At 72.7% G+C, this 56,574-nt stretch carries 51 protein-coding genes and 2 pseudogenes (2 of these 53 only partly in view); 36 read left to right on the top strand and 17 right to left on the bottom strand.

Translation table 11 applies throughout. The features are described 5' to 3' along the window. The 3 genes from P3T27_RS04835 to thiE form a co-directional block, all read left to right on the top strand. Positions 1-33, top strand: the end of a protein-coding gene (locus tag P3T27_RS04835) for an FAD-dependent oxidoreductase (RefSeq protein WP_280674509.1). Its footprint begins 1,173 nt before the window's first position; only the last 33 of its 1,206 coding nucleotides appear in the window; its start codon lies off the left edge, out of view; its stop codon occupies positions 31-33. An 80-nt stretch (positions 34-113) separates the two neighbouring features. After that, positions 114-479, top strand: coding sequence for an Rv2175c family DNA-binding protein (locus P3T27_RS04830; RefSeq protein ID WP_280674507.1), 366 nt, complete (start codon positions 114-116; stop codon positions 477-479). Beyond that, positions 479-1,129 (top strand): thiamine phosphate synthase, encoded by a 651-nt coding sequence (gene thiE / locus P3T27_RS04825; protein ID WP_280674500.1) that lies wholly within the window; start codon positions 479-481, stop codon positions 1,127-1,129. The genes P3T27_RS04830 and thiE overlap by 1 nt, the downstream gene beginning before the upstream one ends. A gap of 45 nt (positions 1,130-1,174) precedes the next feature. Here thiE and P3T27_RS04820 read toward each other — a convergent pair whose 3' ends face one another. Then, a complete protein-coding gene (locus tag P3T27_RS04820) occupies positions 1,175-2,281 on the bottom strand; it encodes a polyprenyl synthetase family protein (protein ID WP_280674498.1) in 1,107 nt (368 codons plus the stop codon). A gap of 240 nt (positions 2,282-2,521) precedes the next feature. Between P3T27_RS04820 and metF the strand changes: the two genes are divergently transcribed. Both metF and P3T27_RS04810 read left to right on the top strand, forming a co-directional pair. Further along, entirely contained in the window at positions 2,522-3,442 is a 921-nt protein-coding gene (gene metF, locus P3T27_RS04815) for a methylenetetrahydrofolate reductase [NAD(P)H] (RefSeq protein ID WP_280674496.1), read from the top strand. A 178-nt stretch (positions 3,443-3,620) separates the two neighbouring features. Then, the gene (locus tag P3T27_RS04810; RefSeq protein ID WP_280674494.1) at positions 3,621-4,478 is read left to right on the top strand and encodes a hypothetical protein; all 858 of its coding nucleotides are present in this window, start codon (positions 3,621-3,623) and stop codon (positions 4,476-4,478) included. Between the two features lie 25 nt (positions 4,479-4,503). Here the strand turns inward: P3T27_RS04810 and P3T27_RS04805 are convergent, their stop codons facing one another. Both P3T27_RS04805 and P3T27_RS04800 read right to left on the bottom strand, forming a co-directional pair. Then, positions 4,504-6,000, bottom strand: coding sequence for an NAD(P)/FAD-dependent oxidoreductase (locus tag P3T27_RS04805; RefSeq protein ID WP_280674488.1), 1,497 nt, complete (start codon positions 5,998-6,000; stop codon positions 4,504-4,506). Between the two features lie 11 nt (positions 6,001-6,011). After that, on the bottom strand, positions 6,012-6,641 hold the full coding sequence (locus tag P3T27_RS04800; protein WP_280674486.1) for a DUF4126 domain-containing protein: 630 nt from the start codon (positions 6,639-6,641) through the stop codon (positions 6,012-6,014). A 572-nt stretch (positions 6,642-7,213) separates the two neighbouring features. On the opposite strand from P3T27_RS04800, the gene P3T27_RS04795 reads away from it, so the two are divergent. From P3T27_RS04795 to P3T27_RS04785, 3 genes are all read left to right on the top strand, one after another. Further along, positions 7,214-7,786 (top strand): SAV_6107 family HEPN domain-containing protein, encoded by a 573-nt coding sequence (locus P3T27_RS04795; protein WP_280674484.1) that lies wholly within the window; start codon positions 7,214-7,216, stop codon positions 7,784-7,786. A 45-nt stretch (positions 7,787-7,831) separates the two neighbouring features. Continuing rightward, the gene (locus P3T27_RS04790) at positions 7,832-8,584 is read left to right on the top strand and encodes a methyltransferase domain-containing protein (RefSeq protein ID WP_280674482.1); all 753 of its coding nucleotides are present in this window, start codon (positions 7,832-7,834) and stop codon (positions 8,582-8,584) included. A gap of 411 nt (positions 8,585-8,995) precedes the next feature. Beyond that, positions 8,996-9,385, top strand: a complete 390-nt coding sequence (locus tag P3T27_RS04785; RefSeq protein WP_280674480.1) for a DUF3040 domain-containing protein — start codon at positions 8,996-8,998, stop codon at positions 9,383-9,385. Between the two features lie 139 nt (positions 9,386-9,524). Here P3T27_RS04785 and P3T27_RS04780 read toward each other — a convergent pair whose 3' ends face one another. The 4 genes from P3T27_RS04780 to P3T27_RS04765 form a co-directional block, all read right to left on the bottom strand. Then, on the bottom strand, positions 9,525-11,963 hold the full coding sequence (locus P3T27_RS04780; RefSeq protein ID WP_280674478.1) for a DUF3488 and transglutaminase-like domain-containing protein: 2,439 nt from the start codon (positions 11,961-11,963) through the stop codon (positions 9,525-9,527). Then, positions 11,960-13,279, bottom strand: a complete 1,320-nt coding sequence (locus tag P3T27_RS04775) for a DUF58 domain-containing protein (RefSeq protein ID WP_280674476.1) — start codon at positions 13,277-13,279, stop codon at positions 11,960-11,962. Before P3T27_RS04775 ends, P3T27_RS04780 begins: the two co-directional genes overlap by 4 nt. A gap of 1 nt (position 13,280) precedes the next feature. Then, positions 13,281-14,225, bottom strand: coding sequence for a MoxR family ATPase (locus P3T27_RS04770; protein ID WP_280674820.1), 945 nt, complete (start codon positions 14,223-14,225; stop codon positions 13,281-13,283). A 346-nt stretch (positions 14,226-14,571) separates the two neighbouring features. Beyond that, complete coding sequence (locus P3T27_RS04765; RefSeq protein WP_280674474.1) at positions 14,572-15,114, bottom strand: carbonic anhydrase; 543 nt, start codon at positions 15,112-15,114, stop codon at positions 14,572-14,574. Positions 15,115-15,675: 561 nt separating this feature from the next. On the opposite strand from P3T27_RS04765, the gene rsmH reads away from it, so the two are divergent. The 16 genes from rsmH (at position 15,676) to P3T27_RS04685 (ending at position 34,154) form a co-directional block, all read left to right on the top strand. Next, positions 15,676-16,650 (top strand): 16S rRNA (cytosine(1402)-N(4))-methyltransferase RsmH, encoded by a 975-nt coding sequence (rsmH, locus tag P3T27_RS04760; protein ID WP_280674472.1) that lies wholly within the window; start codon positions 15,676-15,678, stop codon positions 16,648-16,650. A 133-nt stretch (positions 16,651-16,783) separates the two neighbouring features. Continuing rightward, the gene (locus tag P3T27_RS04755) at positions 16,784-17,281 is read left to right on the top strand and encodes a cell division protein FtsL (protein WP_280674470.1); all 498 of its coding nucleotides are present in this window, start codon (positions 16,784-16,786) and stop codon (positions 17,279-17,281) included. Next, entirely contained in the window at positions 17,278-19,464 is a 2,187-nt protein-coding gene (locus tag P3T27_RS04750; protein ID WP_280674468.1) for a penicillin-binding protein 2, read from the top strand. Before P3T27_RS04755 ends, P3T27_RS04750 begins: the two co-directional genes overlap by 4 nt. A gap of 93 nt (positions 19,465-19,557) precedes the next feature. Next, complete coding sequence (locus P3T27_RS04745; RefSeq protein WP_348534056.1) at positions 19,558-21,123, top strand: UDP-N-acetylmuramoyl-L-alanyl-D-glutamate--2,6-diaminopimelate ligase; 1,566 nt, start codon at positions 19,558-19,560, stop codon at positions 21,121-21,123. After that, positions 21,120-22,523: a UDP-N-acetylmuramoyl-tripeptide--D-alanyl-D-alanine ligase gene (murF, locus tag P3T27_RS04740; RefSeq protein ID WP_280674464.1), complete on the top strand. Its 1,404-nt coding sequence runs from the start codon at positions 21,120-21,122 to the stop codon at positions 22,521-22,523. The genes P3T27_RS04745 and murF overlap by 4 nt, the downstream gene beginning before the upstream one ends. Next, positions 22,523-23,584 carry a phospho-N-acetylmuramoyl-pentapeptide-transferase gene (gene mraY / locus P3T27_RS04735; RefSeq protein WP_280674462.1) on the top strand — a complete coding sequence of 354 codons (1,062 nt, stop codon included), beginning with the start codon at positions 22,523-22,525 and terminating at the stop codon, positions 23,582-23,584. Before murF ends, mraY begins: the two co-directional genes overlap by 1 nt. Next, entirely contained in the window at positions 23,581-25,053 is a 1,473-nt protein-coding gene (gene murD / locus P3T27_RS04730) for a UDP-N-acetylmuramoyl-L-alanine--D-glutamate ligase (RefSeq protein ID WP_280674460.1), read from the top strand. Before mraY ends, murD begins: the two co-directional genes overlap by 4 nt. Before the next feature lie 157 nt (positions 25,054-25,210). Next, entirely contained in the window at positions 25,211-26,467 is a 1,257-nt protein-coding gene (gene ftsW, locus P3T27_RS04725) for a putative lipid II flippase FtsW (protein ID WP_280674818.1), read from the top strand. Positions 26,468-26,473: 6 nt separating this feature from the next. Beyond that, positions 26,474-27,580 (top strand): undecaprenyldiphospho-muramoylpentapeptide beta-N-acetylglucosaminyltransferase, encoded by a 1,107-nt coding sequence (murG, locus tag P3T27_RS04720; RefSeq protein ID WP_280674458.1) that lies wholly within the window; start codon positions 26,474-26,476, stop codon positions 27,578-27,580. Further along, positions 27,573-28,349 (top strand): FtsQ-type POTRA domain-containing protein, encoded by a 777-nt coding sequence (locus tag P3T27_RS04715; protein WP_280674456.1) that lies wholly within the window; start codon positions 27,573-27,575, stop codon positions 28,347-28,349. The genes murG and P3T27_RS04715 overlap by 8 nt, the downstream gene beginning before the upstream one ends. Positions 28,350-28,712: 363 nt before the next feature. Next, positions 28,713-29,939 (top strand): cell division protein FtsZ, encoded by a 1,227-nt coding sequence (gene ftsZ / locus P3T27_RS04710; protein WP_280674454.1) that lies wholly within the window; start codon positions 28,713-28,715, stop codon positions 29,937-29,939. Next, entirely contained in the window at positions 29,936-30,667 is a 732-nt protein-coding gene (gene pgeF, locus P3T27_RS04705) for a peptidoglycan editing factor PgeF (RefSeq protein ID WP_280674452.1), read from the top strand. Before ftsZ ends, pgeF begins: the two co-directional genes overlap by 4 nt. Next, on the top strand, positions 30,667-31,470 hold the full coding sequence (locus P3T27_RS04700) for a YggS family pyridoxal phosphate-dependent enzyme (protein WP_280674450.1): 804 nt from the start codon (positions 30,667-30,669) through the stop codon (positions 31,468-31,470). Before pgeF ends, P3T27_RS04700 begins: the two co-directional genes overlap by 1 nt. Positions 31,471-31,773: 303 nt before the next feature. Continuing rightward, a complete protein-coding gene (gene sepF, locus P3T27_RS04695) occupies positions 31,774-32,376 on the top strand; it encodes a cell division protein SepF (protein WP_280674448.1) in 603 nt (200 codons plus the stop codon). Positions 32,377-32,475: 99 nt separating this feature from the next. Beyond that, positions 32,476-32,757, top strand: a complete 282-nt coding sequence (locus tag P3T27_RS04690) for a YggT family protein (protein ID WP_063347232.1) — start codon at positions 32,476-32,478, stop codon at positions 32,755-32,757. 59 nt (positions 32,758-32,816) lie between these two features. Next, the gene (locus P3T27_RS04685; RefSeq protein WP_280674444.1) at positions 32,817-34,154 is read left to right on the top strand and encodes a DivIVA domain-containing protein; all 1,338 of its coding nucleotides are present in this window, start codon (positions 32,817-32,819) and stop codon (positions 34,152-34,154) included. Positions 34,155-34,301: 147 nt separating this feature from the next. Here P3T27_RS04685 and ileS read toward each other — a convergent pair whose 3' ends face one another. After that, positions 34,302-37,430: an isoleucine--tRNA ligase gene (gene ileS / locus P3T27_RS04680; protein ID WP_280674438.1), complete on the bottom strand. Its 3,129-nt coding sequence runs from the start codon at positions 37,428-37,430 to the stop codon at positions 34,302-34,304. A 641-nt stretch (positions 37,431-38,071) separates the two neighbouring features. Here ileS and P3T27_RS04675 point away from each other — a divergent pair. The 4 genes from P3T27_RS04675 to P3T27_RS04660 all read left to right on the top strand — a co-directional run bounded on the left by P3T27_RS04675 (position 38,072) and on the right by P3T27_RS04660 (position 40,807). Further along, on the top strand, positions 38,072-38,539 hold the full coding sequence (locus P3T27_RS04675; RefSeq protein WP_280674435.1) for a TraR/DksA family transcriptional regulator: 468 nt from the start codon (positions 38,072-38,074) through the stop codon (positions 38,537-38,539). Between the two features lie 238 nt (positions 38,540-38,777). Continuing rightward, positions 38,778-39,347, top strand: coding sequence for a signal peptidase II (gene lspA, locus P3T27_RS04670; RefSeq protein ID WP_280674433.1), 570 nt, complete (start codon positions 38,778-38,780; stop codon positions 39,345-39,347). Between the two features lie 58 nt (positions 39,348-39,405). Continuing rightward, on the top strand, positions 39,406-40,344 hold the full coding sequence (locus P3T27_RS04665) for an RluA family pseudouridine synthase (RefSeq protein ID WP_280674431.1): 939 nt from the start codon (positions 39,406-39,408) through the stop codon (positions 40,342-40,344). Between the two features lies 1 nt (position 40,345). After that, on the top strand, positions 40,346-40,807 hold the full coding sequence (locus tag P3T27_RS04660) for a GNAT family N-acetyltransferase (RefSeq protein WP_280674429.1): 462 nt from the start codon (positions 40,346-40,348) through the stop codon (positions 40,805-40,807). Positions 40,808-40,894: 87 nt separating this feature from the next. Here P3T27_RS04660 and P3T27_RS04655 read toward each other — a convergent pair whose 3' ends face one another. Continuing rightward, positions 40,895-41,911 carry a mechanosensitive ion channel domain-containing protein gene (locus P3T27_RS04655; RefSeq protein WP_280674427.1) on the bottom strand — a complete coding sequence of 339 codons (1,017 nt, stop codon included), beginning with the start codon at positions 41,909-41,911 and terminating at the stop codon, positions 40,895-40,897. 127 nt (positions 41,912-42,038) lie between these two features. Between P3T27_RS04655 and P3T27_RS04650 the strand changes: the two genes are divergently transcribed. Both P3T27_RS04650 and P3T27_RS04645 read left to right on the top strand, forming a co-directional pair. Further along, entirely contained in the window at positions 42,039-44,831 is a 2,793-nt protein-coding gene (locus tag P3T27_RS04650) for an alpha/beta fold hydrolase (protein ID WP_280674425.1), read from the top strand. Beyond that, on the top strand, positions 44,828-45,694 hold the full coding sequence (locus P3T27_RS04645; protein WP_280674423.1) for an ABC transporter permease: 867 nt from the start codon (positions 44,828-44,830) through the stop codon (positions 45,692-45,694). The genes P3T27_RS04650 and P3T27_RS04645 overlap by 4 nt, the downstream gene beginning before the upstream one ends. Positions 45,695-45,708: 14 nt before the next feature. Here the strand turns inward: P3T27_RS04645 and P3T27_RS04640 are convergent, their stop codons facing one another. Further along, positions 45,709-47,376, bottom strand: a complete 1,668-nt coding sequence (locus P3T27_RS04640) for an alkaline phosphatase D family protein (RefSeq protein ID WP_280674816.1) — start codon at positions 47,374-47,376, stop codon at positions 45,709-45,711. A 139-nt stretch (positions 47,377-47,515) separates the two neighbouring features. Between P3T27_RS04640 and P3T27_RS04635 the strand changes: the two genes are divergently transcribed. Both P3T27_RS04635 and P3T27_RS04630 read left to right on the top strand, forming a co-directional pair. After that, a complete protein-coding gene (locus tag P3T27_RS04635) occupies positions 47,516-48,145 on the top strand; it encodes a dienelactone hydrolase family protein (protein ID WP_280674421.1) in 630 nt (209 codons plus the stop codon). Positions 48,146-48,279: 134 nt separating this feature from the next. Continuing rightward, positions 48,280-49,050 (top strand): HAD family hydrolase, encoded by a 771-nt coding sequence (locus P3T27_RS04630; protein ID WP_280674419.1) that lies wholly within the window; start codon positions 48,280-48,282, stop codon positions 49,048-49,050. On the opposite strand, the gene P3T27_RS04625 is transcribed toward P3T27_RS04630, so the two are convergent. Next, a complete protein-coding gene (locus P3T27_RS04625; protein ID WP_280674417.1) occupies positions 48,977-49,576 on the bottom strand; it encodes a hypothetical protein in 600 nt (199 codons plus the stop codon). The genes P3T27_RS04630 and P3T27_RS04625 overlap by 74 nt on opposite strands. A gap of 194 nt (positions 49,577-49,770) precedes the next feature. Here P3T27_RS04625 and P3T27_RS04620 point away from each other — a divergent pair, with 194 nt between their 5' ends. Next, positions 49,771-49,902 (top strand): hypothetical protein, encoded by a 132-nt coding sequence (locus P3T27_RS04620; protein WP_280674836.1) that lies wholly within the window; start codon positions 49,771-49,773, stop codon positions 49,900-49,902. A gap of 69 nt (positions 49,903-49,971) precedes the next feature. Here P3T27_RS04620 and P3T27_RS04615 read toward each other — a convergent pair whose 3' ends face one another. Then, the gene (locus tag P3T27_RS04615; protein ID WP_280674415.1) at positions 49,972-50,928 is read right to left on the bottom strand and encodes an SDR family NAD(P)-dependent oxidoreductase; all 957 of its coding nucleotides are present in this window, start codon (positions 50,926-50,928) and stop codon (positions 49,972-49,974) included. Between the two features lie 138 nt (positions 50,929-51,066). Between P3T27_RS04615 and P3T27_RS04610 the strand changes: the two genes are divergently transcribed. After that, positions 51,067-51,660, top strand: coding sequence for a TetR/AcrR family transcriptional regulator (locus P3T27_RS04610; protein ID WP_280674413.1), 594 nt, complete (start codon positions 51,067-51,069; stop codon positions 51,658-51,660). Between the two features lie 177 nt (positions 51,661-51,837). Here P3T27_RS04610 and P3T27_RS04605 read toward each other — a convergent pair whose 3' ends face one another. After that, the gene (locus tag P3T27_RS04605; protein ID WP_280674411.1) at positions 51,838-52,365 is read right to left on the bottom strand and encodes a GNAT family N-acetyltransferase; all 528 of its coding nucleotides are present in this window, start codon (positions 52,363-52,365) and stop codon (positions 51,838-51,840) included. A 223-nt stretch (positions 52,366-52,588) separates the two neighbouring features. Between P3T27_RS04605 and P3T27_RS04600 the strand changes: the two genes are divergently transcribed. Continuing rightward, positions 52,589-52,981 carry a hypothetical protein gene (locus P3T27_RS04600; RefSeq protein ID WP_280674410.1) on the top strand — a complete coding sequence of 131 codons (393 nt, stop codon included), beginning with the start codon at positions 52,589-52,591 and terminating at the stop codon, positions 52,979-52,981. Here the strand turns inward: P3T27_RS04600 and P3T27_RS04595 are convergent. The 3 genes and pseudogenes from P3T27_RS04595 to P3T27_RS04585 all read right to left on the bottom strand — a co-directional run. After that, positions 52,947-53,135, bottom strand: a pseudogene (locus P3T27_RS04595) (transposase); the annotation flags it as partial. The gene P3T27_RS04600 and the pseudogene P3T27_RS04595 overlap by 35 nt on opposite strands. Positions 53,136-53,351: 216 nt before the next feature. Further along, positions 53,352-54,539 carry an alpha/beta hydrolase gene (locus P3T27_RS04590; protein ID WP_280674814.1) on the bottom strand — a complete coding sequence of 396 codons (1,188 nt, stop codon included), beginning with the start codon at positions 54,537-54,539 and terminating at the stop codon, positions 53,352-53,354. 511 nt (positions 54,540-55,050) lie between these two features. Continuing rightward, positions 55,051-55,386 (bottom strand): annotated as a pseudogene (locus tag P3T27_RS04585) (IS630 family transposase); the annotation flags it as partial. 146 nt (positions 55,387-55,532) lie between these two features. Here P3T27_RS04585 and P3T27_RS04580 point away from each other — a divergent pair. Then, entirely contained in the window at positions 55,533-56,405 is an 873-nt protein-coding gene (locus tag P3T27_RS04580) for a HEAT repeat domain-containing protein (RefSeq protein ID WP_280674409.1), read from the top strand. Between the two features lie 106 nt (positions 56,406-56,511). On the opposite strand, the gene P3T27_RS04575 is transcribed toward P3T27_RS04580, so the two are convergent. Next, positions 56,512-56,574, bottom strand: the 3' portion of a protein-coding gene (locus P3T27_RS04575) for a hypothetical protein (RefSeq protein ID WP_280674408.1). 78 nt of this gene lie beyond the right edge of the window; only the last 63 of its 141 coding nucleotides appear in the window; the start codon falls outside the window, past its right edge — the gene reads right to left on this strand; the stop codon is at positions 56,512-56,514.

Here is a 56,574-nt window from a genome sequence, read left to right as displayed (position 1 = left end):
CCGGCGGTGCCGCTGAAGTCGGCCACTGCTTGACGGGGCCCTGACGGGGCCCTAGCGGCGCCCTGGCGGGGCCTCTGGTGCGCGGCGGGCCCCCGAGGTGGCAGTCTGGTGGCGTGAGTGAGATCGAAAGCAAGATTGAAGCCCTGGTCCCCGAGTGGATGTACCTGCCCGACATCTCGGAGCAGTGGGGCGTCCGCGTCACCGAGGTCCGCGACCTGGTGCGCAGCGGCGGCCTGATCGCTGTCCGGCGGGGCCCGAACAAGTCGCTGCAGGTGCCCGCGGCGTTCATCGACGGTCCCGGGCTGGTCAAGCACCTGTCCGGCACCCTGACCGTCCTGCGTGACTGCGGGTACAGCGACGTCGAGATCCTGGAGTGGCTGTTCACCGAGGACCCGTCGCTGCCCGGCAGCCCGATCCAGGCGCTGCGCGAGAACCGCGGCACCGAGGTCAAGCGCCGCGCCCAGGCGATGCTGATCTGATGGCGGCGGACTCTCCGCGCGCCCGGCTGGCCGACGCCCGGCTGTACCTGTGCACCGACGCCCGCCGCGAGCAGGGCGACCTCGCCGAGTTCCTGGACGCGGCGCTGGCCGGCGGGGTGGACATCGTCCAGCTCCGCGACAAGGGTCTGGAGGCCAAGCAGGAGCTGGCGGCCCTGGAGGTCTTCGCAGACGCCTGCCGCCGCCACGGCAGGCTGCTGGCCGTCAACGACCGCGCCGACGTCGCGCACGCGGCCCGGCCGGACGTGCTGCACCTCGGGCAGGACGACCTGCCGGTGCCGGCCGCCCGGGCGATCCTGGGCGACGAGGTGCTGATCGGGCGGTCCTGCCACGCCGAGTCCGAGGTGGACGCGGCGGTCGCCGAGCCCGGCGTGGACTACTTCTGCACCGGCCCGGTCTGGCCGACCCCGACCAAGCCGGGCCGCCCGGCGCCGGGCCTCGGCCTGGTCTCGTACGCGGCGAAGCAGAGCACCGACCGGCCGTGGTTCGCCATCGGCGGCATCGACCTCGGCAACCTCGACGAGGTGCTGGCCGCAGGAGCCCGCCGGATCGTCGTGGTCCGCGCCATCACCGCCGCCGACGACCCGCGGGCCGCCGCCGCCGAACTGTCCCGGCGGGTGCGTTCGGCCTGACCCCCGGCGCGCGGGCCGCCGCCGTCCCCGGTACTGGCGGACTTCTCAGTACTTGCGGACGGTGGCGGCCTCGGCCAGCGCCAGCAGCACCGCGCGGGCGCGCCCGTCGACGAGCGGCGCCGCCTCCAGTGCGGCCAGCGACTGCCGCAGCAGCTCGTCGATCCGGCGCTCCACCCGCTCGGGCGCCCCGCTGCGGGCCACCAGGGCGCGCAGCCCGGCGACCTCCTCGGACGCCAGGTCCGGGGCGCCGAGCCGCTCGTCCAGGTACCGGGCGTCGGCGGCCGACAGACCCCGCATCGCGTGCGCCACCAGCAGGGTGCGCTTGCCCTCGCGCAGGTCGTCCCCGGCCGGCTTGCCGGTGACCGCCGGATCCCCGAAGACGCCGAGCAGGTCGTCCCGCAGCTGGAAGGCCTCGCCCAGCGGCAGCCCGAACGCCCCGAACGCCGCCACCAGCTCCGGGCCGGCCCCGGCCAGCAGCGCGCCGACCTGCAGTGGGCGCTCGATCGTGTACTTCGCCGACTTGTAGTGCAGCACCGTCTGCGCCCGCTCCAGCGCGCCCTCGTCCGCCGAGTCGCCGGCCACCGGCTCCAGCACGTCCAGGTACTGGCCGACCATGACCTCGGTGCGCATCAGGTCGAACACCGGCTTGGCGGCCAGCACCGCGGCCGGCTCCAGGCCCGAGCGCAGGAACAGCTCGTCGCACCAGATCAGCAGCAGGTCGCCGAGCAGCACCGCCGCCGAGGCGCCGTACTGCTCGCGGTCGCCGCGCCAGCCGCTGTCCCGGTGCAGCGCCTCGAAGCGGCGGTGGATCGAGGGCAGGCCGCGGCGGGTGTCGCTGCGGTCCATCAGGTCGTCGTGCACCAGGGCGCTCGCCTGGAGCAGCTCCAGCGCGGCCGCCGCGTTCGCGATCCCCTCGCCGTCGGCCGGGCCGCCGGCGCCGCGCCAGCCCCAGTAGCAGAAGGCCGGGCGCAGCCGCTTGCCGCCGTCCAGCAGGAAGTCGCGCAGGGCGTCGGCGGCGGGGGCGAGCTGCGGGGAGATCGTGCCCAGCAGGGCGGACTGGTCGTCCATGAACGCGGCGAGGGCGGCGTTGACGCGTGCGCGGACGTCCTCCACGTCAATGGGGTTGGCCGGCCGGTTGCTGGACGAGGTCACGATGAGGCTCCGCTGGTTCGCTGGGGTGCAGCAAGCGTAGCGGGGCAGCCGGGAACGGATGTGCGAGTTGGAGTGCGGGCCAGGGCGGGCGCCGGCCCTCGTCGGCCCGGGCGCCGGTCGGAAGCGGCCCCGGGTGGTCGAAACCTCGGGTGGAATGTCGAGTGGAATGGCGTCCGCCACTTGTCTCAATCCGTGGTACCGAGTTGTCCGGCTCCTTCGAACGCCCGATAACCTGCCAGCATGGCACTCGGCATCGCTTCCACCAGACCGGATCGCGCACTGACGGTCCGCGAGCTCCTGGCGGCCGGAAAGCGGTCCTTCTCCTTCGAGTTCATGCCCCCGCGCACCGAGGTCGGCGAGCAGAAGCTCTGGGACGCCATCCGCCGGCTCGAACCGCTCGACCCCAACTTCGTCTGCATGACGTACGGCGCCGGCGGCTCCTCGCGCGAGCGCACCGTCAACATGGTCGGCCGGATCGCCACCGAGACCACGCTGACCCCGGTCGCCCACCTGACCGCCGTCGATCACTCGGTCGCCGAGCTGCGCAACATCATCGGCCAGTACGCCGACCAGGGCGTCCGCAACGTCCTCGCGGTCCGGGGCGACCCGCCCGGCGACCCCCTGGGCGAGTGGGTCCGGCACCCGGACGGCGTCACCTACGCGTACGAGCTGGTGGAGCTGATCAAGGGCATCGGTGACTTCTGCGTCGGCGTCGCCGCCTCGCCGAACATGCACCCGCGCTCGACCGACTGGGACGACGACATCCGGCACTTCGTCGGGAAGATCCGGGCGGGCGCCGACTACGCGATCACCCAGATGTTCTTCGAGGTCGACGACTACCTGCGGCTGCGCGACCGGGTCACCGCCGCCGGCTGTGAGACGCCGATCATCCCGGAGATCATGCCGGTCACCAACGCCAAGCAGCTGGAGCGCTTCCCCCAGCTGAGCGGCTCCGCCTTCCCCGCCGACCTAGAGGCCCGCCTGCGGGCCGCCATCGACGACCCGGCGGCGCTGCGCGCCATCGGCATGGAGCACGCCACCGCGATGGCCGAACGCCTGCTCGCCGAAGGCGCGCCGGGCCTGCACTTCATCACGCTCAACCACTCCACGGCGACGCTGGAGATCTACCAGAACCTCGGCCTGCACCAGCGCCACGCCTGACCGGACCCCGCGAGACCGGACGTTCACCGGCCCGTCACCGCCCCGACGGTGACGGGCTCGGTCGTGTGCGCCGGGTCCGCGACCGGCGGGAACGCGATGCGGTACCCCGGCCGTTGAACCGGTACAGTCGCCGCACACGCGCGGCGAGCGCGGGCACGCGACTGGAGGTAGCGGGCGGATGGGCATCGGGTACCTGCTGCTGTACGTCGCGTTGGCGGTGGTGGCGCTCTGGCTGGTCGCCGAGGTCCTGCTGCAGAACCGGGCCCCGCTGCACTGGCGGGCCCTCGCCCTGGTCGGCTTCCTCGCAGTGGCCGCCGGCATGACCCTCGGCTCGGTCCCGGTGATCGGCGCCGGCGCCGTGCTGTTCGCGCTCGGCCAGACCTTCGTCACCCTCTCCGTGAAGCGCGGGTACCGGGCCGGCTGGTCGCTGCGCAAGGCCGACGGCGCCCTGCCCGGCCCGCTCGCCAAGGTGCCGCTGCTCGGGGCCCTCACCGGCGGCGCGGTCGCCGTGGCCGCCGTCGAGGCCGGCGAGGAGCGGGTCGGCGAGGTCAGCGCCGTCGAGGAGACCCGGATCACCGCCCCGGCCGCCGAGGACGTCCCCGAGGTCGAGCAGACCGCCGCCTTCGAGATGCAGGAACTCGCCCAGGACGGCGTCTACGCGCCCGCCTACTACGAGCAGCAGCCGCACGACCCGTACGCCGAGGCCTACCAGGCCGGCTACGACACCGCCCAGCCGCAGCCGACCTACGAGCAGCAGCAGTGGCAGGGCCAGCAGCAGCCCGCCTTCGCCTACGACCAGGGCTACGGCGGCTACCCGCAGCAGCCGGACCCGTACGGCGGCTACCCCCAGCAGGACCAGTACCAGGCCTACCCCCAGCAGCAGCCCGGCTGGGAACAGCACCCGCAGCAGCAGTGGCAGACGCCCCAGCAGCACCCGGGCCAGCACCCCGAGCAGCACCCGCCGGGCATCCCGCAGCAGCAGTCGTACGACCACACCTACGGCTACCAGCAGCAGAACACCTGGCCGCAGGGCTGAGCCCCCGGTCTGGGCCCGGCGGTCGCTAGGCCGGGCCGATGAGGTCGGCGGCGATGCAGGCGGACATGCCGGACCGGGCCAGTCCGCCGCCCGGGTGGGCCGCTCCGCCGATCAGGTAGAGGCCGGGGACGGGCGACTCGTTGGCGGGCTGGAGCCACCACCCGTCCGAGCCGGCGAACGCGGGCCGGGGCACCGAGCCGCCGAGCGCACCGGTCTCCCGGCGGGTGTCGTCCGGGGTGCGGACGACCCGCCACAGCACCCGCTCGCGCAGGCCCAGCCCGGCGGCGTCGGCGTGGGCCAGCAGCTGGTCCGCGTAGTGCTCGGCGAGACCGGGGGCCGTCCAGTCGACGTCGCCCTGGGCCGGGACGGTCGCGGTCAGCACCACGCTCTCGTGCGCGTCGTCGGGGCGCAGGGAGGGATCGTCCGGGCGCAGCACCTGGAGGGTGGGGCGTCCGCACGGCGGGGCCGAGAGCGTCAGGGCGTTCTGCTCGGCGGCCGGGTCGGCGGCGTGCACCACCGTCCGGTGCGCGGTGCCGTCCGGCCGGGGGCCGCGCAGGGCGAGCAGCACGCTGAACCGGCCGGGCACCTCGGACGGCTCCCACTCCTCGGCGTCGAGCCCGGGCCACCGGGCGACACCGTGGCCGAACAGGGCCCTGGTGTCCATCGAGGAGACCACCAGGTCCGCGTCGATCCGGCCGTCCGGGGTGTCGACGCCGCAGGCCCGGCCGTCCTTGAGGACCACCTCGGTGACCGGGGTGCCGAAGCGGAACTCCACCCGGCGCAGCTCGCAGCGCCGGTGGACCGCGTCCGCCAGGGCCCGCAGGCCGCCGCGGACGTACCAGACGCCGAAGGACTGCTCCATGTACGGCAGCACGGTGGCCCCGGCGGGGGCGGTCCCCGGGGGCAGGCCGAAGCGCAGGGCGTGCTCGGACAGCAGGGCGGTGAGGCCGGGGTGGCCGCCGAGTTCGCGGGCGGCGACGTCGGCGAGGGTCCACGGGCGGGGCCGGCCGAGCCGGGCGAGCAGGCCGCGCCGGGGCGGGACGGGGTAGGGGTCGGTGTGCAGCGGCGTCCGGTCGGCCGGGAGCGGCTCCTCCAGGAGCGGGCGGCGAGTGGCCTCCCAGACCGTCCGGCCGTGGTTCATGACCTCGCTCCAGCGGGCGCCGGAGCCGGCGCCGAAGGCGGCGTCCAGAGCCTGGCTGACGCCGCCGCGGGAGGCGTTGGGCAGGGTGACGGCGGTGCCGTCCGGGAACAGGTGCCGGCTCTCCGGGTCCACCGGGGCGAGGTCGACGAGCTGCTCCAGCGGCTCCTTGCCGGTCTTCAGCGCGAGGTCGCGGTAGACGGCCGGGAGGGTCAGCAGGCCGGGGCCGGTGTCGAAGGCGAAGCCGTCGCGCTCGTACCGGCCGACCATGCCCCCGTACGCGCCGCCGGCCTCGCAGACCGTCACCCGGTGTCCGAGGGTCGCCAGCCGGGAGGCCGCCGCGAGCCCGCTCATTCCTGCGCCGATGATGACGATCCGTGCCATGGCATCTGATCCTAGGGCCGTCGGACGTACGTCCGGTCCGCCCCCTCCTCGCGGGCGGCGCGGGCCGCGCGGCGTTCACGGCGGCGGGCCCGGAAGGCGCGGATCCGGCTGATCGCGAACCAGACCAGCAGCAGGCCGACGGCGAGCAGGACGGCGGCGATCGAGGCGGCCAGCCAGGGGTGGAAGATCGCCAGGGAGACCAGGCCGGCCACCGAGACGTCCTCCGCCAGGCTGACCGCGATGTTGCTGGCCGGCTCCGGCGAGGTGTTGACCGCCATCCGCAGCGAGGCCTTGACCAGGTGGCTGACCAGCGCCGTCGTGCCGCCCATCGCGCCCGCCGCGACCTCGCCGAGTGAGCCCGGGTCGGCGCTGGCGATCAGCGCTCCGACGGTGGCGCCCGCGATCGGCCGGATCACGGTGTGCACGGAGTCCCAGAGGCTGTCGACGAACGGGATCTTGTCGGCCACCGCCTCCAGCAGGAACAGCACGGCGGCCGCGATCAGCACGTCGGTGCGCTCCAGCGCGGGCGGCACCGAGTCCGCGCCGGCGAACCGGCCCATCAGCCCGAGCAGCAGCACCACCGCGTAGGCGTTGATGCCGCTGGCGAGTCCGCTGGTGAAGATCAGCGGCACGATCGTCATGGCTTCCCCCTCCTCATCGCTTCCCCCTCCTTGTGGCAACCGTGGCCGGGCCGCCCCGGCCACGCCGTACCGTACCTGGACGTACCGGGTCGGCCCGCCGGTTCCGGCCACGGCCGGGCCCGGGCGCCGGCGGATCTGAGTACGCGTACTCAGATCCCGGGTTGAGTACGTCAACGGATGGCCCGCTGTGGGCCCGGGACGGGAGAGTGGTGCCACTCGGGACGGCGGCGCGTCGGGCGTCACGCCCCGGGAGGCGGATCCGTCCGTCCACCGGTTCCTGAGGGGCCGGGGGACGGCGGCGGAGGTCCGCCACGGGAGCCGGTCACGGGCCCTGCACCGCCGACACGGGGCGGCGGAGCGGGCCGGGGGGAGATCGGCCACCGGAACGGGGAGCTCGCCACCGCCGTCCGTGGGGGAACGACGGCGCGGCGGCGTACGGCGGCGGTGCGGGGCCGGGGGGAGGCCCGCGCCCGCCGCCGGTCACCCGGTCGGGTCCCGTTGTCAGTGGTCCCGTTCACGATGGAGGGGCACGGACCATCCGGTCCGCGCGCTGCCTCGGAACGGGGGAGACCATGACCATCAGCCATCCTGAGCCCGTCACCGCCCGCCTCCACTCCGCCGCCCTGCCGTTCTCCCCGGGCGGGCGCCCGGGTGGCGGGGACGTCCATCCCGTACTGCGCCGGATCGCCGCGCCGCCGGCCGCCCTCGACCTGCTCGCCGACGCCCACCGCACGCTCGCCCGGGCCCGTGTCCTGGAGGACCCGCTGGAGCGGTACGCCACCGCCCATCTGGCCGCGCTGCGCACGGTGGCGGCCGTGCTCGCGGTGCGCGGCCGGCCGGAGAAGAGCCCGCGTCGGCGCAAGGCCATCCGCAGTGCCTGGGAGGTGCTGCCCGAGGTGGCCCCCGAGCTGGCCGAGTGGGCGCTCTACTACGGCGCCGGCGCCCGCCGCCGGGCCGCCGCCGAGGCCGGGATCAGGGGCGCCGCCTCGGCCCGCGACGCCGACGATCTGGTCCGCAACTCCGCCCTGTTCCTGCGCCTGGTCGAGCGCCTGCTCGGCTTGCGTCCGGCCCCGCCGGCGCCACGGCTGCCGCTGGACGGCGACGAGCCGCCGGGGGTGACGGGCCCCGCCACCCGCCCGGTCTAAGGTGGAGGCATCCTGATCGATCTGCACGTGCCAAGGAGCCCCACCTTGTACCCGACGCGTCCCCGCAGTGCCCTGCGTACCGCCGTGGTGTGGGAGGTGGTGCGGGCAGCCCTGGAGAAGCGGGTGGCCGAGCTGGACCAGCCGGTGCTCGACGTGGTCGACACCGGCGGCGGCACCGGCAACTTCGCCGTGCCGGTGGCCAAGCTCGGCCACCGGGTCACCGTGGTCGACCCGAGCCCGGACGCGCTGTTCGCGCTGGAGCGCCGGGCCGCCGAGGCCGGGGTGACGGACCTGGTCCGGGCCGTCCAGGGCGACACCCAGACGCTGCCCGAGCTGATCGCCCCCGGCACCGTGGACGCGGTGTTCTGCCACGGCGTGCTGGAGGTCGTGGACGACCCGGCGGAGGCGCTCGGCAGCCTGGCCGGCACCCTGCGCCCGGGCGGCCTGGTGAGCCTGCTGGCCGCCAACCGCAACGGCGCCGTGCTGGCCCGCGCGCTGGCCGGGCACTTCACCGAGGCCCGGACGGTGCTGTCCGGGACCGACGGCCGCTGGGGCGAGCAGGACCCGATGCCGCGCCGCTTCACCGGCGAGGAGCTGGGCCGCCTGGCCGAGGGCGCGGGCCTGCGGGTGGAGTCGGTGCACGGCGTCCGGGTCTTCGCCGACCTGGTCCCCGGTGTGCTGGTGGACGCCGAGCCGGGCGCGCTGGAGGCGCTGCTGAAGCTGGAGGAGGCCGCCGCCGCGCAGCCCGCCTTCCACGCCGTGGCGACCCAGCTGCACCTGCTGGCCACCCTGGCCTGAGCCGTCGCGAGACCTCCCCGCCGCCGTACGGTTCGCACACCGTCCGGCGGCGGTTCGCTTCCCGGATGCCTGCAGGCCTCGTCCGTGTGGTCCGGAACCTGCCCAGGTCCGAACCGATTCCACCCGTTCGGGCACTTGTCCGGACCTTGTCGCGTTGGGACGGGTGCGGCCGTGCCCGGTCGAAGTGGCCCGTCCCACGCGGCGCAGACCACCCCGTAACGGGCCCACGGACCGTATGATCTGGGTAAAGCCGGAAAGCATGACAGCCGGATACGTGGGGCATATGGACGACACGGGCCGGGTCCCCCCGCACAGGCGTCCGACCGTGTGCCCCGATGGCTGATTGGACTTTGCCTCCCCGACCGGGGTGGCGGACCGGTCGCACCCGCGACCGACGAGTAGGAGGACTCCGTGCCGCTCTCGGAGCACGAGCAGCGACTGCTCGACCAGATGGAGCGAGCGCTGTATGCCGAAGATCCCAAATTCGCGACGGCGCTTGAGGGAACCGGGCTGCGCACCTACACCCGCCGGCGGGTGTACCTGGCCATCGCCGGCTTCGTGGTGGGCATCGGCCTGCTGATGGGCGGGATGGTCGTCCCCGATCAGATCTGGGTCAGCGTCGTGGGTTTCCTGGTGATGCTCGGGTGCGCGGTGTTCGCCGTGACCGGCTGGCGCCGCGGGCCCGCCGGCCAGGGCTCCGGCCCCCGGCCGGCCGCCGCACCGCGCCGCAAGGCCGGGATGATGGACCGGGTGGAACAGCGCTGGCAGCGCCGTCGGGACGAGCAGACCGGCGGCTTCTGAGCCGCACACGGCACGCCCGCCGGGGCGCGCACACGCTGGACGAACGCCGGGGGCGGGCAGTCGGATCGACTGCCCGCCCCCGGCGTTCGCGTTGCTCCGGAACGGCTCGGGACCCCCTCGGGGATCCCCCGGAGCCCGCTCAGGACTCCGGGCCGCGGCTCCGCCGGGAGAGCACCCGCCGCACCGGGCCGGAGACCGCCGCGGACACCCGGCCGACCCGGGTGCCGATCGCCGTCCGGGCCGTCCGCAGGGCGTCGGAGATCCGCCACCACAGCTGGGCCGAGGACGGCGGCAGCAGCACCGCCCTGGCCCGCTCGACCCGGCCGGCGGTGGCCCGCAGGCCCTGCCGGGCGGTGCGGACGTCGGCCGCCAGCGGGGCGGTGGTGACCTGGCCGGACGGGGCGTAGAGCACCCGTTCGGTGGCTAGTGCCAGCCGCCCGGTAGCCGCCGCCGAGTCCGCGTCCAGCTCCGCCTTCTCGGTGATCCGCCGGGCGGTCGAACGCGGGGTGCGTGACTCGTCCGGGGGAATTCCGAGGTCCCAGGCGGAGTCGATCAGCTCGTCCCAGGCGGCCAGCACCTGGGCGTCGGTCAGCTCGGCCGGGCCGCCGCCGGGCCCGCGCCGCCCGCCGCCGCCGAGTCGGCGCCGGCGCAGCGCCGCCCGCCAGAGCATCGGGACCAGCAGCAGCGCGATCACCAGCGCCACCGTGGCGGCGGTGCCCAGCACCTGCCCGGACAGCAGCCAGGAGTCGTCGGAGGCGGTGCTGACGGCCTTGCTGCTGCCACCGCACTCGCCCAGCTGGCGCTGCTTCGCGTCGCAGTCCTTGCTGGTGGTCGGGGCCGGGACCGGCGCCGAGCTCTGCGCGCCGGCGGTCGGGCGCTGGGTCGGCACGGTGGTCGGGGTGGTGGACTGCTCGGAGTAGCGGGGCTGGACGCCGCGGCTCGGGGTGGGCTCGAAGCGCAGCCAGCCGTAGCCCGCGAAGTACAGCTCGGGCCAGGCGTGGTACATCCGGCCGGTCACCGAGTAGACGTTGCCGCCCTTGGCGTCGCCGGGGGTGAAGCCGACGGCCACCCGGGACGGGATCTTCAGGGTGCGGGCCATCGCCGCCATGGTGGAGGCGAAGTGCACGCAGAAGCCCTTGCGGTCGCGCAGGAAGACCGCGATCGCGTTGCTGCCGGTGCCGCCGGTGACCGCGGTGTCGTACTGGAACTGCGGGCCGGTGAACCAGTTCACCAGCGCCATCGCCCGGTCGTAGTCGTTCTGCGCCTTGGCGGTGACCTCCCGGGCCTGCTGCGCGACGACCGGGGGGAGGTCCGAGGGGAGGCCGGTGTAGTGGTCCCGGATGTCCTGCGGCGCGGCCGCCGCGGTGCGCAGGTCATTGGCGGTGGGCCGCACGTCCAGCGAGCTGACGTGGTAGCGCAGGCCGCGGATCGCCCGGTCGTTGGTCGGGACGACGGTGCGGGTGAGCGGGTCGAGCTTCCAGTCGGCCCGGTTGGGGAGCTGGACGGACGCGGCCGGGTAGGGCATCGGCAGCCAGCTCTTCTCCAGCCGGTCGCTGATCTGGAAGTCGCCCTCGATCCGGGGGATGTTGACGTCCCGCAGGCCCTCGGGGGTGGGCAGGGTGGTCTGGAGGTCGTTGACCGTGGTGCTGCCGAGCTTCCAGTTGGTCCCGTCGAACTGGTCCAGCGCCCCGGTGCGCAGGTAGATCTGGTCGGCCAGCTCGCTGTCGAGTGTGTAGGTGAGCAACTCGTTGTCGGTCGGCTTGGTGACCTCGGACTCCAGGCTGACCAGCGGGTCGAGGCTGGTCGCCGCCCCGATGGCGTTCTTGCCCACGGCCGCGGAGCCGGGGTGCAGCAGACCGGAGTCCCAGTGCGGCAGGAGGACCGGCAGCAGCAGGGCCACGACCAGCGCGAGGATGCCGACCTGCTGGCCGCCCAGGCCGACCGCGCGGGTGCTGTCGGTGCCGCGCGAGGAGTTCGAGTTGCCGCGGAAGACCCGGCCCCAGCGGGAGACCCGGTCCTGCCCCTCGGCGAACAGCAGCACCAGGTAACCGGCCGACGCCAGGCCGAACCAGATCCAGCTGCCGCGGTCCCCGGCCAGGCCGTTGCCGACCGAGTACAGCGCCAGCAGCGGCAGCCCGGCCAGCGCCGAACGCCGGTACGTCACCGCGACGGTGTCCACCACGACGGCGACCAGGCCGACCGAGGTGACCAGGATCAGCCGCAGGCCGGCGTTGGGCGGCGCCGGGATGGCGTACTGCTGGATGTCGTCCAGACCGGAGCCGAAGACCCGGTCGAGGACGCGCAGCGAGGACGGCCCGGGCACCAGGCCGCCCAGCAGCGACCCGGAGCCGGCGAAGCCGATCAGGATCAGCAGGAACAGCACCAGCAGCTGGCCGACCGGCACCGCCCAGCGGTACAGCGGGGACCGGCGCAGGCCCGCGCCGACCGCCGCGATCACCGCGATCACCAGGAAGGCGTGGGTGATCCAGCTCCTGGTGGTGAGCAGCGGGGTCAGGCAGAGCGACGCCAGGGCGGTGGCCAGCGCCGAGTACACGGTCAGTTTGGCCCGGGTCGTCACGCGCCGGCCTCTTCTCGGTAGGGGGAGGTCGTCTTGGCGCCGTCGGCGGCCCGCCAGAGGTCCGGGACGGAGTCCCCGGAGCCGACCGGCAGGACCGTCCAGCCGGCCGCGCGCAGCTGCCGGACCCGGGCGCGGAACTCGTCGCCGCCGGTGTCGGGGGCGAGCATCCGCAGGCCCGCCCAGGTGCCGGTGTCGATCAGGAAGGCGATGGCCCCGCCGGTACGGCTGCGCAGCCGGGCGAGCCGGGCGGTCTGCGCCTCGTCGAGCTCGCCGAGGACGGCGACCAGCAACCCCTCGCCGCCGGCGCGCAGCGGCTCCTCGGCGCGGGAGAGCCCGCCGCCGTCGGACAGGTCGGCCACCGCGAGCGCGTCCAGGATCAGGCCGGAGGCGTCGGCCCCGGAGTTGCCGCCGGTGCCGGGCCCGGGCACCCACTGGCCGGTGTCGGTGAGCAGCTGGGTCTGGTAGCCGCGCTCCAGCAGGTGCACGGCGACGGAGGCGGCGCAGCTCACCGCCCACTCGAAGGAGGAGGCGGGGCCGGTGCCCCGGTGGCCGATCTCCCGGGTGTCCAGCAGGACGGTCGCCCGGGCCCGCTGCGGCTGCTCCTCGCGGCGCACCATCAGCTCGCCGTACCGGGCGGTGGACTTCCAGTGCACCCGGCGCAGGTCGTCGCCGGGCCGGTACTCGCGCAGGATCACGTCGTCGTCGCCGGCCAGCGCCAGGGTGCGGGAACGGCTCTCGCCCTGGCCGACCCACTCGCCGCTCAGTCGCACGTACGGCAGGGCCTGGACCTGGGGGACGACGGTGAGGACGTCGGAGGCGGAGAAGGAGCGGTTCACCTCGCACATCCCGAACGGGTCGGACAGCCGCAGCTGGAGCGGTCCGAGCGGGTAGCGGCCGCGCAGGTCGGAGCGGACCCGGTAGGAGACCTCGCGGTGGCCGCGCGGCTCGACCCGGTCCAGCACGAAGCGCGGGCGCGGCCCGAGCACGTAGGGGACCTTGTCCTCCAGGAGCAGCAGTCCGGTGGGCACCCGGGAGACGTTGTCGACCCGCAGGTGGACCCGGGCCTCCTGGCCGGCCACCGCCCGACGCGGGCTCAGCCGGCGGCCGCTGGCCACCCGGTAGCGGGTGTTGGCGACCACCATCGCGGCGACCAGCGGCAGCGCGGCGAGCAGCACGCCGACGCGCAGCAGCGCGTCCTGGCCGAGCACGTAGGCGCAGATCACCGCGGTGACGCCGGCGGCGAGGAAGGAGCGCCCCCGCGTGGTGAGGCCGCGCAGCCCGGCCCGCAGTCCTGACGTCGGGTCGGACGAAGCCACCTCAGCCCCTCCGGACGGCCGGGCCACCCTGCGGGCGCGGCAGCGGCAGGCGGGCGACCAGGTCGGCCACGATCTGCTCGGAGGTGCGGCGGCTGAGCTGGGTCTCGGCGGTCGGCATCAGGCGGTGCGCGAGCACGGGTACGGCCAGGCGCTGGATGTCGTCCGGGGTGACGTAGTCGCGCCCGTCGAGCGCGGCGGCGGCGCGAGCGGCCCGGACCAGGTGCAGGGTGGCGCGCGGCGAGGCGCCCAGGCGCAGCTCGTGGCTGGTGCGGGTGGCGCCGACCAGGTCGACGGCGTAGCGGCGGACCGGGTCGGCGACGTGCACGGTGCGCACCAGGTCGATCAGCTTGAGGATGTCGGCGGCGTGCGCGACCGGCTGGAGGTCCTCCAGCGGGCTGGCGCCGGAGTGCACGTCGAGCATCGCGAACTCGGCCTCGGGGCTGGGGTAGCCGATCGAGATCCGGGCCATGAAGCGGTCGCGCTGGGCCTCCGGCAGGGGGTAGGTGCCCTCCATCTCGACCGGGTTCTGGGTGGCCACGACCATGAACGGCGAGGGCAGCTCGTAGCTGGTGCCGTCGATGGTGACCTGGCGCTCCTCCATCGACTCCAGCAGCGCGGACTGGGTCTTGGGCGAGGCGCGGTTGATCTCGTCGCCGACCACGATCTGCGCGAAGATCGCGCCCGGGCGGAACTCGAAGTCGCGCTGGTGCTGGTCGTAGATGTTGGTGCCGGTGACGTCCGAGGGCAGCAGGTCGGGCGTGAACTGGATGCGGCGGACGGTGCAGTCGACCGAGCGGGCGAGTGCCTTGGCCAGCATGGTCTTGCCGACGCCGGGCACGTCCTCCAGCAGCAGGTGGCCCTCGGCGAGCAGGACGGTCAGCGCGATCCGGACGGCCTCCGGCTTGCCCTCGATCACGCTCTCGACGTTGGCGCGGATCCGGTCCACGACCGCGGCGAGCTCGGGAAGTCCGACCCGGTGGTGCCCGTCGGCTCCCTGTTCTCCCCCCGCGGGACCGCCGAGACCGGCCTGATCGCTGTAGCTCGTCACCCGTATACGCTCCCTGGCACCCTGTGCCCGCCTCACCCCGAGGCCGGACCCCACCCCATGCTGGACGCGGCCGCTCCTGGGGCGGTTCCGTCGCGGATCCGGCGCCGGGGTAGCGGCCTGCGGCCTGGCCGCCCCAGGTGGTTCGGGGTCAGACCGGCAGGCGCATTCTCCCCTGTCAGGTGGCCAGAAGTCACCCTCGGGAGAGCCCCGGATGCCCGGACGCCGTCGGCCGGGTGGTGCCGGGTCAGTGGATCTCGCGGAGCAGTCCGGTGTGGACGTCGAAGACGAAGCCGCGGACGTCGTCGGTGTGCAGCAGGAACGGCGAGGTGCGGACCCGCTGCATGGACTGGCGGACGTCGCCGTCGAGGTCGACGAAGGCCTCCACCGCCCACTGCGGGCGCTGGCCGACCTCCAGTTCCAGCTCGCGGCGGAAGTCCTCGGTCAGCCCGAGCAGGCCGCAGCCGGTGTGGTGGATCAGCGCGATCGAGCGGGTGCCGAGGGCACGCTGGCTGATGGTCAGGGAGCGGATGGTGTCGTCGGTGACGACGCCGCCCGCGTTGCGGATGACGTGTGCGTCGCCCAGTTCGAGGCCGAGCGCCGCGAACAGGTCGAGGCGGGCGTCCATGCAGGCCACCACGGCGATCTGCTGCACCGGGCGGGCGTCCATGCCGCCGTCCCGGAAGGTCACGGCGTACTCGCGGTTGGCCGTGACGAAGCGGTCGATGATGGCGGGGCTCGGGGAGTCGGCAGCGGCGTTCGGCGTGGGCCGGTCGGGGGTCACTGTCATGGTGGCGACGTTAGTGCGATTCGGGCGGCCGCGGTGGGGCGGAGAGCTACAGATCGGGCCGCTGTGATCGAGCGCATAGCCACAACGGACCGGCCGCTGCGTGCGTTCGGACGGGTTTGTCCGACCTGGTCCCGAGGTGGCCGAGGAGGGGGTGCGCGGACGGGGCGCGCGGCCGCTCCCGCAGGCCCCCGGTCGAGGCCTCCGCGGAGCCACTCCCATGGCCGCGACCTGCGGTGATCCGTACGGCCGCCCGGGTGGTGCGCCGGAGCGGACCATTGACTGGCGGGGTCCGCGCGATAGAGTTGCGGCGCAGTGGAGCACACCCGCCGGAGCCCGTCAACCGGGCCTCTCCGGACTGGGTGGCCCGTTCGATGCGGCCCGTGGCCTCCACCCGCTCCGTGCTCACCTGGCGCACCTTCCCCGGCGCCGGGCGGTCACGATCTTCCCCCTGAGCGGGCGGGGACCACGGGCCGCGTCGTCGTGCCGTGGAGCGGTGGGCGAGAATGGTCGGAGCTCCCGGACGTCGGGCTGCTCCGCACCTGAGGAAGGGCGCCCCCGCGCATGACCACCAACGATCCGGGCCCCAAGCACGTTCCGGTGATGCTGCAGCGGTGCATGGACGCGCTGGCTCCGGCCATCTCTAGCCCCGGGGCCGTGGTGGTGGACGCCACCCTCGGCCTCGGCGGGCACAGCGAGGCGCTGCTCACCCAGTTCCCGCAGGTGCGGCTGGTCGCGGTGGACCGCGACCCGCAGGCGCTGAAGCTGTCCGGCGAGCGGCTGGCGCCCTTCGGCGAGCGGGCCACCCTGGTGCACGCCGTCTACGACGAGATCCCCGAGGTGCTGGAGCGCCTGGACATCGACCGGGTGGACGGCATCCTGTTCGACCTCGGCGTCTCCTCGATGCAGCTGGACGAGGCGGACCGCGGTTTCGCGTACGCCCAGGACGCGCCGCTGGACATGCGGATGGACCAGACCCGGGGGATCAGCGCGGCGGAGGTGCTGAACACGTACAGCCACGGTGACCTGGCCCGGATCCTCAAGGTCTACGGCGAGGAGCGGTTCGCCGGGAAGATCGCCTCGGTGATCCTGCGGGAGCGGGAGAAGGAACCGTTCACCAACAGCGCGCGTCTGGTCGAGTTGGTGCGCAACGCCATTCCGGCGGCGACCCGCCGGACCGGCGGGAACCCCGCCAAGCGGACGTTCCAGGCGCTGCGGATCGAGGTCAACGGCGAGCTGGAGGTGCTGGACCGGGCGATCCCGGGTGCCCTGGAGACCCTGGCGATCGGCGGTCGGATGGTCGTGATGTCCTACCAGTCACTGGAGGACCGGCTGGTGAAGCAGTACTTCGCCGCCGGGGCGACCAACACCGCGCCGCCGGGGCTGCCGTTCATCCCGGAGGAGCACCAGCCCTGGCTCAAGCTGATCACCCGTGGTGCCGAGTTGGCCACGGAGGCGGAGATCGAGGAGAACCGGCGCGCCGCGCCCGTACGGCTGCGGGTGGCGGAGAGGATCAGGGACCGAAGCAAGCGGGGCTGAAACGTCGGCCCCGGCGGGGTCCGAAGGGCGGAGGAGAGCGGTGGGGCCGGTGGCCGGTGAGGTCCGGGCGGGGCGGGGAGCAGTCCCCGGACAGGGCAGGGCGCGGATCACGGTCCGGCCGGGGCGGCGTTCGGTGCGGGGGCGTACGCCGTTCGCGGTGCTCGTGGTGGTGCTGCTGGCGGCGGGGTTGCTCGGGCTGCTGGCGCTGAACACGGCGCTCAACGAGGGCTCGTTCGAACTGTCCCGGCTCCAGAAGCAGACCACCGTGGCGACCGACGAACAGCAGGGCCTCCAGCACCAGATCGACCAGAGTTCGGCGCCGGACGCGCTGGCCCGGAGGGCCGCCGAGATGGGCATGGTCCCGGCCGGCGGGATGGCCTTCCTCGACGTCCCGAACGGCGGCAAGGTGATCGGCACTCCCGGACCGGCGCAGGACAGCCCGCCGGTCAAGCGTTCGACGGTGGAGCCGTGGCCGACGAAGTCGTCGCCGGGCGCCCAGCCGGGTGCCGCGCCGGCTCCCCAGCCGAGCGCGCCGAGCCCGGCGGCGACGGCCGGTGACTCCGTGGTCCAGATCAACCCCGCCTCCCCGGCCGCGCCCGCGCCGCAGCCGAGCGGGGGTGCGGGCCGATGACCACGCCACGCCAGCCGTCCGGCGGATCCGGCAACGGCCGCCGCCAGCCGCCCAGGGGCGCCGCGCCGCGCCCGGCCGCGCCGCGCGGCCAGTCCGCCAAGGCCCAGTCCGGCAAGGGGCAACCCACGAAGGGGCAGCCCGCCAAGGGCCAGCCGGCCCGGTCGCCGCAGCCCGGCAAGGGCCAGCCCGCCAAGGCCGCCGCCCGGACGCCCCGCGCGCCGCAGCAGCGCCGTCCCGAGGGCCGTCCGCCGGCCCGGAGCCAGGCCGCCGTCCGGCCGCGCCGCCCGCAGCGGCCCAAGGCGCTCCGGCTGGCCGAGCCCAAGCGTCGCCTGCGGGTGATCACCGTGGTGATGTCGCTGGTGTTCTCGGTGTTCGCCGGCCGCCTGGTGCAGCTCCAGCTGCTGGACTCCGACGCGCTGGCCGCCGACGCCAACACCAACCGCTACCAGAACATCCCGATCACCGCCGAGCGCGGTTCGATAACGTCCTCCGACGGGGTGGCGCTGGCCGCCACCGTCGACGCGTACGACATCACCGCCGACCCGGCGATGTTCACCCCGGCGGCGACCGGCATCCCGGACGCCCCGGAGCAGGCGGCCGCCCTGCTGGCGCCGATCCTCGGCGTGCCCAAGGAGAAGATCGCCGCCGACCTGCACACCCCCAAGACCCGCTACAAGCGGCTCGCCGCCCAGCAGACCCCGGCCACCAAGAGCCAGATCAGCGACCTCAAGGCGAGCCTGGAGAAGCAGGCCGGCTCGCGGACCTGCCAGGCCCAGAAACGGCTGCTGACCAAACCCGCCGACCAGGGCGGGCGCACCCGGGTCGACAACGGGTGCGCCAACCCGCTGGCCGGGGTGTTCAACCGGGAGACCCAGAAGCGGATCTACCCCGCGGACGGGCTGGCCGCCAACCTGGTCGGCTTCGTCAACGGCGAGGGCGAGGGCGCCGGCGGTCTGGAGCTGCAGTACCAGAAGCAGCTGGCCGGAAAGGACGGGCACAGCAGCTACGCCCAGGCGGGCGGCCGGCTGGTGCCCACCGCCGGGGGCTCGATGGACCCCGCGGTGCCCGGCAACGACGTCAAGCTGACCATCAACCGGGACATCCAGTGGGCCGCCCAGCGGGCGATCACCGACCAGGTGGCCAACTCCGGGGCGGAGAAGGGCTACGTCGTCGTCCAGGACGTGAAGACCGGTCAGGTCCTCGCGATGGCCACCGCGCCCGGCTTCAACCCGAACGACCTGAGCACCGCCAAGCAGTCCCAGCTGGGCAACGCCGCCCTGCAGGACGCGTACGAGCCGGGCAGCACCGCCAAGCTGATGAGCCTGGCCGCCGTGCTGGACACCGGCAAGGCCACCTGGGACACCAAGGTCACCGTCCCCAACCGGCTGGTCCGGGCCGGCCAGGAGTTCAAGGACGACGTCAACCACGACCCCTGGTACCTGACCCTGGCCGGGGTGCTCGCCAAGTCCTCCAACATCGGCACCATCGAGGCGGCCGAGACGCTCGGAGCCGACCAGGCGGAGTCCAACAGGGTGCTGGACGGCTACATGCGCAAGTTCGGAGTCGCCCAGCCCACCGGCCTGAACTTCCCCGGGGAGTCCTCCGGGATGCTCAAGAAGCCGGAGGACCTGGTCGCCTCGGAGAAGTACAACATCGCCTTCGGCCAGGGCCCGCTGCAGATGAACGCGCTGCAGGCCACCTCGGTCTACTCGACCATCGCCAACGGCGGCGTCCGGGTCGCGCCCAGCATCGTCCAGGGCACCACCAGCCCGGGCGGCAAGTACACCCCGACCCCGCCGGGCGAGCAGACCCGGGTGGTCAGCCCGGAGACCGCCAAGACCCTGACCTCGATGCTGGAGTCGGTCGTCGACGACGAGCAGGGCACCGGCGGCAAGGCCGCCATCCCCGGCTACCGGGTCGCCGGCAAGACCGGCACGGCCAACCGGGGGGCCGCCAACGGTGTCGGCTACGACGGCTACACCGCCTCCTTCATCGGCTTCGCCCCCGCCGACGCCCCCCGGTACACCGTCTCCTGCACCCTCCAGGGCCCGGTCAACGGCCACTTCGGCGGCCAGCTGTGCGGCCCCGTGTTCAAGCAGGTGATGGAGTTCACCCTGAAGACCATGCAGGTCCCGCCGAGCGGCAGCCAGGCGCCCAACCTGCCCGTCGAGTGGAAGCCGTGAGCGAGGATGAGCAACGAGCGGACCGGGCGGGACGACGGCGCGGCGAAGGCCCGGTTTGGCCCTGGGCACCCTTCGGCGGATAGCCTTCCCGCCGTGCCGAAACCCGATCAAACCACCGTGAGTCCGCCCCGCCCGGCCGGGACCGCCGCCCTGCCGCTCGCCGAGCTGGCCCGCCAGCTGGGCCTCGCGCCCGTCGAGGGGGGCCCGGTCACCGGCGTCACCCACGACTCCCGCGCGGTGCGCCCCGGCGACGTGTACGTGGCCTTCCCCGGCGCCAACCACCACGGCGCGGCCTTCGCGGCCCAGGCCGCGGCGGCGGGAGCGGTGGCACTGCTCACCGACCCGGCCGGCGCCGAACTGGCGGCCGGCACCGGCCTGCCGCTGCTGGTCGTCGACCGGCCGCGGGCCCGGATGGGCGAGCTCGCGGCCGCCGTCTACGGCCGCCCCTCCGAGCGGCTGCTGATGATCGGGCTGACCGGCACCAACGGCAAGACCACCACCTCCTACCTGGTCGAGGGCGGTCTGCGCGGCGCCGGGCGCGCCCCCGGGGTGATCGGCACCGTCGAGATGCGGGTCGGCAGCGAGCGGATCAAGAGCGAGCGCACCACCCCCGAGGCCACCGACCTGCACGCGATCCTCGGCGTGATGGCCGAGCGCGGCGCGGACGCGGTGACCATGGAGGTCTCCAGCCACGCCCTGGTCTACGGCCGCACCGACGGCGTGACGTACGACGTCTCGCTGTTCAACAACCTCACCCCCGAGCACCTCGACTTCCACCCGGACATGGAGGACTACTTCCAGGCGAAGGCCCGGCTCTTCCAGCCCGGCAAGTCCCGCCACGGCGTGGTCAACGTGGACGACGAGTACGGTCGCCGACTGGCCGCCGAGGCCAAGATCCCGGTGACCACCTTCTCCGCCGCCGGCGCCGCCGAGGCCGACTGGCGGGCCGTGGACGTTCAGCTCGGCCCGGCCGGCTCCACCTTCCGGGTGATCGGCCCGGACGGCGCCGAGGCCGACGCGGCCGTGCCGCTGCCCGGCCCGTTCAACGTGTCCAACGCGCTGGCCGCGATCACCCTGCTGGTCGCCGCCGGGCTGCCGCTGGAGCGGGCCGTCGCCGGCGTCGCCGCGGTGCCGGGCGTGCCGGGCCGGCTGGAGCGGGTGGACGCCGGACAGCCGTTCGTCGCCGTGGTCGACTACGCGCACAAGCCGGACGCCCTGCAGGCCGTCCTCGGCTCGCTGCGCGAGGTCACCAAGGGCCGGCTGCACGTCGTCGTCGGCTGCGGCGGCGACCGCGACCCGCACAAGCGCGGCCCGATGGGTGCCATCGCCGCCCGGCTCGCCGACACCGCCCTGCTGACCAGCGACAACCCGCGCAGCGAGGATCCGCTGGCGATCCTGGCCAGCATGCTGACCGGCGCCGCCGCGGTGCCCGAGGCCGAGCGGGGGGCCGTCCTGGTCGTCCCCGACCGGGCCGAGGCGATCCGCCTCGCGGTCGCCCGCGCCCACGCCGGGGACACCGTGCTGGTGGCCGGCAAGGGCCACGAACTTGGCCAGTACGTACGAGACGAGATCCGCCCCTTCGACGACCGGGAGGTGCTGCGCGAATCCATCGTGCAGACCACGGCCGCCCGGGGCGACCGAGGAGTAGAGCAGCAGTGATCGCACTGACCCTCGCCGAGGTGGCCGCCGCAGTCGGGGGCACCCTGGACGGCGCCGACCCCGACACCAAGGTGACCGGCCCGGTCGAGGTCGACTCGCGGAAGGTGCGCCCCGGCGGCCTGTTCGCGGCCTTCGTCGGCGAGCACGTGGACGGCCACGACTACGCGACGACCGCGGTCGAGGCCGGCGCCGTCGCGGTGCTGGCCTCCCGCCCGGTCGGCGTGCCCGCCGTCCTGGTCGACAGTGTGGTGGACGCGCTCGGCAAGCTGGCCCGGACCGTGGTCTCCCGCGCCGAGGGCACCGCCGTCGTCGCGCTGACCGGCTCGGCCGGCAAGACCAGCACCAAGGACCTGATCGCCCAGCTGCTGCAGCGCCTCGGTGCGACGGTCTACCCGCCCGGCTCGCTCAACAACGAGATCGGCCACCCGATGACGGCGCTGCGGGTCGAGCCCGGCACCCGGCACCTGGTCATGGAGATGGGCGCCCGGCACAAGGGCGACATCGAGTACCTCACCTCGATCACCCCGCCCCGGATCGGCCTGGTGCTGAACGTCGGCACCGCGCACGTCGGCGAGTTCGGCTCGCAGGAGGCGATCGCCGAGGCCAAGGGCGAACTCGTCGAGGCGCTGCCCGCCGACGGCACCGCGATCCTCAACGCGGACGACCGGCTGGTGCGCGCGATGGCCGCCCGCACCAGGGCCAAGGTGGTCCTGTTCGGGGAATCCCCGGACGCCCACGTCCGGGCGACGGACGTTCGTCTGGACGCCACCGGACGGCCATCCTTCACGCTCACCACCCCGGCCGGTTCCGCGCCCGTGCAGCTGCGCCTGTACGGTGAGCACCACGTCTCGAACGCCCTCGCCGCCGCCGCGGTGGCGGTGGAGCTCGGGATGTCCGTCGACGACACCGCGACCGCCCTGGGCGAAGCGGGTGCGCTGTCCCGCTGGCGCATGGAGGTCGTCGACCGGGCCGATGGTGTCACCGTCGTCAACGACGCCTACAACGCGAACCCCGACTCGATGCGGGCCGCGCTGCGGGCGCTGGTCTCGATGGGGGGACGCGGCCCGGAGCGCCGCCGCACCTGGGCGGTGCTCGGCGAGATGCGGGAGCTCGGCGAGGAGAGCCTGGCCGAGCACGACGCCATCGGACGGCTCGCCGTCCGGCTGGACGTCACCAAGCTGGTGGCGGTCGGCGGACGCGAGGCGGCCTGCATGGAACTCGGCGCGAGGAACGAAGGTTCGTGGGGTGAGGAGTCGGTGCTGGTGTCCGACGCGGACGCGGCGGTCGAGCTGCTGCGCAGTCAGCTGCGGCCGGGGGATGTGGTCCTGGTGAAGGCGTCCCGTTCGGTGGGGCTGGAGAAGGTGGCGGAAACCCTCCTCGCGGACGGTGTGGCCGAGTAATGAAGCAGATCCTCTTCTCCGGCATGATCGGGCTGATCCTGTCGCTGGTCGGCACCCCCGCCCTGATCAAGCTGCTCGCCCGGCAGGGCTACGGCCAGTACATCCGCGACGACGGGCCGAAGGCGCACCACAGCAAGAAGGGCACGCCCACCATGGGCGGCATCGCCTTCATCCTGGCGACCCTGATCGCCTACTTCGCGACCAAGGCGATAACGGGCGAGAGCCCGACGGCCTCCGGCCTGCTGGTGCTCTTCCTGACGACCGGCCTGGGCCTGGTCGGCTTCCTGGACGACTACATCAAGGTGGTCAAGCGCCGCTCGCTCGGTCTGCGGGCCAAGGCGAAGCTGGCCGGCCAGTCCATCGTCGGCCTGGCCTTCGCCGTGCTGGCGCTGCAGTTCCAGGACGACCGCGGGCTCTCCCCGGCGTCCCAGCACCTGTCCTTCGTCCGGGACTACGGCTGGTCGATCGGCCCGGTGCTGTTCGTCATCTTCGCGTACTTCATGATCGCGGCGACGTCCAACGGCGTGAACCTGACGGACGGTCTGGACGGCCTCGCCACCGGCGCCTCGGTGATGGCCTTCGGCGCCTACACCTTCATCGGCGTCTGGGAGTACGGCCAGAGCTGCGCGTACTTCTTCTCCGCCACCAACAGCTGCTACGACGTCCGCGATCCGCTGGACCTCGCGGTGGTGGCGGCCGCGCTGATGGGCTCCTGCTTCGGCTTCCTGTGGTGGAACACCTCGCCCGCCAAGATCTTCATGGGCGACACCGGCTCGCTCGCCCTCGGCGGCGCCCTGGCCGGTCTGGCGATCTGCTCCCGCACCGAGCTGCTGCTCATCCTGCTCGGCGGCCTCTTCATGATCATCACCCTGTCGGTGATCATCCAGGTCGGCTCCTTCCGGATGACCGGCAAGCGCGTCTTCAAGATGGCGCCCCTACAGCACCACTTCGAACTCAAGGGCTGGAGCGAAGTCCTGGTCGTGGTCCGCTTCTGGATCATCCAGGGTCTCTGCGTGGCCGTCGGCCTCGGCCTCTTCTACGCGGGATACCGGACCGGATGACGAACCCTGACTTTGCGAACCTGCCCGTCGTCGTCGCCGGGCTCGGCGTCTCCGGCATCAGCGCCGCGCGCGTCCTGCACGGCCTCGGCGCCCGGGTCACCGTGGTGGACGGCGGCAGCGGCGCGGGCCTGACCGCCCGGGCCGCCGAGCTGGAGGCGCTGGGCGTCGCGGTGCGCCTCGGCGACGGCGACAGCCTGCCCGAGGGCACCCGGCTGATCGTCACCTCGCCCGGCTGGGCGCCCGGGAGCGCGCTGTTCGCCGCCGCCGAGGCGGCCGGCGTCCCGGTGTGGGGCGACGTCGAGCTGGCCTGGCGGCTGCGCAGGCCGCTGGCCGCCACCGGCGAGCCCGCCCCCTGGCTGGCCGTCACCGGCACCAACGGCAAGACCACCACCGTCCAGATGCTCGCCTCGATCCTCACCGCCGCCGGCAAGCGCACCGCCGCCGTCGGCAACGTCGGGGTCTCGGTGCTGGACGCGGTGCTCGCGGAGGAGCCGTACGACGTGCTCGCCGTCGAGCTCTCCAGCTACCAGCTGCACTGGGCGCCCTCGCTGCGCCCGCACTCGGCGGCCGTGCTCAACTTGGCCCCCGACCACCTCGACTGGCACGGCTCGATGGAGGCGTACGCCGCCGACAAGGGCCGGATCTACGAGGGCAACACCGTCGCCTGCGTGTACAACCTGGCCGATCCGGCCACCGAGGCGCTGGTCCGCGAGGCCGACGTCGAGGAGGGCTGCCGGGCGATCGGCTTCGGCCTCGGCGCGCCCGGCCCGTCGAACTTCGGCGTGGTGGACGGACTGCTGGTCGACCGCGCGTTCGTGGCCGACCGGGCCAAGAACGCGGCCGAGCTGGGCTCCGTCGAGGACATCAGCCCACCCGTCGCCTCGGAGGACGGCGCTGCGCGCCGCCGCCCTGCTGCCCCGCACAACATCGCCAACGCGCTCGCCGCGGCGGCGCTGGCCCGGGCGTACGGCGTCGAGCCGAAGGCCGTCCGGGAGGGCCTGCGGGCCTTCCGCCCGGACGCGCACCGGATCGCCGAGGTCGGCGTGGTCGGCGAGGTCACCTACATCGACGACTCCAAGGCCACCAACACCCACGCCGCCGCCGCCTCGCTGGCCGCCTACCGGCCGATCGTCTGGATCGCCGGCGGCCTGGCCAAGGGCGCGACCTTCGACGACCTGGTCCAGGGCGCGGCCGAGCGGCTGCGCGCGGTCGTGCTGATCGGCGAGGACCGGGCCCTGATCCGGGCGGCGCTGGAGCGACACGCTCCGGATGTCCCGGTGATGGAGGCGGCCGAGGGCCAGACTGGCGCGGTGGCGATGGCCGAGGTCGTCCGGACGGCCGCGTCGCTCGCCCGGTCGGGTGACACGGTGCTGCTGGCCCCGGCCTGCGCCTCGATGGACATGTTCACCAACTACGGCGAGCGCGGCGACCTGTTCGCGGCGGCCGTCCGGGAGCTGGCGGGCGCGTAGCAGGCGGGCGAGGGAGTCGTACGGAGAGAGTGAGCGGGGAGCGGTGGCGGGGCAGGGCAGAGCGGATTCCGGCGGTACGAAGCAGGACGCCGCAGAGCCGTGGCGCGTGATCTCGGCCACCACGACCAAGTACAAGTCGGCCGGACCGCTGGCCCGGGTGCGGGCCTTCCGGGACCGGGTGCGGTACTGGCTGGACCGGCCGCTCACGCCCTACCTGCTCATCGTCGGCACGATGCTGCTGCTGGTGGTGCTCGGTCTGATGATGGTCTTCTCGGCCTCGCAGATCCTCGCCCTGGGCCAGCACCACTCGGCGCAGTACTACTTCCTCAAGCAGCTGATCGCGGCCATCCTCGGCCTGGTCCTGCTGATCGGCTTCGCCTCCGTACCGCTGGCGGTGCTGCGGGTGATCGTCTACCCGGTGATGCTCGGGGTGATCGGCGCGCTCGCGCTGGTCGCCGTACCCGGCATCGGGGTGCGGATCAACGGCAACCAGAACTGGCTGGACTTCGGGTTCTTCCAGTTCCAGCCCTCGGAGTTCGCCAAGCTCGCGCTGGTGCTCTGGGGCGCCGACCTGCTCGCCCGCAAGCAGAAGGCCGGCACCCTCACCTCCTGGAAGCACCTGCTCGTCCCGCTGGTGCCGGGCGCCCTGCTGCTGCTCGCGCTGATCATGCTCGGCGGCGACATGGGCACCTCGATGATCCTGGTGGCGATGCTGTTCGCGCTGCTCTGGATGGTCGGTGCGCCGCTGCGGCTGTTCGTGGCCACCCTCGGGGTGGCCGTGGTCGTCTGCACCGCGCTGGTCATCACGGTCCCGCACCGGGCGGAGCGCCTGGGCTGCATCGGCGTCACCAAGCTCGACCCCGACGGGGCCTGCTTCCAGGCCCTGCACGGTGTCTACTCGTTCGCGCTCGGCGGTGGCTTCGGCACCGGCCTCGGCGCCGGCGTGGAGAAATGGGGCCAGCTGCCCGAGGCGCACACCGACTTCATCTTCGCCGCGACCGGCGAGGAACTGGGCCTGGTGGGGACGCTGTCGGTGATCGGTCTCTTCGCGGCACTAGGCTACGCGGGTATCCGTGTGGCCATCGGTACGAAGGATCCCTTCGTCAGGTACGCCGCGGGAGCCGCCACCACCTGGATCATGGCGCAGGCCATGATCAACCTGGGGTCGGCGCTGGGACTGCTGCCCATCGCGGGCGTCCCGCTCCCGCTGTTCTCCTACGGCGGTTCCGCCATGCTGTCGGCCATGTCCGCGATCGGTGTGCTGCTGTGCCTGGCACGCAGCACCTCGGGCGCGAAGGCGGCCCTGGCCGCCCGGAGCAAGAACTCCCGGATCAGGAGACGACTGGCCCGGGTGCTGCCACGACGACGAACCACAGCGCGCCCGGCCCCGGGGCCGGCACGCAGGGAGCGGTGAATTTCGGTGCATGTCGTACTCGCCGGCGGGGGGACCGCCGGTCACATCGAGCCGGCCATGGCCCTCGCGGACGCCCTCCGCAGGCATGACCCGTCCGTCGGGATCACCGCCCTGGGAACCGAACGCGGTCTGGAGACCCGACTGGTGCCCGAGCGCGGCTACCAGCTGGAGCTCATCCCGGCCGTCCCGCTGCCCCGCAAGCCCACCCCCGAGCTGATCACCGTCCCCGGCCGGCTGCGCGGTACCGTACGGGCCGCCCAGGAGATCATCGAACGGGTCAACGCGGACGCCGTGGTCGGCTTCGGCGGCTACGTCGCGATGCCCGCCTACCTGGCCGCCAAGCGGGCCGGCGTGCCGATCGTGGTGCACGAGGCGAACGCCCGTCCGGGCCTGGCCAACAAGATCGGCGCCCGCTACACCGACTTCGTGGCGGTCTCCACGCCGGACAGCAAGCTGCGCGACTCCCGGTACATCGGCATCCCGCTGCGCCGGACCATCGCCACCCTGGACCGCGGCGCCGCCCGACCGGAAGCCCGGCACTACTTCGGCCTCGACCAGCGCCTGCCCACCCTGCTGGTCTCCGGCGGATCCCAGGGCGCGCGTCGGCTCAACGAGACGGTCACCGCGATCGCCCCGCGGCTCCAGCAGTACGGCGTGCAGATCCTGCACGCGGTCGGCCCGAAGAACGAGCTGCCGCAGGTCGAGGACATCCCCGGGATGCCGCCGTACCGGGTGGTGCCGTACGTCGACCGGATGGACCTCGCCTACGCGGCCGCGGACCTGATGCTCTGCCGGGCCGGCGCCATGACCGTCGCCGAGCTGGCCGCCGTCGGGCTGCCCGCCGCGTTCGTCCCGCTGCCGATCGGCAACGGCGAGCAGCGGCTGAACGCCCAGCCGATGGTCAAGGCCGGCGGCGGCCTGCTGGTGGACGACGCCGAGCTGACCCCGGACTGGGTGCTGCAGAACGTGCTGCCGGTGCTCACCGACCCGCAGCGGCTGTGGGACATGAGCCGGGCTGCCGCCGAGTTCGGCCGCCGGGACGCCGACGACCTGCTGGTCGGCATGGTCTACGAGGCGATCCAGGCCTCCCGCGGCGGTCGCCGCCGTGGCTGACGGCCGGCTCGCCGACCCGCTGGAGGAAGAGCTGGAGGACGAGGAGTCCGCTCCTCGGCTCCGGCTCTCCCGGCGGGGCATCGTGGTGCTGAGCGTGCTCGGCGCCGCGGTGCTGGGCGTGCTGGCCTGGGTGGTGTTCTTCTCCTCGCTGCTGGACGTGCGCGAGGTCGCGGTCCAGGGACCGAAGGACGAGAAGTTGACGGCGGACCAGGTCCGCGCGGCGATCGGACGGGTCGGCGACGGCCCGCTGGCGCGGGTGGACCTGGACGCCGTCCAGCACCGGGTGGAGGCGATCCCCCGGGTGGCCAAGGCCGAGGTGTGGCGGGGCTGGCCGCACACCCTGCAGGTGAAGGTCGTCCAGCGTACGGCGGTGGCCGCCGTCAAGGGGGAGGACGGCCAGTTCACCCAGGTGGACGCCGGCGGCGTGAGCTTCGCCACCGAGGCGGCCCCGCCGGAGGGGGTGCCGGTGGTGGAACTGCGGCTCAGTCAGCAGGCGAAGGACGTGGACGGGGTGATCTCCCGTTCGCAGCTGGTGCAGGGTGCGGTGTCGGTGGCCGCCGGGCTGCCGCCCGAGGTGGCGAAGCGGGCCGGGGCGGTGCTGGTGCACTCGTACGACGATATTCAGCTGCAGCTCAGCGGGGGTGCGACGGTGCACTGGGGGAGCCCGGAGCAGACCGATCGCAAGGCTCGGGCGCTGGTCGCGTTGATGACGCAGAAGGGCACGAACTTCGACGTGAGTGCGCCGGAGGCGCCGGCGGTGTCGGGATGATCCGGTAGGTTCTGTGCCTGAGGGAGGGGTTGACGCTGTGAAGTGTCAGCCCGACCCTTGGTGGTCACCCCGGTTTCATTCAGCGGCCGATGATCACATAGGCTCAAAAGAAAAAGGGAAGCTCGGCGTGTTCGTTGAAACACGTGCCTGGAGCCACCTAGTGTCCTGTGTCACCAGACTGTGCCCCCTGGTGATGTGACGGAGGCACAGGACTAACCCTAAAGGTCAAGTTTAGGGTTGGGGTCGGCGGTCGGCATTTCGGACATTCAGTCGGAAACCAGGCTCCCTACCCATCGACATCCGTCGGCACGACCCCCCGTCGGGTCGGGTCGACCCGGAAATTCGAGGCGAGAGGCCTTCGACGTGGCAGCACCGCAGAACTACCTCGCAGTCATCAAGGTCGTCGGAATCGGCGGCGGTGGTGTCAACGCCATCAACCGGATGATCGAGGTCGGTCTCAAGGGCGTCGAGTTCATCGCGATCAACACCGATGCGCAGGCCCTCCTGATGAGCGACGCCGACGTCAAGCTCGATGTGGGCCGTGAACTCACCCGGGGCCTCGGCGCCGGCGCCAACCCCGAGGTCGGCCGCAAGGCCGCCGAGGACCACCGCGAGGAGATCGAGGAGGTCCTCAAGGGGGCCGACATGGTCTTCGTCACCGCCGGCGAGGGTGGTGGCACGGGCACGGGCGGCGCGCCCGTGGTCGCCAACATCGCCCGCTCGCTGGGCGCCCTGACCATCGGCGTGGTCACCCGCCCCTTCACCTTCGAGGGCCGGCGCCGCGCCAACCAGGCCGAGGACGGCATCGCGAGCCTGCGCGAGGAGGTCGACACCCTCATCGTGATCCCCAACGACCGGCTGCTGTCCATCTCCGACCGCCAGGTCAGCGTGCTCGACGCGTTCCGCTCGGCCGACCAGGTCCTGCTCTCCGGTGTCCAGGGCATCACCGACCTGATCACCACCCCCGGCCTGATCAACCTCGACTTCGCCGACGTCAAGTCCGTCATGTCGGAGGCCGGTTCGGCGCTCATGGGCATCGGTTCGGCCCGCGGCGAGGACCGTGCCAAGGCGGCCGCCGTGATGGCGATCTCCTCGCCGCTGCTGGAGGCCTCGATCGACGGCGCCCGCGGCGTGCTGCTGTCCATCTCGGGCGGCTCCGACCTCGGTCTGTTCGAGATCAACGAGTCGGCCCAGCTGGTCAGCGAGGCCGCGCACCCCGAGGCCAACATCATCTTCGGCGCGGTCATCGACGACGCGCTCGGCGACGAGGTCCGGGTCACCGTCATCGCGGCCGGCTTCGACGGCGGGCAGCCGCCGGCGATCGTCCGCGACCCGGTGGTCAAGGCCACCCCCGCCGCCGCGACCACGACGCCGACCACCCCGGAGCGCCCGGCCACCCGGCCGTCCTACGGGAGCATCGGCTCGGTGACGTCCCGTTCGGAGGGGGACACCCACGCCTCCGCGCCGCGCGCCGCCGAGACCTCGGCCACCGCGACCGCCGCCCCGGTGCCGCCGCAGGTGCAGCCGGCCCGACAGCCGTTCGTGGAGAGCGCAGCGGAGGAGCTCGACGTCCCGGACTTCCTTAAGTGATCGATCACGCGGTACACGCGGGTGCTCACTTCGCCTTCACCGATCGGTGGGGCGGGGTGAGCACTTCGCCGTACGGGGAGCTCAACCTCGGCGGGGCGGTGGGGGACGACCCGGAGACCGTCCGGGAGAACCGGGCGATCGTCGCCCGGGAGCTCGGACTGAACCCGGCCGACGTGGTCTGGATGAACCAGGTGCACGGCGCGGAGGTCGCGGTGGTGACGGAGCGCCAGCCGCCGGGGGAGGCCCCGACGGTGGACGCGGTGGTCACCGACCGGCCGCTCGCGCTCGCCGTCCTGACCGCCGACTGCACCCCGGTGCTGCTGGCCGACCCGGTGGCGGGCGTGGCGGGCGCGGCCCACGCGGGCCGGCCCGGGCTGGCGGCCGGGGTGGTGCCCGCGGTCGTGCGGGCGATGGTCGAGCTGGGGGCCGAGCCGGGTCGGATCGTCGCGGCCACCGGCCCCGCGGTCTGCGGCCGGTGCTACGAGGTGCCGGCCGACCTGCGGGCCGAGGTCGCCGCGGTGGTGCCCGCCGCGTTCGCCGAGACCTCCTGGGGAACGCCGGCCCTGGACGTGCCGGAGGGAGTCGCGGCCCAGTTGGCCGCCGCGGGGGTCACCGAGCTGGTGCGATCATCGGTCTGCACCCTCGAATCCGCCGATCACTACTCCTATCGCCGCGAGCAGCGCACCGGCCGGCTCGCGAGCTATGTCTGGTTGGGCTCTGATCACTGATGACGAACGACATCTACGGACCGTTCCCGGGCGGCGCCGCCTTCCCTGATCCAAGCTGGTCGGCGGCGCTGACGCAGGGCCAGCGGGCCCGCTACGAGGAGCTGGGGACCAACCTCGACGTGGTCGAGCGGCGGATCGCCGACGCCTGTGCGGCCGTCGGACGGGCGCGCGACGAGGTCACCCTGATCGTCGTCACCAAGACCTACCCCGCCGAGGACACCGCGCTGTTGGCCGGGCTGGGTGTGACGGACGTCGCGGAGAACCGCGACCAGGACGCCGCACCCAAGGCAGAGCAGTGCAGAAACCTTCCTCTTGACTGGCACTTCGTCGGACAGCTGCAGACCAACAAGGTCCGCTCGGTCGTCCGGTACGCGAACCACGTGCACTCGGTGGACCGGCTGCGGCTGGTCGAGTCGCTCTCCGCCGCGGTGCTCAAGTCCGAGCGCCCGGAGCTGGGTTGCCTGGTGCAGGTGGCCCTGGACAAGGAGCACGGCGAGGGTGCCCACCGGGCCGGAGTCGCCCCGGAGGACGTCGCGGAAATCACCGACGCGATCGCCGACACGCCCGGGCTCCGGCTGGACGGTGTGATGACCGTCGCTCCGCTGGCCGGTCCGCTCGCCGGAGACCCGGCTCGGGCCTTCGAGCGGCTGACGGAAATCGCAACCGCCGTACGGACGGCCCATCCTGCTGCCACCATGGTCTCCGCAGGGATGAGTGGTGACCTTGAGCAGGCGATTGCCGCCGGAGCGACACATGTGCGCGTCGGAACGGCGGTACTCGGAGTGAGGTCACCCCTCAGGTAACGTCACCGGGTAGTAGATCAGACTGCAGGACAAAATAGGACAGAATCTAGCAGCTCCTCGGAGCGCTAGCGAACCGTGGATCGCAGCTCCGCGGCCCCCACTCCACGAACTCTGACCGGCCGTCGGCCTGGCGGGCCGTCGTGGGTGGACCGCGGAATCCGCAGGCAGGGCCGCACGGCCTGGCCGCCGGGACGGAGCCGGTCCGCACGGAGCGAGCGGAGCGGGCGACCATCGGAAGGTGCGCGTTTCGCGAAGCCGCCACCGCGCGCCAGCGAGGTGGCTATGAGCGGAGGAGACAGGAGCATGGCCGGCGCAATGCGCAAGATGGCGGTCTACCTCGGCCTCGTGGAGGACGAGACGTACGACGGCCAGGGGTACGACCCTGACGACGACTACGACGCGGACCCCGAGCCGATTCGAACGGGACAGCGGACCGAGGACATTCCCCGGCCGGCCGCCGCACCCGCCCCGGTCTCCTCGATCACCCCGCAGCCGGTCGCGGCCGCGGTGCCGATCCGGCAGGAGACCCCGAGGATGGCCCCAGTGTCGTCCATCACACCCGAACGCCGCCACAACCTGGAGAAGAGCGCCCCGGTGATCATGCCCAAGGTAGTGAACGAACGAGAGCCCTACCGCATCACCACGCTGCACCCCCGGACCTACAACGAGGCCCGTACCATCGGGGAACAGTTCCGTGGCGGGACCCCCGTGATCATGAATCTGACCGAGATGGACGACACCGACGCGAAGCGGCTCGTAGACTTCGCCGCTGGACTCGTCTTCGGTCTGCACGGCAGTATCGAGCGCGTGACACAGAAGGTGTTCCTGCTGTCGCCTGCTAACGTCGATGTCACGGCGGAGGACAAGGCTCGGATCGCCGAGGGTGGGTTCTTCAACCAGAGCTGACCCGGCCACGACTTTACGTGTGGATCTGATCAACAGTGGATTAGCGACAGGCGACGAGCGGCAGGCCCAAGGGCCCGGGACCGGGGAGAGGGAAACGCGATGGACATCGTGTGGGCGGTGCTCTACTACGCCCTGACCGTCTTCCTGGTGTTCCTGCTTGTACGACTGGTCATGGACTGGGTCTTCCAGTTCGCGCGTTCGTGGCGGCCGGGTAAGGCCATGGTCCTGGTCCTGGAGGCCACGTACACTGTCACGGATCCGCCGCTCAAGCTTCTTCGGCGGTTCATCCCGCCGTTGCGTTTCGGGGGCGTGGCGCTCGACCTGTCCTTCTTCGTACTGATGATCATTGTGTATGTCCTGATCTCGCTTGTGCGGCCCTAGTCGTAGGTGAGCGATGCGACAGGATGCCGGTGTGCCGACGATCACGTTGAGGTGAAGAGATGCCATTGACCCCCGAGGACGTTCGGAACAAGCAGTTCACGACCGTCCGTCTGCGCGAAGGCTATGACGAGGACGAGGTCGATGCCTTCCTCGACGAGGTCGAGGCGGAGCTGACCCGCCTGCTTCGCGAGAACGAGGACCTGCGCGCCAAGCTGGCCGCCGCGACTCGTGCCGCCGCGCAGAACCAGGCCAACATGCGGAAGGAAGCGCCGCAGGACTCCCGTCCCGGCGCGCCCGTCCCGGCCGCCATATCCGGCCCGCCGGTCCCCGGCCAGCAGGGCCCCGGTGGTCCGCAGCAGCAGATGGGCCCGGGTGGTCCGCAGCAGCAGCAGATGGGTGGCCCGCAGCAGCAGATGGGCAACCAGCCGCTCGGCCTGCCCTCCGGCGCCCCGCAGCTCCCCGCCGGCCCCCAGCAGATGGGCGGCCCGCAGCAGCAGATGGGCCAGACCATGGGCGGCCAGCAGCAGCTGGTCCAGCCGATGGGCGGTCAGATGCTCCAGCCCATGGGCGGCCCCGGTGGCCCGCAGCAGCAGATGGGCAACCCGATGGGCCAGGGCATGGGCCAGCAGCAGATGCAGCCGATGGGCGGCCCCATGGGCGGCCCGCAGCAGCAGATGGGCGGCCCGCTCGGCGGTCCGATGCAGCAGCAGCAGGGCCCCGGTGGCGACAGCGCCGCCCGCGTCCTGGCGCTCGCTCAGCAGACCGCCGACCAGGCGATCTCCGAGGCCCGTTCCGAGGCCAACAAGATCGTCGGCGAGGCCCGCAGCCGGGCCGAGGGCCTGGAGCGCGACGCCCGAGCCAAGGCGGACGCCCTGGAGCGGGACGCGCAGGAGAAGCACCGGGTCGCGATGGGCTCGCTGGAGTCCGCGCGTGCCACGCTGGAGCGCAAGGTCGAGGACCTGCGGGCGTTCGAGCGTGAGTACCGTACGCGCCTCAAGTCGTACCTGGAGACCCAGCTGCGCCAGCTGGAGTCGCAGGCCGACGACTCGCTCGCCCCGCCGCGGATCCCCGCCACCGCGTCGCTGCCGCCGGCAGCCTCGTCGATGGCGCCGGCCGGTGCCGGTGCGATGAGTGGCGGTGCCCCGTCCTTCGGCGGCAACCAGCCGTCCTTCGGCGGCAACTCGCCGTCGTTCGGCGGTCAGAGCTCCTTCGGCGGGAACCCGCCGGCGCCGAGCTTCGGCGGCCAGCCGTCCGGTGGCAACACCGGCGCGCCGCAGATGCAGCCGGCCGGGATGACCCAGCCGATGGCGGCCGTCCGGCCGCAGCCTCCGCAGCCGATGCAGCAGGCGCCGGCGCCGATGCGGGGCTTCCTGATCGACGAGGACGGCGACAACTGAGGTCGTAGCACGGCCTTGTGAGAGCGCCCCCTGTCCGACCTCCGGGTCGGACAGGGGGCGCTCTTGCGTTGGCCGGGGCGGTGGGGCCGGGTGCGGGGGTACGGCGAAGCCGCCGGAACCGGGCGGTTCCGGCGGCTTCGGGGTCGGTCAGGCCTTGCGGAGCTGGAAGGCGAGGCCGAGGGATTCGTCGGTGAAGGTCTCGGACTCCCAGTCGGCCGCGCCGGCGGCGAAGTCGGTGGCGAGCACCTCCTCGGCGACGAGCGGACCGTGCTCGGCGATGGCCTCCGCGGTCTCCTCGGAGGTGGCCCGCCAGCGCAGGACGATGCGGTCGGCGACGTCGAGGCCAGAGTTCTTGCGGGCCTCCTGGATCTGGCGGATGGCGTCGCGGGCGACGCCGAGCCGCTTGAGCTCCGGGGTGATGGCCAGGTCGAGGGCGACGGTGGCACCGGACTCGTTGGCGACGGCCCAGCCCTCGCGCGGGGTCTCGGTGATGATCACCTCGTCCGAGGAGAGGGCGACCGTCTCGCCGTTCAGCTCGACCGAGGTCTCGCCGTTCGCGCGCAGTTCGGCGGCGAGGCGGGCGGCGTCGGTGGCGGCGACCGCCTTGGCGACGTCCTGCACGCCCTTGCCGAACCGCTTGCCCAGGGCGCGGAAGTTGGCCTTGGCACTGGTGTCGACCAGCGAGCCGCCGACCTCGGCCAGCGACTCCAGGGCGGAGACGTTGAGCTCCTCGGCGATCTGCGCGCGCAGGTCGGCGGGCAGCTCGTCCCAGCCCTGGGCGGCGATCAGCGCGCGGGACAGCGGCTGGCGGGTCTTCACGCCCGACTCGGCGCGGGTGGCCCGGCCGAGCTCGACCAGACGGCGGACCAGCGCCATGTGCCGGGAGAGGTCGGCGTCGACCAGCGACTCGTCGGCCTCCGGCCAGGTGGCCAGGTGGACCGAGGCCGGAGCGTCCGGGACGACCGGGACGACCAGGTCCTGCCAGACCTGTTCGGTGATGAACGGGGTCATCGGGGCCATCAGCCGGGTGACCGTCTCCAGCGCCTCGTGCAGGGTGGCCAGCGCGGCCGCGTCGCCCTGCCAGAAGCGGCGGCGGCCGCGGCGGACGTACCAGTTGGACAGGTCGTCGACGAAGCCGGACAGCAGCTTGCCGGCGCGCTGGGTGTCGTACGCCTCGAAGGCCGAGTCGACCTCGCGGACCAGGGTGTTCAGCTCGGAGAGCACCCAGCGGTCCAGCTGCGGGCGGTCGGCCGGGGCCGGGTCGGCCGCCGAGGGGGACCAGCCGGCGGTGCGGGCATACAGGGCCTGGAAGGCGACGGTGTTCCAGTAGGTGAGGAGGGTCTTGCGGACCACCTCCTGGATGGTGCCGTGGCCGACCCGGCGGGCCGACCAGGGCGAGCCGCCGGCCGCCATGAACCAGCGGACGGCGTCGGCGCCGTGCTGGTCCATCAGCGGGATCGGCTGCAGGGTGTTGCCCAGGTGCTTGGACATCTTGCGGCCGTCCTCGGCCAGGATGTGGCCCAGACAGACGACGTTCTCGTAGCTGTTCTTGTCGAACACCAGGGTGCCGACCGCCATCAGCGTGTAGAACCAGCCGCGGGTCTGGTCGATCGCCTCGGAGATGAACTGCGCCGGGTAGCGCTTCTCGAACAGCTCCTTGTTCTGGTGCGGGTAGCCGTACTGGGCGAAGGGCATCGAGCCCGAGTCGTACCAGGCGTCGATGACCTCGGGGACGCGGGTCGAGGTGCCGCCGCACTCGCGGCAGGCGAAGGTGACCTCGTCGATGTACGGGCGGTGCGGGTCGAGGCCGCTCTGGTCGGTGCCGGTGAGCTCGGACAGCTCGGCCAGCGAGCCGACGCAGGTGAGGTGGCCCTCCTCGCAGCGCCAGATCGGCAGCGGGGTGCCCCAGTAGCGGTTACGGCTGAGCGCCCAGTCGATGTTGTTGTTCAGCCAGTCGCCGAAGCGGCCGTGCTTCACGTTCTCCGGGTACCAGTTGGTGGCCTCGTTCTCCCGGATCAGCGCGTCCTTGACCGCGGTGGTGCGGATGTACCAGGACGGCTGCGCGTAGTAGAGCAGCGCGGTGTGGCAGCGCCAGCAGTGCGGGTAGCTGTGCTCGTACGGGAGGTGGCGGAAGAGCAGGCCGCGTTCCTTGAGGTCCGCGACCAGGGCCTCGTCGGCCTTCTTGAAGAACTGGCCGCCGACCAGCGGGACCTCGGGGGCGAAGGTGCCGTCGGCGAGCACCGGGTTGACCACCGGCAGGCCGTACCGGCGGCAGGTCGCGAGGTCGTCAGCGCCGAAGGCGGGGGACTGGTGGACGATGCCGGTGCCGTCCTCGGTGGTGACGTAGTCGGCGTTGAGGACGTAGTGCGCGTCCTCGATCTCGACCAGGTCGAAGGGGCGGCGGTAGGCCCAGCGCTCCATCTCGGCGCCGGTGAAGGACTCGCCGGTGGCCTCCCAGCCCTCGCCGAGGGACTTGGCGAGCAGCGGCTCGGCGACGACCAGCTTCTCGGTGCCGTCGGTGGCCACCACGTAGGTGACCTCGGGGTGGACCGCGGCGGCGGTGTTGGCGACCAGGGTCCACGGGGTGGTGGTCCAGACCAGCAGCGAGGCCTGGCCGGCCAGCGGGCCGCTGGTCAGCGGGAAGCGGACGAAGACCGAGGGGTCGACGACGGTCTCGTAGCCCTGGGCCAGCTCGTGGTCGGACAGGCCGGTGCCGCAGCGCGGGCACCAGGGGGCGACCCGGTGGTCCTGGACCAGCAGGCCCTTGTCGAAGATCTGCTTGAGCGACCACCAGACGGACTGGACGTACGACGGGTCCATCGTCCGGTAGGCCTCGTCGAGGTCGACCCAGTACCCCATGCGGGTGGTCAGCTCGGCGAAGGCGTCGGTGTGGCGGGTCACCGACGCGCGGCACTTGGCGTTGAACTCGGCGATGCCGTAGGCCTCGATGTCCTGCTTGCCGGAGAAGCCCAGTTCCTTCTCGACGGCGAGCTCGACCGGGAGGCCGTGGCAGTCCCAGCCGGCCTTGCGGGCGACGTGGTAGCCCTTCATCGTCCGGTAGCGCGGGAAGACGTCCTTGAAGACGCGGGCCTCGATGTGGTGGGCGCCGGGCATGCCGTTGGCGGTCGGCGGGCCCTCGTAGAAGACCCACTCGGGACGGCCCTCGGACTGCTCCAGGCTGCGCTGGAAGATCTTGCCGTCCTGCCAGAAGGACAGGATCTGGTGTTCGAGGGCGGGCAGGTCCACCTGCGCGGGGACGGGGTTGTAGGTGCTCATCGCGGCGTCATACCTCCGGCGGATGTGGACGGGATCCGACGGAGGGACGAGACGGCAAGCCGCCCCGCGGTACCACCCTCCTTGGCCGCGATGCTGCGTGCGGCCCTCTTGTTTGGGCTTGCTGCCGGGTCTAGTGGGCCGGGCCCGCGCGGTGGCGGAGGGCCGTTCTTCCGGCGGCTCCGGGGTGATCTTCCCGCCGTGCACACCCCCGGGCTCGCACCGTCCCCGGGTCGCTGGTGGCTGCGTACGTCGGTACTCGTCCCATCTGCGCCTTGCAGGGCCAGTGTATCGGCCGGGCAAGTCGGTTTGTCCAAATCGTTTTGCCCGCACCCTTCGGCCGGGAGGCTTCGGGGCGGGCCGCGGCGGTGGTTAGGCGGGGGTGATCTGGGCACAAGTCTGGTCAGCGCGCGGGGCGTGGCGGCTGGGGCGGCTGCCTGGGTGGGATCATCATGGGGCGTCGGTATGTCATGTTGTGACCGGTTTTGATCGGGATTATCGTTCCGGCACTGGAGGCCGCCGGGAACCGGCGGCTCGATTCGTTCGTAGATGGGGTCGAAGCCATGGCTGAGAAGGCAACCGGCGCGGGTACCGCCACCAAGCGGGCACGCAAGGCCGTGGCGGCCGATCCAGGGGAGGGGACCGTGACCACTACCGCACGGCAGAAGAGCAGCACCGACACCGTCACCGTGCCGCGCGGCGCCGAGTCGGTGGACCCGGCCACGCTGCCGGTCCGGCCCGGCGAGGACCCGTGGACCACCGACGAGGTCCACGAACTGCACACCGAGCTCATCAGCGAGCTGGAGCGGCTGCAGAACGAGATCGACGCGGCCGAGGCGGCCATCTCCGGCCTGATGCGTGACTCCAACGACGGAGCCGGCGACGACCAGGTGGACGCCGGTACGAAGAACATCTCGCGGGAGAGCGAACTCGCGCTGGCCAACAACGCCCGGGACAGCCTCGCCCAGACCGAGCGGGCCCTGGTCAGGCTGGAGGGCGTCGGCTTCGGCACCTGCGAGTCCTGCGGGCAGGCCATCGGAAAGGCCCGGATGCAGGCCTTCCCCCGGGCCACGCTCTGCGTGCAGTGCAAGGCCAAGCAGGAACGCCGCTGAAGCGGCCGACCGGGGCGGCGCGGGGGGTCGGGCTTGCCGTACGCTCGACCCCGTAACGTCGCCCGATCCTTGGGACACGTCCGTTCGGAGGTGTCCGGTACGGCGACCACGGGCCCACCCTCCCCCACCTCCGGCCGGGGGAGCTCCATCGGCAGCGGAGCGGATCATCAGTACGCAAGGTTCCCCCCAGACGCGGGACGACGCCGTCCCGACCCCCGCCGAAGCCGTGGAGGTGGCCGTGGCCGAGCCCGCCGAGCCCACCGAGCCCACCGAGGCGGCCGCCCCGGTCGCGGCGGAGGCGCCGAAGGGCCCGCGGCGCATCGGCGTGCTGATGGTCGTCGCGCTGCTCGCGTTCCTGATCGACCTCGGCGGCAAGCTGCTGGTCGTGGCCCGGCTGGAGAACCACGCGGCGATCAAGGTGATCGGCGACGTCGTCACCTTCCAGGTCATCCGCAACTCCGGCGCCGCCTTCGGCATGGGCCAGGCGCTGACCGTGGTCTTCACGATGATCGCCTCGGCCGTCATCGTGGTGATCTGGCGGATCGCCCGACGGCTGTACAGCCTGCCCTGGGCGATCGCGCTCGGGCTGCTGCTCGGCGGGGCGCTGGGCAACCTCGCCGACCGGCTGTTCCGCTGGCCGGGCGTCTTCCGCGGGCACGTCGTCGACTTCATCTCCGTCCAGCACTTCGCGGTCTTCAACCTCGCCGACTCGGCGATCGTCTGCGGCGGCATCCTCGTGGTGCTGCTCTCCTTCCGGGGCAGCAACCCGGACGGCACCGTCCACCAGCAGGGCGGCAAGGCCGAGTAACGGAGGCCCGAGCGGTCGGCGGGCGGGGGAGGGCCGCCTTTCCGGCATACTCGTACGGGTGAGTACCGCTGCGCAGATCCGAAGCCTCCCCGTACCCGACGGCCTGGAGGGCGAACGCCTCGACGCCGCCCTCGCCCGGATGTTCGGCTTCTCCCGGACGAAGGCCGCCGAGTTGGCCGCCGACGGCAAGGTGACGCTCGACGGCGCCGTGGCCGGCAAGTCGGACCGGGTGACCGCCGGCTCCTGGCTGGAGGTCGAGATCCCCGCTCCCGCCGCGCCGGTGCAGATCGTCGCCGAGGCGGTCGAGGGCATGCGGATCGTCCACGACGACGAGGACATCGTGCTCGTCGACAAGCCGATCGGCGTCGCCGCGCACCCCAGTCCCGGTTGGACCGGCCCCACCGTCATCGGCGGGCTCGCCGCGGCCGGCTACCGGATCTCCACCTCCGGCGCCGCCGAGCGCCAGGGCGTCGTGCACCGGCTCGACGTCGGCACCTCCGGGCTGATGGTCGTCGCCAAGTCCGAGCGCGCGTACACCGACCTCAAGCGGCAGTTCCACGACCGGATCACCGAGAAGCGCTACCACACCCTCGTCCAGGGACACCCGGACCCGCTGAGCGGCACCGTGGACGCGCCGATCGGGCGGCACCCCAGCTCGGACTGGAAGTGGGCCGTGACGAAGGACGGCAAGCCGTCCATCACGCACTACGACCTGATCGAGGCCTACCGGGCCGCGTCGCTGCTCGACGTCAAGCTGGAGACCGGCCGCACCCACCAGATCCGGGTGCACATGTCGGCGCTGCGCCACCCCTGCGTGGGCGACCTGACGTACGGCGCCGACCCGACGCTGGCCAAGCGGCTCGGGCTGACCCGGCAGTGGCTGCACGCCGTGTCGCTCGGCTTCGAGCACCCGGCGGACGGGCAGTGGGTCGAGTTCACCAGCGAGTACCCGGCCGACCTGCAGAAGGCGCTCGACGTCATCTCGGCGGAGAGCTGAGATGACGGCCGCCATCCGGGTCGCGCGGGACGCGGCGGACCTGGCGCTGGTGCGCCGGGTGCGGCGCGAGGTGTTCGTGGTCGAGCAGAACGTGCCGGAGGAGCTGGAGTACGACGAGTACGACGCGACCTCGGTGCACCTGCTGGCCGTCGGAGCGGACGGGGCCGCGCTCGGCACCGGGCGGCTGATCTTCGGGGAGCAGGCGCTGAAGCTCACCGGGGGTGTCGCGGGACGGGTGCTGCTCGGGCGCCTGGCGGTGGTGTCCGCGGCCCGGGGGACCGGGCTCGGGGCCGAACTGGTGCGGGCGATCGAGGCCGCCGGGCGTGAGCGCGGGGCCGTCGAGCTGGAGCTGCACGCGCAGGTGCAGGCGCTGGGGTTCTACGAGCGGCTGGGCTATCTGGCGGAGGGCCCGGAGTACGACGACGCGGGGATCCCGCATCGGACGATGACGCGGGTGCTGTAGGGCGCTTGGTTGCGGGAATCCCCGTGCCCCCGGTGGGGGTGCGGGGATTCCCGTCCTTCCGGGGTCAGGTTCCCGCTGTCGGCGGCCTCAGCCCTCGGTGGTGCGCAGGCGGGGGAGGGCGTGGGGGTGCTCGTCGCGCAGGTGGGCGATGAGCTGTTCGCGGATGTCGAAGCGGAGCTGGGCGGCGTCCTCGGGCGTGCGGGCGGTCATGGTGGCGCGGACCACGATGGTGCTGGGGGTGGTGTCGGTGACCTGGAGGGCCCACTCGGCGCCGTCCCAGAGGGGGTTCTCGGCGAGCCGGGTGCGCAGGGCCGCGCGCAGGTCGTCGACCCGGGTGCTGTGGTCGAGGTGGAGCAGGACGGCGGCAAGCAGGCCCGGGTCGCGGCGGGTCCAGTTCTCGAAGGGCTTGTTGACGAAGTAGGAGACCGGGACGATCAGTCGCCGGTAGTCCCAGAGCCGGACCACCAGGTAGGACAGGGTGATCTCCTCGACCGTGCCCTGCTGGCCGTCCACCACCACGGTGTCGCCGATCCGCACGGTGTCGCCGAAGGCGATCTGCAGGCCGGCGAAGAAGTTGCCCAGGGTGCTCTGCGCGGCGATGCCGGCCACGATGCCGATGATGCCGGCGGAGGCCAGCAGGCTGGCGCCGATGGTGCGCATCGCGGAGAAGGTCAGCAGCATCACGGCGATGGTCACCACGACGACGACCGCGCCCGCCACCCGGCGCAGCATGCCGATCTGGGTCCTCATCCGCTGTACCCGGGAGGGGTCGTCGATGACCGCCTCGTAGCGGCTGAGCACGGCCTCCAGGACGGCCGCCACCACCCGGACGGTGAGCCAGCCGAGCGAGGCGAGCAGGAACAGCAGCACCAGGTGGTGGATGCCGCCGCCGTGCTGGTGGAAGATCCGCCCGAGCGGGTCGGCGGCGAGCAACAGGGCTGATGCGACGGTGAGTTGGAGCGGGATGCGGCAGCGGCGCAGCAGCGCCCAAACCGGTGCCTCGGGGTGCCGGACGGCGACCCGCTGAAGCGTCTGGTCGACGACCCAGCCGATCACCAGGGTGGCGGCGACGGTGGCGAACAGGGCGATCAGTGGCCAGAGCACGGGCACCTTCTCGGGCGGGGAGGCGGAGGGTACGCCGTACCATACCCGGGCGTACCGGGGTGAACCGGACGAAGGAGTCGGCGCCCTTATCGGACGCCTACCCGGGCGGCCGATACGATCAGCCCCCATGGAGTTCGGTGGGGCGTGGCGCCGGTGGCGCGGCCGGGGTACGTCGGTGCGGCGCAAGGTGCTGGCCGGGGCGGTGGCCCTGGTGGCGGTGGCCGGGTTCGGTACGGCGGCGATGGCGTCCGGCGGTGAGCAGGCGGTCCAGCAGGAGGACCGTTTCCTCGCCATGCCGGAGACCCCCGGCAGCGACCAGCAGGTCCAGCTGGACACCTCCTTCTTCACCACCGGCACCACCCCGCGCCCGGCGGTCCTGCTCGCGCACGGCTTCGGCGGCTCCAAGGACGGCGAGCGCGAGCGCGCCCGGCAGCTGGCCCGGCAGGGCTACGCCGTGCTGACCTGGTCGGCGCGAGGGTTCGGGCACTCGGGCGGGAAGATCGGCCTCAACGCGCCCGACCGCGAGGTCGAGGACGTCAAGCACCTGGTGGACTGGCTGGCCGGGCGCCCCGAGGTCCAGCTCGACGGGCCCGGCGATCCCCGGGTCGGCATCACCGGCGCCTCCTACGGTGGGGCGGTCTCGTTGCTCGCCTCCGCGTACGACCACCGGATCGACGCGGTGGCCACCCAGATCACCTGGTGGAACCTGGCCGACGCGCTGTTCCCGCAGGGCGTCCAGGGCTCCGGCGCGGTGGACGGCGTGTTCAAGAAGCTCTGGGCCGGGATCTTCTTCACCACCGGCGCGGCGGGCGACCTCGGCCCCTCCGGCGGCGCGCCGCGCGGCGGCGGGACGACGCCGGAGCAGGACGGGCCGGTCGGCTGCGGGCGGTTCCTGGAGTCGCTCTGCCAGATGTACGACCGGGTCGCCACCGCCGGGCACGCCGACCCGGAGGCCGTCGCGCTGCTGGATCGCTCCAGCCCGTCCTCGGTGGCCGCGCAGCTCAAGGCGCCCACCCTGGTCGTCCAGGGCCAGCAGGACTCGCTGTTCCCGCTCGACCAGGGCGACCGGATCGCCCGGGCGGTCGCCGCCAACGGCGCGCCCGTCTCGGTGGACTGGTTCGCCGGCGGGCACGACGGCGGCACCGACACCAGCGCCCGGGTGGACGACCGGGTGACCGCCTGGTTCGACCATTTCCTGAAGAATCGCGGCCTGCGCGGCCGGAGCACCGACACCGGCCCCGCCTTCCGGGTCACCCGCACCGGCGGCGTCGACTCCACCGGCTTCCAGGCCGTCCTGCGCGGCGCCACCGCCGACAGCTACCCGGGCCTCGGCGGAACCGGCTCGCGCAGCGTCGAACTCGCCGGCGGCGAGAAGACCTTCGCCAACCCGCCCGGCGGCGCCCCGCCCGGGATCTCCACCCTCCCCGGCATCGGCGCGCTCAGCCAGGCCGCCTCGCTCGGCGCCGGGCTGTCACTGGACTTCCCCGGCCAGCACGCCGCCTTCGACTCCGCGCCGCTGGACCGGCCGCTGCACCTGACCGGGCAGCCCACCGTGCCCGTCCAGGTGCGCGCCGACCGGCCGGACGCGGTGCTCTTCGCCAAGCTGTACGACGTCGGCCCGGACGGCAAGGCCGTGCTGCCGCAGCAGCTGGCCGCCCCGCTGCGGGTGACCGGGGCCGACGCGGGCCGCACCGTCACGGTCGCGCTGCCCGCCGTCGACCACACCTTCCCGGCCGGGCACCGGCTGCGGCTCGTCCTGGCCGCCACCGACCTCGCGTACGCCTCGCCCGCCGAGCCCGCCACCTACCGGGTCGCGCCGGCCGGGGCACTCACCGCGCCGACCGTCGAGCAGCTCGTCACCGAGTCCGCGCCGTTGCCCGCCCGCACCTGGCTGCTGCCGCTGGCCGCCGTGGCGGTGGCCGCCGGGCTGCTCCTCGTCCCCCGGCTGCGGCGCCGCCGGCGGGCGGCCGGCGGACCGGCGTACGACCCGGCGCTGGCCGGTGTGCCGTTGCAGATCACCGGCCTGAGCAAGCGCTACAAGGGCGCTCAGGACCGGTACGCGGTCAAGGAGTTGGGCTTCCGGGTCGAGCAGGGGCAGGTGCTCGGCCTGCTCGGGCCCAACGGCGCGGGCAAGACCACCACGCTGCGGATGCTGATGGGCCTGATCCGGCCCGACGCGGGCGAGATCCGGATCTTCGGCCACCTGGTGCGCCCCGGCGCCCCGGTGCTCTCCCGGGTCGGCGCCTTCGTCGAGGGCGCGGGCTTCCTGCCGCACCTCAGCGGACGGGCCAACCTGCGGCTGTACTGGCAGGCCACCGGGCGGCCGGAGGCGGACGCCCGCTTCGACGAGGCGCTGGCCATCGCCGGCCTCGGCGAGGCGCTCGACCGCGCCGTGCGCACCTACTCGCAGGGCATGCGGCAGCGGCTCGCGATCGCCCAGGCCATGCTCGGGCTGCCCGACCTGCTCATCCTCGACGAGCCGACCAACGGGCTCGACCCGCCGCAGATCCGCGAGATGCGCGAGGTGATGATCCGGTACGCGGCGGCCGGGCGGACCGTCATCGTCTCCAGCCACCTGCTCGCCGAGGTCGAGCAGAGCTGCACCGACCTGGTCGTGATGGACCGCGGGCAGCTGATCACCACCGGCGCCGTCGGCGAGATCGTCGGCGCGGGCGGGCTGCTGCTCGTCGGCGTGCCGGCCGGGTACGCGCCGTCGGAGTCGGTCGTCGAGAAGGTGGGCGCGCTGGCCGGGGTCGGCTCGGCGGAGGCCGTCGAGGGCGGGCTGCTGGTGCGCCTGGACGGGCTGGCGGCCAGCGAACTGGTGGCCGAGCTGGTGCGCCTCGGCGTGCCGGTGGAGAGCGCCGGGCCGCAGCGGCGGCTGGAGGACGCGTTCCTGTCGTTGATCGGAGGTACGGCGTGAGGACGAATGTTTCGCCCGTTTCGGCGGATCACGCCGAGGGCTACCGGGCGAGCCGGACGCTGCCGCTGCGGGTGGAGGCGATGCGGCAGCTGCGGCGGCGCCGCACGCTGGTGATCGGCGCGGTGCTGGCCGCCATGCCGTTCGTCCTCCTGGCCGCGTTCCAGATCGGCGGCACCCCGAGCCGGGCCGACCGGACCACCTTCATCGACCTGGCCACCGCCTCCGGGCCCAACTTCGCGGCCACCATGCTGTTCGTGGGCACCGGCTTCATGCTGGTCATCCCGGTCGCGCTGTTCTGCGGCGACACGGTCGCCTCCGAGGCCAGCTGGTCCTCGCTGCGCTACCTGCTGGCGGCGCCGGTGCCCCGGGCCCGGCTGCTGGCCCGCAAGTTCGCGGTCGGGTTGGCGTTCTCGGCCGTGGCGGTGGTCATGCTGCCCGCGATCGGGCTGCTCGTCGGCACCGCCGCGTACGGCTGGGGGGACCTGAAGCTGCCCGCCGGGGCCACCCTCTCGGCCGGGGAGGCGCTGCCCCGGCTGGCCGTCGCGGCGGCGTTCGTGTTCCTGAGTGAGATCGTGATCGCCGCACTGGCGTTCTGGCTCTCGACGGCGACGGACGCGCCGCTGGGCGCCGTCGGCGGGGCGGTGTTCGCGTCGATCATCACCGGCGTCCTGGACGCCGTCACGGCGCTGGGGGACCTGCGGGAGTGGCTGCCGGCGCACTGGCAGTACGCGTGGGCGGACGCCCTGCAGCCACAGCTGGAGTGGGGCGGCATGGTGCAGGGCGTCTCGCTGTCGCTCTCGTACGCGGCGGTGCTGCTCGCGCTGGCCTTCCGGGGGTTCGCGCGCAAGGACGTGGTGTCCTAGGCCCCGGGTGGGCGTCAGGTGACCGGGGCGTCCGCGCGCTCTATTCGCTGGGTGCCGGTGCGGGTGCGGTAGGAGCGGGTCCAGCTGCTGGTCGCGTCCTTGCGGGTGCGGTCGGAGAGGACGTAGTAGTCCATCTGGGTCTGCTCGGGCGTGATGTCCAGGACTCCGTAGCCGTGCGAGTCCAGGTCGACCCACTTGACGTGCGGGTTGGCGGTCCTGATCGCGGTGGCGGCCGCCAGCGAGACGGTCTGCGGCGCGACCTTCAGCAGGTCGTCGACGTTGTCCGAGGTCACCGAGGTGACCACGAACTCGGTGGCGACGCTGCCGGACAGCGGGTAGGTGGCGGCCTCGTTCGGGACGTCGCCGGCCCAGGCGGAGTGGATGTCGCCGGTCAGGAAGACGGTGTTGGTGATGCCGTTCGCCTTGAGGTGGCCGAGCAGTTCACGGCGGTCGTGGGTGTAGCCGTCCCACTGGTCGGGGTTGACCGCCACGCCCTCACCGGGCAGGCCGAGCAGCTTGGCCAGCGGGCGCAGCAGGTAGTCGGGCAGGGAGAGGAAGGCGACCGGGGAGATCATCACCTCGTTGCCGATCAGCCGCCAGGTGGTGTCGGAGGCGGACAGCCCGGCCTTCAGCCAGTCCAGCTGGGCGCGGCCGGTGATCGTGCGGTCGGCCGAGTCGACGGCGCCGCTGCCGGTCCTGGCCTGCTGGGAGCGGAACGAGCGCTGGTCCATCAGGTGCAGGTCGGCGAGCCTGCCGTAGCGCAGGCGGCGGTAGGTGGTGCCGGCGATGGACGGCCGTACGGGCATCCACTCGAAGTAGGCCTGCTTGGCGGCGGCCATCCGGTCGGTCCAGTCGCCCTCGGCACCCGGGGTGTGGTTCTCGGCGCCGCCGGACCAGGCGTCGTTGGCGAACTCGTGGTCGTCCCAGATCGCGATGGTCGGGAGCTTCGCGTGCAGGGCCTGGAGGTCCTCGTCGGTCTTGTACTGGCCGTGCCGGGTCCGGTAGTCGGCCAGGGTGAGGATCTCGTGGGTGGGGGCGTGCGGGCGCACGACCGTGCCGCGGGCGCAGAACTCGCCGGTCTTGTACTCGTAGATGTAGTCGCCGAGGAAGAGGAAGGCGTCCAGGTCGCCGCGGGCGGCGAGGTGGCGGTAGGCGGAGAAGTAGCCGGCCTCCCAGTTGGCGCAGGAGGCGACGCCGAAGCGGAGCCGGGCGAGGGCGGCGTCGGTGGCGGGGGTGGTGCGGGTGCGGCCGGTGGGGGAGACGGTGGTGCCGGTACTGGTGGTGGCGGTGAAGCGGTACCAGTACGGGGTGTCCGGGGTCAGGCCGCGGACGTCGGCCTTGACGGTGTGGTCGGCGGCGGCGGTGGCGGTCACCGTGCCGCTCGCGACGATGCGGGTGAAGGCCTGGTCGGCGCCCAGCTCCCAGCGGACCTCGGTGTCGGGGCCGAGTCCCGAGCCGGGGACGGCCTCGGGGCGGGGCGTCACCCTGGTCCAGAGCAGGACGCCGTCGGGGAGGGGGTCGCCGGAGGCGATGCCGTGGAGGAAGCGGGGGGTCGCTTCGGGGGTTCCGGCGGGCTGGGCGGCTTCGGCGGGGGTGGAGAGGGCGAGGGGGAGCGCGGACGCTCCGGCGGCCAGTGCGCCGGCCTTCAGCACCTGGCGGCGGCACGGGCGGGCGGAGGTCATGTCATGGACAAGATCGTTCACGTCCGGCAGGTTACCGGTTAGTAAAGCATAGGTAAATCAGGTGAACTGACGTTCCGTCGCGGAGTGGTCCGGCTCGGTCCCCGAGACGGGCGGACCGGGGAAGCCGGGACGCCGAGTCATGCGAGATCATGGGGGAGTACCCGCCCTCAGCTGCCGAAGGACCCCGACCGTGGCCCAGATCGTCCTCTTCCACTCCGCCCTCGGGCTGCGCCCCGCCGTGCACGCCGCCGCCGACCGGCTGCGCGCCGCCGGGCACACCGTGCACACCCCGGACCTGTACGACGGGCGGACCTTCGACGACATCGAGGCCGGGCTGGCGTACCAGGAGGAGGTCGGCGGCAGCGAGGAGCTGCTGCGCCGGGCGGTGACCGCCGCGGCTCCGCTGTCCGACGGCGGTCTGGTCTACGCGGGCTTCTCGCTCGGCGGCTCGCTCGCCCAGAACCTCGCGCTGGCCGACGAGAAGGCCCGCGGGCTGCTGCTCCTGCACGGCACCTCCGACCTGCGGGAGGACGCGGCCACCGAGATCCCGGTGCAGCTGCACGTCGCCGAGCCGGACCCGTTCGAGACCGAGGACTGGCTGAACGCCTGGTACCTGCGGATGCGGCGGGCCGGTGCCGACGTCGAGGTGCACCGCTACCGGGGCGCCGGGCACCTGTTCACGGACGCCGAGCTGGCCGACTACGACGCCGAGGCGGCGGAGCGGGCCTGGGCGGTCGCGCTGGACTTCCTCGGCGAGCTGGATTCCTGAGCGGGTGGCCGGGGCCGAGGACGTCGTCGGGGGCGAGCCGGGTCTCCGGGGGTAGCGATCGCCGTCGACAGGGTGCCGGGGACGGCGTGGTGGGAGCGCGTCGTCGGCTCCGGGCGGGCGGATATCATCCGGGAATGGTCAACCTTCGCACCCGCACGGTGGTTTTCGATCTCGACGGCACGCTCTGCTTCGACGGGCGGACGATCGACGGCCGGATCCTGGCGGCGATCGGGGAGTGCGAGCGGGCCGGGTACCAGGTGGTCTTCGCGTCGGCCCGGCCGGTGCGGGACATGCTGCCGGTGCTCGACGGCGCCTTCCCGTCCGCGATGCTGATCGGGGGGAACGGGAGCCTGGTGTCGGTCGACGGGCAGGTGCGGGCCCGGGCCGTGTTCGAACCGGCGACGCTGGGCGGGCTGATGGCGGCGGTCGCGCGGTACGAGGCGGGCTACCTCGCGGACGGCCCCTGGGACTACGCGTACACGGGGCCGGTGGACCACCCGATCCGGAGCCGCGTCGACCAGGGCGGCCTGGCGAGCCGGGTGGAGCTGGTCGAGCTTCCCGAGGTGGTGAAGTTCCTGGTCGTCGAGGCGTCGGACATGGTGGAACTCGCCGAGGCCGGCCGGGGGCTCGGGCTGATGGTCAACCACCACCTCGACGAGGCGATCATCGACTTCGCGCCCGGTTCGACGACGAAGTGGGAGGCCCTGACGTCGATGGACATCGGCGCGTACACGGCGTTCGGCAACGACATCAACGACTTCGACCTGCTGCGGAACGCGGAGCGGGCGGTGCGCGTCGGCACGCATCCCGGGCTGGACGACGTCGCCCAGGTCACCGTCGCGGCCGAGCCGGAGGCGGTAGCGGCTGAGATATCCCTGCTGGCGCGGACGGTCCAGGCCCGGTAGCACGCCGGCGCCGGTGGTAGGCCCAGGCCAGGGCCAGGACGATCGGCCCCCACAGCATCGCCGGCGTGATGCACACCCGGGCCAGCGCCGTCCACCACCCGTTGGCGAACCCCACCTCGGGCAGGACACCCGCCCAGGCGAGCGGGTACAGGTCGAACAATGCGACCAGGGCCAGGCCGCCCACGGCCGCCGGGACCACCGCCGCCAGCGGCACCACCCGCCGGCCGCCGACGAACGGCATCCAGCGCGGCACCACCTCGCCCCACCTGCTCGCCAGGCCGGTGGTGAGCAGGGCCAGCGCCTCGGTGAGCACGCTGAGCCCGACGACGTAGAACGGACTCCACCAGGGGACGGCCGCCGGGGCCGCGGGGTCGAGCATGCCCATCCGGAAGTCGACGGCGAACGGCAGCCGCCACAGGCAGTGCGGCAGCACGACGAACGGCAGGGCCTTGGCGAGCCGGAGGGCCCAGGCGGGGACGGGGCGCTCGGTGTCGCCGAGCGGGAGGGCGGGGCGTCTGATCGGCATGTTTCCACGATCGCCGGACCTGGGACGGGGGTGCGTCGACCGTGCGGACGATCACGATCCCCCGCGAGAGCCAGTCCTCCGTCCTCCCGCCTTCCGTGCCGGCCTTGAGCTCAAGGGGAGTTGAGGTTTTACGGTGGCCGCGTTCCAGTGATCGATCGAAGGGGGTGCGGGGACGTGCCGCTTGCCCCGATGTGGTGCTCTTCGCCGACGGCCGCCTCGTCTTCCGGGGCACGCCGGAGGACCTGGCCGCGGCGGGCGTCCCCGAGTACCCGGGCGACAGCCCGCTGGTGACCGGCACTCTGCTGTACGCAGTCGCGGGACCGTGACGGTACCGGGCACGTCCCGCGCCCCGCGCCCCCGCGAGGCGGGGGCGCGGAGCGTTCTGCCGAGGACCGTCAGTCGTGGCTGCCCAGGGTGTCGTGCGAGACCTGCCAGAGCAGGGCGGCCGCCTCGGGGTCGAGGGCGTATTCGGAGACGCCGTTGCGTGCGCTGAGCTCGCCGCGGACGGCTTCGTTGCAGTCCTCGAAGTAGCGGCCGCTGACGCCCTCCAGCAGCGGTGAGGCCGCGAGCAGGACGGAGGTCGCCGCGCCCTGCTCGGTGCTCTTCCACAGCAGTTCCGCGCCGTCGGCGGCCTGGGCCCGCAGCCGGTCGAGCTCCTCCTCGGAGACGTAGCGCTGGAGGGCGGTACGGATGCCGCCGGGCATCAGGGCGTTGACGGTGATGCCGACCGCGGCCCAGCGCTTGGCGGCCTCGACCGCGAACAGGACGTTGGCGGTCTTGGACTGGCCGTAGGCGGACCAGGGCTCGTAGGCGCGCTCGCGGAAGTGGATGTCCTCGAAGACGACCGGGGAGCGGTGGTGGGCGCTGGAGCTGACGGCCACCACGCGGGCGCCGCCGTCCCGGGCCAGGGCCGCGTGCAGGCCGGTGGCCAGCGCGAAGTGCCCGAGGTGGTTGGTGGCGAACTGGAGCTCCCAGCCCTCCGGCGTGCGGAGCTCGGGCGAGGCCATCACGCCGGCGTTGTTGACCAGGATGTGCAGCGGCCCGTCCCATCCGGCGACGAACGCGGCGACGGAGGCCTGGTCGGCGAGGTCCAGCGGCGCGACCCGGACGTCCTTGTTGCCGGTGGTCGCGGTGATGTCCTCGGCGGTGCGGGCCCCGGCGTCGAGGTTCCGGACCGCGAGGGTGACCTGGGCGCCCGCCGAGGCGAGGGCACGTGCGGTCTCGACGCCGATGCCGGAGGCTCCGCCGGTGACGACGGCGCGGCGGCCGGTCAGGTCGATGCCGGAGACGACCTCGGCGGCGGTGGACTCGGCGCCGAAGGAGGTGGTGAGGCGCGGGGTGGTGGCGTTCATGATCATTCCCGTCTGGCTGGGTGACCGGAGCTGGGGTGCGCGGGAGGGTGCGGCCGGTAGAGTGGAAACCGGAGGGCCCTCCGCATGTCCTCAGGTTAAGCGGAGGAACCTCCGCTTGCAACCCGAGGAGGACCAGCCGTGACCACCGCCGACCCCCGGCCGCTGCGCGCCGACGCGCGCCGCAACCGCGACCGACTGATCGAAGTGGCCGCACGGGCCTTCGCCCAGGACGGGCCGGACGCGACGCTCGGGGCGATCGCCAAGGAGGCCGGCGTGGGCATCGGCACCCTCTACCGCCACTTCGCCACCCGCGAGGAACTCGTCGAGGCGGTCTACCGCAGCGAACTCGCCAAGCTGTGCGACTCCGCCACGGAGCTCCAGGACGGCAGGGAACCCGACGCCGCGTTGCGCGCCTGGATGGACGGCTTCGTCCGCTACATGACCACCAAGCGCGGGATGTCCGACGCGCTGCGCGCGCTCATCGCCTCCGGGGGCGACCCCTTCTCGCACAGCCGCGCGATGCTGACCGCCGCGATCACCCAGCTCCTGCGCGCCGGGGCCGAGTCGGGCGTGCTGCGCGCCGACGTCGAGCCGGACGACGTGCTGTTCAGCCTCAGCGGCCTGTCCCTGGCCGCGACGACCCCCGAGCACCACGCCCGGATGGAACGCCTCCTCGACCTCCTGATGGACGGCCTCCGCTACCAGGCCGCCTCCGGGCGGGACGCCCGCTGAGAACGGCGAAGGGCGCCAGCCGTATGGCTGGCGCCCTTCGCCGTGACTCCGGCCGGTATGAGGAGCGGGCGTCCTCGGCCTCCTGCGCGGGTCGATCCGGTTGAGGGTGGCCGATCGGAGGAGCTGGTAGGACGACTTCACCAGTCTCAGACGAACTGGTCCGAATCGTGTGGCGTCTCAGGTGATCTTGTCGCGCGGCATCGGCGCCCGGGCCATGCGCACATTGGGCAGCCTGCCTCGCCAGAGCTCACGCTCACCTGTGGTCCTGAAACCGTACCGCTCGTAGAAGCGGATCGCCTTCTCGTTGTAGTCGGTCACCCACAGGAGCATGCGGGCATCCTGCGCCCACACCAGGAACTCGCCCATCAGCTGGCTGCCGATACCTTGGCCCTGGGCTTCGTTCAGCAGATACATCGGTCCGAGGGTGACCACCTCGTCTCGGCGACCGCAAAGGACCCCGACGATCTCCGCCCCGGAGTGGACGACACGGCAGAACAACAGATCCGGCTGTCGCACAGCCTCCTCGATGAACACCCGCCACTGGGCAATGCCCTCCGCTGTGACCGTGGGACCTCGGTGCTCGCGGATCCACGCCTCGTCGATCCCCGCTCGTTCGTTGGGGTAGGTCTGGAGCCAGGCCCGCAGCTGCATCCGGCCCACGGGGGCGGCATCGTCAGGGTGGGGTACGGCGATCTGATGGACCATAAGTCCATTCTTGACGCCGCACCTGATGGGTCGCGCGTGATTTTTCCCGTGCAGACCTGCACGGGTCCAGAGAGGGAAACATGTCCAAGAGACCACTTCCCTTGAGATCCGGATCTTCTGACCGTCTCAGATGGTCTGGTCGCTGCACGGCAGAGCGGCGGCCACGGACCAGATCATGTGAGACGGGACAGCGAGGGGCTGTTGGGTTGGTGGTTAGAAGACGTTGTCTTTCCGGGTTGATCAGGTCCTGTCCGAACCACGCGGGCCGAAGGCCGCTGAGACGGTCGAGGACAATCCCTCCGGGCCGGCCGCGCAGCAGCCCGTCCGGGCTGTGGTGGCCGGTTCGATCGTGCCGGTGTGGCAGGACGGGTTGAACGCGGCCGTGCTGGCACCGGACTACCAACGGATCGTGAACCTTCTGGCCGACCGCCGGCGATCCGGTGACGAGGCGGCGATGAGTTGTCAGCAGCTCGCCGGCGTGCTGGGTCTGGAGGTGGTTCCGGCGAAGGTCGAAGGGGTGCGGTCGAAGGCGAAGCGCCTGGTGGCTCGGGGCTGGCTGATGGAGGAGAGCCCGGGCCGGTTCAGCATCCCCGACGTGCCAGGCGGCGGCTCATGACCATGGCCATCGACCAGCGGATCATCGCCTCGGAGGTGTCGGTGCGGGCCTCGTAGTCCCGGGCCAGGCGGCGTGAGTGCATCAGCCACGCGAACGTCCGTTCCACCAGCCACCTCTTCGGCAGCACCGTGAACCCCGAGGCATCGTCGCTGCGCCGGCGCTCGCGGTCAGGACGATCGGCCGCGTTCCCGTACACATGAGCGAGGCAATCGCACGAGCGGTGGGCCGAGTTGGACTCCACGGGCACCGACACGGAAGACTGCAGCACCATGGCCTCCTGGTTTCTCGGTCTGGCTTCGACACCCACCGAGTTGCCAAGAGGCCCTGCCTTCATGCATCGACCGCCCCATGGCCGCCCGATCGAGACCGGTCAAGAACTGGTGAAGGTCACCTCGGGGAAGTCCCGGCTGGGACCGTTGAGCAACGGCTCGCAGACTCCCTTGAGTTGGCGTTCAAAGAAGGCACTGACATAGCTGGTGGTGATCGCGATCGACCTGGGAGCGCTCGGGATGGACAGCACACCGCTCTCGTTGATCAGGTAGTCCAGGTCGGTGAAGGTGTAGTGGTCCGCGCCGGCGACGGTGAGCCACCGCTTCCACCCGTTCAGGTCCGGCCAACTGCTGGTCCAGGTCGGCACAATGTCCGGGCTGCTCGGGTCCGCGGCTGCGATCAGCAGGACCGGACGGCCGTCGATGCCGGTCGCGGGAACCGGTGGGGTGATGGGGCCGTCGAGGTCGGCGCCGGCCAGCACCCGTCGGTCCGCGAGCATGGTGGCCAGGGTCGCGTCACCGCCGATGGAGTGGCCGGCCATGCCGATCCTCGCCGGGTCGATGAGGTCGGCATACCGCCATACCGGGTGCGGACCGGTGAGTTCGGTGAGCAAGAAGGACACGTCCTGGGCACGGCCTGCGGCGACCTGCGCCTGGGTGATGGTGCCGGCGTCGTACTCGTCGCACGCCGCGCAGGGCAGGATACCGCCGGGGAACCGGGTGGCCGCCGATTCGTAGGCGTGGTCGACGGTCGCCACCACGAATCCTCGGCTGCCCAGTTCCTCGGCGAGAGCGGTGAGGGTGTAACGGGGCACCGTGAAACCAGGGGACAGCACGACGAGCGGATAACGGCCCCGGGCCGGCACCGCGTTGGCACGGGTCCAGATACGGGTGTCGGCGAGGGTGGTCGGTGCGAGGGGCCCGGACAGACCGGCATAGTTGATCAACGCCGTTGCCTCGGCGGTGCTCATGTACGGAGCGGGCGTGCCGCTGCCGGCGACGGCCGGGTAGTAGAGGTCCACCATCAACTGTCGCGGCCCCGACTGCGGTACCCAGGGATCGGTGCGTCGCGGGTCGACGAGGTGCAGTGTGTCGCGACCGACCGCGTACCGTCCGGTCGGCCTCGGCAACAACAACGCACTCGCCGTCCGGGCTGTCGGCGTACTCAAGGCCGTCAGCGGTGGCGCGGCGGGTGCCGCGACAGCTGAGGCTGACACGCTCAGAGGGATGATCACCGCGGCGGTGGCGAAGCTCACCGCGTATCTGGCTACTCGCCGGGTTGCCTTCATGGCGGCGATTCTTTCCCACTGGCGTGGGGCGCTGTATCCGGGTGAACCCCCGACAAGTCCCTGATTTCGCGCGTCGAACTTCTCTGAGAAGAGCCATGGTTGGAGGGCCCGGAGCGGGCCCCGGAACGGCACTGCCTCCGACTGCGCCGGCCGGAGCCGCAGCGTGACGACGAGCCCGACGAACACTGCAAGCGCTAGGCGGTGTCGGTGGGTGGTAGCGGCGCTGGGCTCCCCGCCTTCCGCAACCTACGAGCTACCAAGAGGCCCTGCCTCTATGCGCCTACCGCTCCGCGGTCACCCGAACGATACCCCCGTTCGATCGACAGACTCCGTGATCGGTACGACAACGGCTTCTAACGTCGGGACGACAGGATTTGAACCCGCGACCCCTTGACCCCCAGTCAAGTGCTCCAAGTAGTGCCGCCAGCCGAGGCCTCAAGGCCTCGGCTCCTTTTGTGCTCAACTGCACTGGAACCTAAGTGGTCGGTTCCGGAGGTCCTTCGGGGGTTGATCAGGCAGCCAGGGCGACGGAGGATTCTTCTTGTCGGTCGGCGGGTGTGTGTCGGTCGAGCCGGGCCAACAGATCGTCCAGGTCGGAGGTGGTGAACCTCCACTGGAACGGCTGTGCCGTGGCGTTGTAGCGGTCTTCGAATGCCCGGAGCCGGTCCCTGACCTGGGTCAGGTCGGTGAAGTCGTTGGGTCGGACGACCTTGCGCTGGACGACGGAGAAGTAGATCTCGATCTGGTTTAACCAGGAGGCGTGCACGGGGGTGTGGACCATGACGGCGTTCGGAAACCTGCTGGCCAGGCGGTCGATAGCCCGCTGGCCGCGGTGGGAGGAACCGTTGTCGACGACCCAGAAGACGCGTTACGCGCTGGCGTAGGGCTCGATGGTCATGACCTGCTCGACCAGGTTGAACACTCGGGCGGCCGCGAGAGACTGCCCGGACACCTACCGCGACCCGCTGATCCACCGAAAGCCGGATGACTTCCATGGACTTGACCACCGACGGGATCGACAGCCTCCTCGCGCGCTACATGCACGGGGACGGCGGCGCCCTGGACGACCTGGTGGCTGCCGGACCGGTGAGCCTTCGCCGACTCCTCGACGTGCTCGCGGGCCGGGCGGAGAAGAGCTGGGACCTGGCGGAGATCGTGAGCCGCGACCGGGACGAGTACCGGCGCCCCGCCTCGCTGCAGATTCTCCTGGCGGAGGCTTTCCCGGATGGGTTGTTCGACGCGCTGGCGGACGACCCCTCGCTCGAATCGCTGCTGGCCCGTGAGACGTTCGCGTATGTCAGGGACCCGCGGACGCTGCCGTTCCTGGAGCGCCAACTGCGGTCCGGTAGCCCGGAGTTCCGCCTCCGAGCGTTGCTCGGTCTGGCCGAGAACGGGTCCGCCGAGCACACGGAGGCCGTCGTCGGGTGCCTGGCGGACCCTGCGATGCGGTCCGAGGCGGTGGAGACGCTGGCCCGGCTGGGCGATGCCCGCGCGGTCGGGCCGTTGCTGCGTGAGCACCTCGCGGACGACTCCGACTTCGCCCGACGCACCGGGATGGCTCTGGACCTGGTCGAGCAGCGAATCGGCGGGCCACCGACGCCCCCGGTCTGGCGCGAGCTCGGGCCGGTGGAGTTCGTAGTGACGCCCAAGATGGGCGTCCCGTGGTGTGTGACAGAGGTCCTGGTGGTGCCCGGACAGACGGTCCGGGCGGGCGAACTCATGGCCGCCATGGAGAACGACGCGCTGAGCAACGACCTGATCGCCGACTGGCCCGGCACGGTGACGGAGGTCCGGATCGCGGTGGACGACGAACTGCCCGAGGAGATCGTCGCCCTTGTCGTGCAGAGTCGCAGGCGGCTAGGGTAAGAGGAGTTGACGACCTGACAGTGCGGCCCGGGAGCCTTCGCCCGCCGCTGTCGGACCCCGCCGCTAAGTGGTCGACTCCGGAGTCACTGGAGTGTCTTCCGCTTGGTCAGAGTTCGGGTCCGGCGAGGTGGAGCTGGCAGGCGCAGTCGAGGGCGTCTTCGGGGGTGCC

Source organism: Kitasatospora sp. MAA19, from assembly GCF_029894125.1.
Lineage (GTDB): Bacteria > Actinomycetota > Actinomycetes > Streptomycetales > Streptomycetaceae > Kitasatospora.
This window is presented reverse-complemented; position numbering and strand designations above follow the sequence as displayed.

Bases quoted from the DNA above. Each gene is read 5' to 3' on its own strand.
- ileS (WP_280674438.1), bottom strand. From the start codon at position 37,430: ATGAGCACCTACAACCCCGTCCCCGCGCAGGTGGACCTGCCCGCCCTC.
- P3T27_RS04635 (WP_280674421.1), top strand. From the start codon at position 47,516: ATGCGAGATCATGGGGGAGTACCCGCCCTCAGCTGCCGAAGGACCCCG.
- metF (WP_280674496.1), top strand. From the start codon at position 2,522: ATGGCACTCGGCATCGCTTCCACCAGACCGGATCGCGCACTGACGGTC.
- P3T27_RS04615 (WP_280674415.1), bottom strand. From the start codon at position 50,928: ATGAACGCCACCACCCCGCGCCTCACCACCTCCTTCGGCGCCGAGTCC.
- P3T27_RS04580 (WP_280674409.1), top strand. From the start codon at position 55,533: ATGGACTTGACCACCGACGGGATCGACAGCCTCCTCGCGCGCTACATG.
- P3T27_RS04590 (WP_280674814.1), bottom strand. From the start codon at position 54,539: ATGAAGGCAACCCGGCGAGTAGCCAGATACGCGGTGAGCTTCGCCACC.
- murD (WP_280674460.1), top strand. From the start codon at position 23,581: ATGACGAACCCTGACTTTGCGAACCTGCCCGTCGTCGTCGCCGGGCTC.
- sepF (WP_280674448.1), top strand. From the start codon at position 31,774: ATGGCCGGCGCAATGCGCAAGATGGCGGTCTACCTCGGCCTCGTGGAG.
- P3T27_RS04660 (WP_280674429.1), top strand. From the start codon at position 40,346: ATGACGGCCGCCATCCGGGTCGCGCGGGACGCGGCGGACCTGGCGCTG.
- rsmH (WP_280674472.1), top strand. From the start codon at position 15,676: ATGACCACCAACGATCCGGGCCCCAAGCACGTTCCGGTGATGCTGCAG.
- P3T27_RS04685 (WP_280674444.1), top strand. From the start codon at position 32,817: ATGCCATTGACCCCCGAGGACGTTCGGAACAAGCAGTTCACGACCGTC.
- P3T27_RS04630 (WP_280674419.1), top strand. From the start codon at position 48,280: ATGGTCAACCTTCGCACCCGCACGGTGGTTTTCGATCTCGACGGCACG.
- P3T27_RS04605 (WP_280674411.1), bottom strand. From the start codon at position 52,365: ATGGTCCATCAGATCGCCGTACCCCACCCTGACGATGCCGCCCCCGTG.
- P3T27_RS04765 (WP_280674474.1), bottom strand. From the start codon at position 15,114: ATGACAGTGACCCCCGACCGGCCCACGCCGAACGCCGCTGCCGACTCC.
- P3T27_RS04640 (WP_280674816.1), bottom strand. From the start codon at position 47,376: ATGACCTCCGCCCGCCCGTGCCGCCGCCAGGTGCTGAAGGCCGGCGCA.
- P3T27_RS04810 (WP_280674494.1), top strand. From the start codon at position 3,621: ATGGGCATCGGGTACCTGCTGCTGTACGTCGCGTTGGCGGTGGTGGCG.
- P3T27_RS04750 (WP_280674468.1), top strand. From the start codon at position 17,278: ATGACCACGCCACGCCAGCCGTCCGGCGGATCCGGCAACGGCCGCCGC.
- P3T27_RS04805 (WP_280674488.1), bottom strand. From the start codon at position 6,000: ATGGCACGGATCGTCATCATCGGCGCAGGAATGAGCGGGCTCGCGGCG.
- mraY (WP_280674462.1), top strand. From the start codon at position 22,523: ATGAAGCAGATCCTCTTCTCCGGCATGATCGGGCTGATCCTGTCGCTG.
- P3T27_RS04800 (WP_280674486.1), bottom strand. From the start codon at position 6,641: ATGACGATCGTGCCGCTGATCTTCACCAGCGGACTCGCCAGCGGCATC.
- P3T27_RS04650 (WP_280674425.1), top strand. From the start codon at position 42,039: ATGGAGTTCGGTGGGGCGTGGCGCCGGTGGCGCGGCCGGGGTACGTCG.
- P3T27_RS04700 (WP_280674450.1), top strand. From the start codon at position 30,667: ATGACGAACGACATCTACGGACCGTTCCCGGGCGGCGCCGCCTTCCCT.
- P3T27_RS04795 (WP_280674484.1), top strand. From the start codon at position 7,214: ATGACCATCAGCCATCCTGAGCCCGTCACCGCCCGCCTCCACTCCGCC.
- thiE (WP_280674500.1), top strand. From the start codon at position 479: ATGGCGGCGGACTCTCCGCGCGCCCGGCTGGCCGACGCCCGGCTGTAC.
- P3T27_RS04690 (WP_063347232.1), top strand. From the start codon at position 32,476: ATGGACATCGTGTGGGCGGTGCTCTACTACGCCCTGACCGTCTTCCTG.
- P3T27_RS04625 (WP_280674417.1), bottom strand. From the start codon at position 49,576: ATGCCGATCAGACGCCCCGCCCTCCCGCTCGGCGACACCGAGCGCCCC.